This is a genomic window from Paraburkholderia sp. CNPSo 3274 (genome assembly GCF_024206475.1).
Classification (GTDB): domain Bacteria; phylum Pseudomonadota; class Gammaproteobacteria; order Burkholderiales; family Burkholderiaceae; genus Paraburkholderia.
On the sequence record NZ_JAMBPR010000016.1, the window covers coordinates 57,672 to 114,157 of the forward strand.

The window sequence follows — 56,486 nt, forward strand, 5'->3', positions numbered from 1 at the left end:
TTGCCCTGCGCCGACACCTTGTTGAGAAACGTGAGCTGACCGCTTGCGGCATCGAAGCCGAACGCGCTCACGTCGCCGCGCAGGCTGGCGGGACCGTTGTCGCCCGGCAACTCGTTCACCGCGTAGACGAAGCGGTTGTCCTTGCTCACCACGAGAAACGACGGGTTCACCGTCTTCGCCACGCTGACCTGCTGCATATCGCCAGTCTGCGTATCGAAGTGATAGACGTAGAGGCCCTCGCTCTTGCCGCCCGTATAGGTGCCGACAATCAGGTTGTAGACACCGCCCGCGGGCGCGGTCGTGGAAGCGGATTGCGCGAACGCATGCGTCGCGGCGACGGAAGCCATGATGACAACACCTTTGACGAACTGGGTGAGGAGATGCGCGGGTCCGCGCTCGGTCAGGCGCGGACGGGAAAGGCTACCTGAACGGGTCGATGAGCGGGTCGATGAGCGGGTAGATGAGCGGGAGGACGCGGGCACGGCGTTTGCGGCGGCACGGCGAAGGAACATGTCGACCTCCTTTTTCTTGTCGATGCAGGGGAGCGGGTCGGCCCTCGTCGGGATGCCGACCGTATTCGTCTCGCTTTCGTCTGATACATGGGACACCGGCCCAGTATAAGAGAGGTCGCGAGCGCCCGCCCCGCAAGCGCGCAGCGACGAGTCCAACCCAAAGTCGAAGCAGCAAAGGGATCAACGCAAAGGATCGAAACCCGCCGCAACCAGGGAGCCGTCATGAACATTCACGTCGCCATCGGGCCGCTCGTCGCGCTCATCGCAGGCATTCTGATTCTCGCCGTGCCGCGCCTGCTCAATTACATCGTCGCGCTGTATCTGATCATCATCGGAGTCATCGGGCTTTTCGGCGTGGGCGGCCATCTGTGACCCGCTCAGGTGACACTCGACGGCGTTTGTTGACGCAGGCGAGATGAGTATTTGCGTGTGCTGCCGCGCAAAACGCATTGCGCAGGCGGCCCCGCTGCCACTACTCTTGTGCGTGCATGCCGCGCCGCTGCGGCAAGCGGCTTTCGTTTTCGAGCAACGCTGTCAATTTGCTTACTATGCCCGCACCCATTGAAGACTACGCATTGATCGGCGACGGCCATACGGCCGCGCTCGTTTCCCGCGCCGGATCCATCGACTGGCTCTGCTGGCCGCGCTTCGACTCCGGCGCCTGCTTCGCCGCCCTCCTCGGCACCGAGGAAAACGGCCGCTGGCTCGTCGCGCCCGCGCAACCCGAAGATGGTGCGAAAGTCGAGATCAAGACCACACGCCGTTATCGCGGCGACACGCTGATCCTCGAAACCGACTTCGAAACGCCCGATGGCGCGGTGACGCTCATCGACTTCATGCCGCCCGGCAACGGTTGGTCCGAACTCGTGCGCATCGTGGTGGGCCGGCGCGGCACCGTGCGCATGGAGAGCCGGCTCGTGCTGCGCTTCGACTACGGCTTTTCGGTGCCGTGGGTGAGCCGCCTCACCTACGAGAGCGGCATCAAGGCCACGGTGGGCCCGGACACGGTCGTGCTGCGCACGCCTGTCGACCTCGAGGGCGAGAACATGCACACAGTGGCGCAGTTCGACGTGAAGGAAGGCGAACGCGTGCCGTTCTCGCTTTCGTATGCGGCCTCGCACTTGCGTCCGCCGCCGCCGCGCGACCCGTTCACGGCGCTTGCGCGCACGGAAAACTTCTGGACCGAATGGGCCTCGCGCAGCACCGTGGAAGGCCGCTGGGCCGAACCCATCCGCCGCTCGCTCATCACGCTCAAGGCGCTGGCCTACGAGCCCACCGGCGGCATCGTCGCGGCGCCCACCACGTCGCTGCCCGAACAGTTGGGCGGCACGCGCAACTGGGACTACCGCTACTGCTGGCTGCGCGATGCGACCATCACCCTGCTCGCGATGATGCGCGGCGGCTACTACGACGAAGCCCGGGCCTGGCGCGCATGGCTCGGCCGTGTGATGGCAGGCTCTCCCTCGCAGTTGCAGATCATGTACGGGCTCGCCGGCGAGCGCCGCCTGCCTGAATTCGAACTCGACTGGCTACCCGGCTACGAAGGCGCGAAACCGGTGCGCGTGGGCAACAACGCGGTCGGCCAGCTGCAGCTCGACGTGTACGGCGAAGTGATGAACGCGCTGCACCTCGCGCGCGTGGGCGGCTTGCAGGCCGACGACACCGCGTGGTCGATCCAGTGCGCGATGCTCGAACACCTGGAAACGATCTGGACCAAGCCTGACGAGGGCATCTGGGAAACGCGCGGCGGCCGTCAGCATTTCACGTTCTCGAAGGTGATGGCGTGGGTCGCATTCGACCGCGCGATCAAATCGGCGGAAAAATTCGAACTGCCCGGGCCGCTCGATCACTGGCGCGAACTGCGCTCGACGATCCACGCGACCATTTGCGAGCGCAGCTTCAACAAGGATCTGAATTCCTTCACGCAGATCTACGGCGGCACCGATCTCGACGCGAGCCTGCTGCTCATGCCGCTGGTCGGCTTCCTGCCTGCTGCCGATCCGCGCATCGCCGGCACGGTCGCGGCGATCGAGCGCGATCTCATGTGTGAAGGTTTTGTGATGCGCTACCGCACCACCGAATTCAACGATGGACTGCCGCCGGGTGAAGGCACCTTCCTTGCATGCAGCTTCTGGATGGTCGACAACCTGGCCCTGCAAGGCCGCATGGACGACGCACGCCGCATGTACGAGCGCCTGCTTTCGCTCGCCAACGACGTGGGATTACTCGCCGAGGAATATGACCCCATTGCGGGGCGTCTGGTCGGCAACTTCCCGCAGGCGTTCTCGCATGTGGCGCTCGTGCATACGGGCCTGAACCTCATGCGGCACGAGCAGGAGATGGCGAAGGAGACGGGACATCCCGCGGTCGACGGCGCGTCGGTCGAGCCATCTGTTGCATCCGCATCGTAAATGTTCGAAAGCGCCTGGACGTTTTCGCGAGCCAGGGTACACTAGGGATGCTGCGTTGCACAACAGCCGGGCGGATCAGTACCGTCCGCGCCGCCTGGCAACGGGGCGAAACGCGTGTACCGCCTTGCAGCGCGCTTGCAGCCAACCGCTGCGAGACGCATGCGGGTCTGCCCGCGCTAAAGCCCTCCGGGCGGCGGCCGATAAACAACCTGACTGACTGACCGACCAACCTTGCCGGCCCGCATCTGCTCCGCGCCTTACCCGCGCGCGACCCGGGTGCGAACCGCTCCTTGAAGATGCCGGAGCGCCCATGCTCTATCAAATCCGTGAATTCCAGCGCGCGTTGCTCAGCCCGCTGACCGCCTGGGCCCAGGCCGCCTCGAAATCGTTCTCGAATCCGACGAGCCCGTTTTCACTCGTGCCAGGCGCCACGCGCTTCGCCGCAGGCTACGAACTGCTGTATCGCCTTGGCAAGGACTACGAGAAGCCCGAGTTCAACCTTCGCCAGATCGTGAAGGACGGCTTCAATATTCCGATCGTCGAGCAGACCATCATCGAGAAGCCGTTTTGCCGCCTGCTGCGCTTCAAGCGCTATGCCGACGACTCCGGCGCCGTGGCCGCGCTCAAGGACGAGCCTGCCGTGCTCGTGTGCGCGCCGCTCTCGGGCCACCACGCCACGCTCCTGCGCGATACCGTGCGCACGCTGCTGCAGGACCACAAGGTGTACATCACCGACTGGGTCGACGCGCGCATGGTGCCGCTCGAAGCCGGTCCGTTCCATCTCGACGACTACGTTGCGTATATTCAGGAATTCATCCGCCATATCGGCGCGAAGAATCTGCACGTGCTGTCGGTTTGCCAGCCTACGGTGCCTGTGCTCGCGGCCATCTCGCTGATGGCGAGCCGCGGTGAGGACACCCCGCTCACGATGACGATGATGGGCGGCCCGATCGACGCGCGCCGCAGTCCCACCGCCGTCAACTCGCTCGCCACCGAACATTCGCTCGACTGGTTTGCGAACAACGTGATCCACACCGTGCCGGCGAACTATCCGGGCGAAGGGCGCGAGGTGTATCCGGGCTTCCTGCAGCACGCGGGTTTCGTCGCGATGAATCCGGGCCGTCACACCACCGCGCATTGGGACTTCTACAAAAGCCTGCTGCGCGGCGACGAAGAGGATGCCGAAGCACATCGCCAGTTCTACGACGAATACAACGCAGTGCTCGACATGGCCGCCGAGTATTACCTCGAAACCATCCGCACCGTGTTCCAGGATTTCAGTCTCGCTGAAGGCACGTGGGACGTGGCCGGCGAACGCGTGCGCCCGCAGGACATTCACGACACGGCGCTTTTCACGATCGAAGGCGAGCTCGACGACATTTCGGGCGCGGGCCAGACGCGTGCCGCGCACGATTTGTGCACGGGCATTCCCGAGGCTAACAAGCACCATCTGACTGCCGAGAAATGCGGCCACTATGGCATCTTCTCGGGCCGCCGCTGGCGCACGATCATCTACCCGCAACTGCGCGACTTCATCCGCCAGCACCAGCAGGCCGCCGGCCACACGGGCAAGGAAACGTCTGCCCGCAGCCGCTCCGCTCAGGGCGCTGTCGCCTGACGAAGGCTCGCGCTTCACTCGAGCGCACGCAGTACACGCCAGCAGCAAAATCCGCGCGCCGTCCCAGGACGGCGCGCGGCGTTTGTGGAGCGTGAAACGATCTTGCGCGTTCGCTGCGCGTGACTCGTGCGCTACTTGCGCATGAGATACGCGAGCAGCATCTCCGTGTTGAGCTGAATGATTTCCGCGCGTTCGGCGGTCGTGCTGAAGTCGCGACCGAGCGTGGCGTTGAGCGTGTATCGGTTCGATACGATGTAGTAGCCCATGCCCGAAAGCGTCACATAGAGGCGCAACGGATCGATGCTCGGACGGAACAGCCCCGCAGATTCACCGCGCGTGAGAATCGAACCGAGCGTCGCCACGATCGGCGAGATCATCTCGCGAATTCGTGTGGACTTCTGCATATATCGCGCCTCGTGCAGATTCTCGTTGTTCACGAGCCGAAGCAGTTCGGGATTGTCGCGATAGTAGTCCCACACGAAATGCGCGAGCCGCGTGATCGCCTCGACGGGTGCAAGCCCCGAGAGATCGAGCGCGCGCTCGGCTTCATTGAGCGCGCCGAATGCGTGCTCGAGGACTGCTGTGAACAGTTGCTCCTTGCTGCCGAAGTAGTAATAGAGCATGCGCTCATTGGTTTCCGCGCGTCGCGCGATCTGGTCGACGCGTGCGCCGAACAGGCCGCCATTGGCGAATTCTTCCGCCGCGGCGAGCAGAATGCGGCGGCGGGTGCCTTCAGGATCTCTTTTGATTTTTGGCTGATTCATGGTGGCAGGATCTCGTTAAGCCGCGTTGTCCGGTTTACGTTGTCGGGCAATACTGCGCCGGGCCTCTCCTCGCCCTGGTATCGACAACGTAGTGCGGGGCGCGCCAGGTTAATGGACAGACACCCTCCGACCTACGGTCTTGCGTTCCTTCTTGTTTGTTTGATGTCGTTGCGAGCCGACATCGTTCTTCCCCCTGTCTGCCTCGTGCGAAGCACGTTGCCTGCCGTGCCCGACATGTACCGCTTACGTCTATTGATTTCCCCTGGACTGCACGGTGCTTCGCATTAAGCGCTTTGATTATGGCACATGGCCCGCCGATGGCAATGCGGGAAATCGGCGATAATGGACGCTTTGGCGCTGTGCGTGTGCGCCCTGTCAGGTCAGGTGCGAAAGCCCGCGCGCCCAAGGGTCACGCCACCGCCCGCCCCGATGTAGCGAACGTGAACGATTCCAAGACACTCGCAGATCGCATCGAAGATCTGCTGCCCCAGACCCAATGCACGAAGTGCGGCTATGACGGCTGCCGGCCCTATGCCGAAGCCGTCGCCGCCGGCACCGCCAATTACAACCAATGCCCGCCCGGCGGCCTGGAAGGCGTTGAGCGCCTCGCGAAACTGCTCGGCAAACCCGTCATCCCGATCAATCCGGACAACGGCGTGGAGCGTGCGCGTCCGGTGGCGTTCATCGACGAACAACTGTGCATCGGCTGCACGCTGTGCATGCAGGCGTGTCCCGTCGACGCGATCGTGGGTGCGCCCAAGCAGATGCACACCATCGTCAAGGATCAGTGCACGGGTTGCGACCTGTGCGTCGCGCCCTGCCCGGTCGACTGCATCGCAATGATTCCCGTTACGGGCGAAGCGACCGGCTGGGACGCATGGACGCAGCAGCAGGCCGACGAAGCCCGCGTGCGGCATGACCGGCGCGCAGCACGCCAGGCCGCCGAACGCAATGCGGCCGAGGCGCGCGCCGCTGCACGCCGCGCCGCCACCAGTGCGCCGCAGGCTCAAGCGCCCCAAACACCGCAAGACGCCGCCACGCAACCCGCAAGCCCCCCCGCTGACGACGCCGAAGCGAAGAAGAAAGCGATCATCCAGGCCGCGCTCGAACGCGCGCGCCGCAAGAAAACGGAATTGGCCGAACAGGGTGTGGGACCGCGCAACGTCGAGCACGTGAGCGCCGATGTGCAGGCACAGATCGATGCCGCCGAGGCGCGCCGCAAGCGTATCGGTATCGAGTCGAACACATCGGACTTACCGCCCGACGACGACAAGCCCGCGCGATAGCGCCCCGCACCGCAAAAGGCCCCACGCACAACGAGCATGAACGCCACCAAGCGCCGCGCCATCTACGAAACGCTGCAAAGCCTCAATCCGCATCCCACGACCGAGCTGGAGTTCAGCACGCCGTTCGAACTCCTGATCGCCGTGATGCTCTCCGCGCAGGCCACCGACGTTTCCGTGAACAAGGCCATGCGCCGGATGTTTCCGGTCGCCAACACGCCGGAAACGGTACTCGCGCTGGGCGAGGAAGGTGTGGCCGATTACATCAAGACGATCGGCCTTTATCGCACCAAGGCCAAGAACGTCATTGCGACGTGCCGCATTCTCATCGAGCAATACGGCAGCGAGGTGCCGCCGACGCGCGAGGCGCTCGAAGCGTTGCCCGGCGTTGGACGCAAGACCGCGAACGTCGTGCTCAACACGGCCTTCGGCCAACCGACCATTGCCGTCGACACGCATATCTTTCGGGTTGCGAACCGAACAGGGCTCGCGCCCGGCAAGGATGTGCGCACCGTCGAAACCGCGCTCGAAAAATTCACGCCACCCGAGTTCCGCCAGGACGCGCATCACTGGCTCATCCTGCATGGCCGCTATGTGTGCAAGGCGCGCCGGCCCGAATGCTGGCATTGCGTGATCGAGCCGCTGTGCGAGTTCAAGCCGAAGACACCGCCGCCGGAGCTCTGAGCGAGCGCGAGCGCCCGGGCGTAAAATGCACGATCTAGCGCCTCACCAATACGACCGACTCAAGATGTTCAATCCCAGCCGCGACGAAGTCCGCCACTTTTTCACCGAGACCTGGCGCAAGCAGCGCGCAGGCGAAATCCTCACGCCGCTCGAGGCGATCGCCGCCGACTGGATCGTCGAGCACCCCGAATATCACGCCGAACTAACCGACGCCGATGCGGCCGCCGCCCAGGACTACTCGCCCGAGCGTGGCCAGAGCAATCCGTTCCTGCATCTGTCGATGCATCTTGCGATCAGTGAGCAGCTTTCGATCGACCAGCCGCCCGGCATCCGCGCCGCGCACGACCGGCTCGCGGCACGTCTCGGATCCACGCACGACGCGCAGCACGCGATCATGGAGTGCCTGGGCGAAACGATCTGGGAAGCGCAACGCACCAACACGCCGCCCGACACCGACGCCTATCTCATGCGCATCGAGCGCCGCGCATCTCGCGATTGACTCGCGACTGAAGCACATCTGAAAGAAATAAGGCTGCAAAAAAACACCCCGCGAACGCCTCGCCGAAAACGAGGCCCACGCGGGGTGTTTCACATGATGCGGCACGCATGGCGCGCCGCGCTCACGCTTACTTCTTGTTGACGAGGTCGCCGCTGAGCGACTCGATGTACGCGGCGAGATCCTTCATGTCGCTCTGCGAAAGGCTCTGCACCTGCGCCTGCATGATCGGATTGTTGCGGCCGAGGTGCGGATTGCTCGTGCCCATCTGGTACTGGCGCAGCGCCCAGTAGATGTAGTCGGCGTGCTGGCCGGCGAGCTTCGGATATTCGGGGCTCACGGGCTTGTTCAGACCCGGGCCGTGACACGCCGCGCAGTTGTGGCTGTCGGCGAGGACCTTGCCGTTGGAGGCGTCGGCCGCGTGCGCCGGATTGAACGCGAGCGCGGCGGCCAGTGCGAGCCCGGCGCCCGCGAGCTTGATGGTTGCACCGGCAAACGAAGGCACAGCCGTGTAGGGCTTGTTCATGGGTTCTCCACCTGCCGGTTATTTATTCGGATTGTCTTTCGACGCGGCCGTTTGCGACGCATAGTAGGCCGCGATGTCGGCGATGTCCTGTTCGGTGAGCGAGGACGCGATCGCGTGCATCGTCTCGAAATGCCGGTCGCCCTTCTTGTAGGCGAGCAACGCGTTCATGATGTACTGCGCGTTCTGGCCGCCCAGAATGGGCACGTGGTAGACCTCGGGGTACGCGGTGCGGTAGTCGGGAATACCATGACAGCCGATACACATCGCCACCTTGTCCTGACCCGCCTTCGCGTTGCCCACGATGTCCGCGTGAGCCGTGACCGCGAAGCACGCCAGCATGGTTATTGCGCCCGAGATGACGTGCTTGCCGACAATTTTTTTCATAGCATCCAACCTGGCTTGAGGGGATTCGAACGCCCGAACCGCAGGCCACGGCCTGCGCCGCATTACTGCTGTTTTACTTTTGGGGTCGCCGTGCAGGCCGAAAAAAATCGGTCCGAGTATACCGCGACGCCGCGCCGGCCGTCCACCGGCCGCGCCACGCCTGGCGGGCCCTGGAGCGCCTGGCGAGGCCTCGCGACGGGCCCGCAGCGCCCTCGCGCGCTGGCTCGCCCGCAGACAACCCGGAGGAACCCTGGCACGCGCAACGGACTCGCCGCGCGCGTCGCGAAACGTCCGGCAGCGCTTGCGACCGTGCCCCAAAGAGCGGACCCAACGATACGCGGTGGTGCGCCGACGCAACACCCCATCTGACTTATACTGGGATTTTTTTCCCAGCGAGCGGATTCACCATGCGCGCCACGCGTTTCGAAGGCTCATCGCAATACGTCGCCACCGACGATCTCAAGCTCGCGGTCAATGCCGCGATCACGCTTAAGCGTCCCCTGCTCATCAAGGGCGAGCCCGGCACGGGCAAGACCATGCTGGCCGAAGAAGTGGCCGCGGCGCTGGGTATGCCGCTCATGCAATGGCACATCAAGTCCACCACGAAGGCGCAGCAAGGGCTCTACGAGTACGACGCGGTCTCGCGCCTGCGCGACTCGCAGCTCGGCGACGAGCGCGTGAAGGACATCGCCAACTACATCGTGAAAGGCGTGCTGTGGCAGGCGTTCGAGTCGGAAGAGCAAAGCGTGCTGCTCATCGACGAAATCGACAAGGCCGACATCGAGTTCCCGAACGACCTCTTGCGCGAACTCGACCGCATGGAGTTCTACGTCTACGAGACGCGCCAGCTCATCAAGGCGAAACAGCGTCCGCTCGTCATCATCACGTCGAACAACGAGAAGGAGCTGCCCGACGCTTTCCTGCGCCGCTGCTTCTTCCACTACATCAGCTTTCCCGATCCGGCGACGATGCAGCGCATCGTCGAGGTGCACTATCCGGGCATCCGCAAGGAACTGCTCAACGCGGCCATGGAAAGTTTCTTCGAACTGCGCAACGTCGCGGGCCTGAAGAAAAAGCCGTCAACCTCGGAGCTGCTCGACTGGCTCAAGCTCCTGCTCGCCGAAGAGATTCCGCCCTCGGCGCTGCGCGCGGCCGACGGCTCGAAGTCCATGCCGCCGCTCGCCGGTGCGCTGCTCAAGAACGAGCAGGACATGACGCTGTTCGAGCGCCTCATCTACATGAACCGTCACAACCGTTGACAGAAACCTCGCGCGCGAAAGCTGGAGACACCGCATGCTGATCGACTTCTTCTACACGCTGCGCGACGCGAAGCTGCCGGTTTCCGTGAAGGAGTACCTCACGCTCGTCGAAGCGCTCAAGGCGCGCGTGATCGTGCCCTCGCTCGACGACTTCTACTACCTCGCACGCATGACGCTCGTGAAGGACGAGCAGTACTTCGACCGCTTCGATCAGGCGTTCGGCGCGTATTTTCGCGGCATCGAGAAGAAGTCGGAACTGGCCTTCGAGATTCCCGAGGACTGGCTCAAGAAGCGGCTGGAGCGCGACTTCACGCCCGAACAGCGCGCACAGATCGAAGCGATGGGCGGCCTCGACAAGCTCATGGAGCGCCTCAAGGAGCTTTTCGAGGAACAGAAGGAGCGCCACGAGGGCGGCAGCAAGTGGATCGGCACGGGCGGCACATCACCCTTCGGCCACGGCGGCTATAACCCCGAAGGTATCCGCATCGGCGGCGAAGGCGGCCAGCGCAGCGCCGTGAAAGTGTGGGACGCGCGCGCGTACCGCGACTACGACGACCAGGTCGAAATCGGCACGCGCAATATCAAGGTCGCGTTGCGCCGCCTGCGCCGCTTCGCGCGCGAAGGCGCAGCGGAAGAACTCGACCTCGGCGACACGATCCGCAGCACCGCCGCGAACGCGGGCTGGCTCGACCTCAAGATGGTGCCGGAGCGCCATAACAACGTGAAAGTGCTGATGCTGCTCGACGTGGGCGGCTCGATGGACGATCACATCAAGCGCACCGAGGAGCTGTTCTCGGCCGCCAAGGCCGAGTTCAAGCATCTGGAGTTCTATTACTTCCACAACTGCGTGTACGACTACCTGTGGAAGAACAACCGCCGCCGCCACGCCGAGCGCACGTCCACGTGGGACCTGCTGCACAAGTTCACGCCGGACTACAAACTCATTTTCGTGGGCGACGCCACGATGAGCCCGTATGAGGTGCTGCAGCCGGGCGGCTCGGTCGAGTACAACAACCCCGAAGCGGGCGCCGTGTGGCTGCGTCGCCTTGCCGACCAGTTCCCGCATTTCGCCTGGCTCAACCCCGAGCCCGAGCGACTATGGGAGTACCGCCAGTCGGTGTCGGTCATCCGCGAGATTCTCGGCCACCGCATGTACCCGCTCACCGTTGCCGGGCTCGAAACGGCCATGCGCGTGCTGAGCAAATAGGCGCCAGCACTCCCGCCCTTTTCCGCTTTCTCGAGGCGGCGCGTGCCTGAGGGTGTCTTCAGGCCGCGCCGCCCGATGTCGTCATACCTACGCAAAATCTGGAGACCAGCCGCATGACCGCCCCCTCTTCCCCCGATCTGCCAGCGACGTTCAGGCCGGGACCGCTGCGGCCCTTCGCCGACACCTCGGTCGCCACGATCGTGGCCGGCTTCGTCGCGATGATGACCGGCTACACCAGCTCGCTCGTGCTGATGTTTCAAGCCGGGCAGGCCGCGCATCTGTCCGACGCGCAGATCTCCTCGTGGATCTGGGCGCTCTCCATCGGCATGGCCTTGACCACCATCGGCCTGTCGCTGTGGTTCCGCGCGCCCATCGTGGTCGCGTGGTCCACGCCGGGCGCGGCGCTCCTGATCAGCTCGCTGCCGCACGTGCCCTATGCCGAGGCGATCGGCGCCTATATCGTCTGCGCCGTGCTGCTCACGGCCGTGGGCCTCACCGGCTGGTTCGACACGCTCATGAAGCGCGTTCCCGCGGGCATCGCGGCGGCGCTGCTCGCGGGCATCCTGTTCGAGATCGGCATCGAGATCTTCCACGCCGCGCAGGTGCAGACGCCGCTCGTGCTTACGATGTTCTTCGGCTATCTGATCGTGAAGCGCTTCGTGCCGCGCTACGCGATCGTCGCGACGCTCGCGATCGGCATCGCCGCCGCCGCTGTGCTCGGGCTGCTCGACTTCAGCCACTTCCGCGTGGCGGTGGCCAGGCCCGTGTTCACGATGCCGGCGTTCTCGCTCACAGCGGTGGTGAGCATCGGCATTCCGCTCTTCGTCGTGGCGATGGCCTCGCAGAACGTACCCGGCATCGCCGTGCTGCGCGCCGACGGCTACGACCACACGGCCGCGCCCTCCTCGCCGCTCATTGCCACCACGGGCCTCGCCTCGCTCGTGCTCGCGCCGTTCGGCTCGCACGGCGTGAACCTCGCGGCCATCACAGCGGCGATCTGCACCGGCCCGCACGCCCACGAAGACCGCGCGAAGCGCTATATGGCGGCCGTGTGGTGCGGCATCTTCTACCTGATCGCTGGCACCTTCGGCGCCACCATCGCGGCACTGTTTGCGGCGTTCCCGCAGGCGCTCGTGGTGTCGATCGCGGCGCTCGCGCTGTTCGGCTCGATCATGAGCGGCCTCACCAACGCCATGCAGAACCCCAGGGAGCGCGAAGCCGCGCTCATCACCTTCATGGTGACCGCCTCCGGGCTCACGCTGCTCTCCATCGGCGCGGCGTTCTGGGGGCTCGTGGCGGGTGTCATCACGCAGTTCGTGCTGAACGCGCGGCGCGCTTGACCCGTGTAAGCCGCCGCCGCGAGCGCCTGCCAACACCGCTGGCATGGTGTGTGTGGCCCGGTTTGCATGCGGCCTGCCCGCGTGAAACGCAACGCCACGCGTTTCCGCCATAAAATGACGATGTGAGCCGCGCCCAAACGCGCGGCAAAATGCGCCCCACCCGGCTTCCCGCCCTATCCGCGCGGACCAGGCCGCAACGGCGCGGCGCCTTTCGCGTCCTGCCCGGCGCGCCCCAGGTTCACGCCTGAAGCGCACCGGCCGTTCAACTCTCACCGATGCAGGCGCGCACGCGCCCACAGGGCCTGACATGACTACCGCACTCGACCAGCTCAAGCAGTACACCACCGTCGTCGCCGATACGGGCGACTTCCAGCAATTCGTGCAGTACAAGCCGCGGGACGCGACGACCAACCCGTCGCTGATCCTCAAGGCGGTCCAGAAAGCCGAGTACCGTCCGCTGCTCGAAAAAACCGTGCGCGATCATGCGAGCGAATCGCTCGAATCGATCATCGACCATCTGCTGATCGCGTTCGGTACCGAAATCCTCAAGATCATTCCGGGCCGCGTCTCGACCGAAGTCGATGCCCGCCTCTCGTTCGACACGAAAAAGTCGATCGACAAGGCGCACCACATCATCGACCTGTACAAGCAGGCCGGCATCGGTCGTGAACGCGTGCTGATCAAGCTCGCGTCCACCTGGGAAGGCATTCGCGCCGCCGAAGCGCTGCAAAAGGACGGCATCCACTGCAACATGACGCTGCTCTTCTCGCTCGCGCAGGCCGCCGCGTGCGCCGAAGCGGGCGCGCAGCTCATCTCGCCGTTCGTGGGCCGCATCTACGACTGGTACAAGAAGGCCAAGGGCGCCGACTGGGACGACGCGAAGGACGGCGGCGCGAACGACCCGGGCGTGCAGTCGGTGCGCAAGATCTACGCGTACTACAAGAAGTTCGGCCACAAGACCGAGGTGATGGGCGCGAGTTTCCGCAACACGAGCCAGATCGTCGAACTGGCTGGCTGCGACCTGCTCACCATCAGCCCGGACCTGCTGCAGAAGCTCCACGACAGCAACGAGAAGGTCGAGCGCAAGCTCTCGCCGGAAGCGTTCAAGGACGTGAAGATCGAGCGCGTGGCCGTAGACGAGCCGTCGTTCCGCTTCCAGCTCAACGACGACCCCATGGCGACCGAGAAGCTTGCTGAAGGCATCCGCGCGTTCGCCGCAGATGCGATCAAGCTCGAAAAGATGATCGAGGAACTGCGCGCGAAGTAATGCGCCGGCGCTCCATGCAGAGCGCATTGAAGTATCGATTGACCGGGGGCCGCACATGCCGGATGTGCGGCCCTTGGTTTTACAGGCCGTCCTGCAACGACCGTTCCCGTCTGCACTCTCGCAAACCCTGACGACACTCCGCTCGGTCACGCCCTCGCGCGCGCCTAGAATCAGGGCAGCGGCGCAACCCGCCGCTCGATCCGGCCCCGTGCACACCCTCGCACGAAACTGGCCGGCCAACGTCCCGTCCGCAAGGAAACCGACGATGCAAATCCAGCCCTACCTCTTTTACCCCGGCAACTGCGATGAAGCGATCGCGTTCTATGGCGAAGCGCTCGGCGCGAAGGAAGTGATCAAGATGCGCTTCAAGGAAGCGCCGCCGGACCCGGCACGCCCCATGCCGCCCGAATTCGCAGAAAAGATCATGCACGCGACGCTCCAGATCGGCGACGCGCAGATCATGGTGTCCGATGGCGGCTGCATGACGCAGAACGACAAGTTCCTCGGCTTCGGCGTCTCGCTGACCGGATCCGACATCGCCACGGCCGAACGCTATTTCAACGCGCTGGCCAAAGGCGGCACCGTCACGATGCCGTTTCAGAAGACCTTCTGGTCGCCCGGCTTCGGCATGCTGACCGACAAGTTCGGCGTGCCGTGGATGGTCTCGGCGCCGCACGAGCAACCCGCCTGATCGACCGCTGCCACGACTGGAGAAGCGCGCCCGGCGTCACACCATCCGGTGCGTCGCGGCGCGCTCGATGTTCCAGCGCGGCTCGGTTTCGAGGAGGAGCGCGCGTAGCCGCTCCACCTGCTCCTCCACACGCAGGCTGAGCCAGTAGGGTCCCTGCATCCGCGGCTCGGGGCAGCCCTGCGGCTCGCCCGGCATACTTTCGTGGACGGGCCCGCCCGCCACGTCGCCCTCGCCACTCCCCTCCATCCGTGCCGCAACCGTGCGCAGCGCCTGCTGCGCCGCCTCGGGGTGACGCCGGCCGCCAAAACGCAGCGCCCGTGCCGTGGCGAGCAGCGCCCGGCGCACGGTCTCGCTGCGCTCCGCGAACGCCACGCGCACGAGCGCCTGCTCGTAGCTGCCCGTGCCCGTACAGAGCATCTCCAGCGCGCTCAGGAGCGAGCGATGCAGGCGCTGCACCTGCTCGAGCCGCGCGAGCGGCACGTCGATCTCCTTGGCGACCGAGGGCATCAGCGCGCGCAGTTGCACGAGCCGTGCGTTCAGGCGCATGAAGGTCTGCACCTGCTCGTCGGCGTCGACGTGCACGCCGTTCGCCACCTGCGCATACACGCGCGCGCATTCGCGCAGATTGTCGGCCAGGCTGTAGCGCCACGAATACGTGGCGTGCAGGGGCAAGGCAAACGAAAACACGAGCGCTATGACGATGCCGAGAATCACGTTGAGCGTGCGCCAGAGGCCCGTATCGATGAGGTTGTCGCCGTGCCCCGCGACGATGCACATGGTGATGGCGGCCAGCAGCGCGACGTAGCCCGGCTTGCCGATCGCGTAGTAGCCGCACACGGCGGCAACGAGCGACATCAGCACGTAGGTAAGCGGCGCGGAACCGGTAATGGCCTGCACGACGATGAGCGTGAGCCCGATCACGGCGCCGAGCAGCGTGCCGAGCGCGCGCTCGGTGGCCTTCTTGCGGATGTTGCCCTGGTGCTGCAGCCCGCCGATCACGACGAGCAGCGTGACCGACGCCCAGATGCCGTGCGGAATATTGATGCCCGAGGTCGCGAGAATCGAGGCGAGCATGGCAAGGCCCACGCGCACGCTGTGTATCACCTTGGCGTTGCGGTAGCGATAGTACGGGGAGGTCAGGGCGCGCCACATGCGCGCCAGGCGCGAACCGCGGCGCGGCGGGCGCAGGCGCGGCGCGCCGCGGCGCCCGGATCGGGAACGGGATTCGGTTTGGGATGAGGGCATGGCGCCGGCTGGACGTGAGCCAAATCAGCAATCATCGTGCACCAGAAAAACAAATGCCCGCAACTGTGTGTCGCGGGCATCGGGTACAGAACAAGCCCGGCGGCATGCGCCGGGCATAAGCGGATCAGCCCTCGACGACGTCGAGATAATCTTCCGGACGCGTGCGATCCGCGGATTTTTGCATGCCGACCAGATGCACGAGCGCCGACACGACGATCGAGACCACGAGGTTCACGATCAGCGACCACACCGCGGCGTAGCCCGGAATCGCCATGCCGAACAGGTGGATCGTGAAGATCGAGCCTGCGAGCTTGAGCGAAATGGCCATCCACGTGCCGGTCGCGATGCCCACCGCCCAGCCCACCAGCAGGCCGCGGTAGTCGAGCATGCGCGTGTAGAGACCGAGCACGATCGCCGGCAGCGTCTGGATGATCCAGATACCGCCGAGCAGCTGCAGCTGGATCGCGTACGTGAGCGGCAGGCCCAGGATGAACGCCACCGCGCCGACCTTCACGATCAGCGAGACCAGCTTGGCGATGTTGGTCTCCTGCTCGTGATTCATGTTGCGGTTGATGAACTCCTTGTGGATATTGCGCGTGTAGAGGTTAGCCGCTGCAATCGACATGATCGCCGCCGGCACCAGCGCGCCGATACCGATGGCCGCGAACGCCACGCCCACGAACCACGACGGGAAGAAGTGCAGGAACAGCGCCGGCACCGCGAAGTTCGGACCGAAGGCCTTGAAGTACGGCGCGAACTCCGGCATGTCCTTCACACCCGAGGCGAGCGCCATGTAGCCGAGCAGCGCGAGCAGGCCGAGCACCAGCGAGTACGCGGGCAGCATCGCCATGTTGCGGCGGATGGTGTTGCCCGACGACGACGACAGAATAGCGGTGACCGAGTGCGGGTACAGGAACAGCGCGAGCGCCGAACCCACCGCGAGTGTCGCGTAGGCGCTATAGCCGTTCAAACTCGTGGCATCCGGTGACTTGAGCAGCAGCTTGGCCGGCGGCACCGCGCCGAAGATGTGGCCGAAGCCGCCCATCTGCGCGGGAATCACGATGATCGCGACGATGATCGTGACGTAGATGAGGATGTCCTTCACCACCGCGATCATGGCCGGCGCGCGCAGGCCCGACGTGTACGTGTACGCGGCGAGAATCGCGAACGCGATGATGAGCGGCAGGTCGCCGACAAAGCCCGTCGTGTCGAAGCCGAGTGCGCCAATCACCACTTCGATACCCACCAGCTGCAGCGCGATATACGGCATGGTCGCGACGATGCCCGTCACGGCGATGGCGAGCGCGAGCATGCGGCTGCCATAGCGCGCGCTCACGAAATCGGCCGAGGTGACGTATTGATGGCGCTTCGCGACAGCCCAGAGCTTCGGGAACACGACGAACGCGAACGGATAGATCAGGATCGTGTACGGCAGCGCGAAGAAACCCATTGCGCCCGCACCGAACACGAGCGCCGGCACGGCGACGAAGGTGTACGCAGTGTAAAGGTCGCCGCCGAGCAGGAACCACGTGACGATCGTGCCGAAGCGGCGGCCGCCGAGGCCCCACTCTTCGAGATGCGCGAGGTCGCCCTTGCGCCAGTTTGCGGCGAAGAAGCCGAGAACCGTGACGCCGAGGAAGAACAGAATAAAGACAACGGTTGCTGTGACGTTCATTGCGCGCCCCCTGCATCGCCCTTGCTGCGGGTCTTCGTCTTGAAGTAGACGAGCGCGGTAATGACAGCGCTGATCAGCACCCAGAGAAGCTGATACCAGTAGAAAAACGGGAAGTCCCACAGAGTGGGCTCGATCTTGTTGTAAGACGGCACCCAGATCATCGCAATCCAGGGCAGCAGCAAAAGCCATAGCCAATGCTTGCTTGATTTTCCGGCGTCGGCGTCGTGAGCCATGACGTCTCCTCGTTGCTTATGTAGTTATGCGGCCTTGCTTTGTTCGCGGTCCGCCGCCCGGCGTGAGGCGGCCGTTGGCCTCACAGACGGATAGTCCGCAAGGTCCCCGAAAGCGCTGAAAAGAGTATCGAGGCCACGCCGCACGGTCAAGCAGGGCGGACCCCAATTCCGAGGACGTTGTCAATAGCCAACGGCTTGCGCGACGTCGGGGAAATGGCCAGGAAATACGATACGCGGGCAAAAAAAACCGGCCCTGAGGCCGGTTTTCTGTGCCGCAACGGCGTTGCCGCCGTTCGCGCGGATCAGATCGAGAACGTCGCGCCGTTCTGGCCGCTCGATTCGCGCAGCGCCTTCACCCACTGGTGCGCCGGCAGGCCGAGCTTGCTTTCGAGCAGGCGCGCGCGCTTTTCGAGCGCATCAAAGGTGACTTCGAGCGCCGGGCCTGAGAACGCGAGCGCCACTCGATTGCCTTCGTGCACTTCGGGCAGTGCGATGACGCGGCCCTCGAAGGCTTCATTCAGGCGCTTCATGTTGCGCACGAAGCTCGGGTGGTCGCCGAACAGATTGATCGACGCGACGCCGGCATCGGTCAGGCACGCCCGCACGGCGCGGTAGAACGCCACGCTGTCGAGCACCGGGCCGCGCGCGGTCGCGTCGTACACGTCGATCTGCAGCGCGCCGATGGTGCCGTGATTGGTGCCGTCCTGTACGAAGTCCCACGCGTCGAGTTCGCGCACGGTGAGGCGCGCGTCGTCGTATGGCAGCTCGAACATCGTGCGCGCGGCCACCACGACCGCCGGATTCAGTTCGATCGCCTCGACCTTCGCGGGACGCAGATAGCGGTGCGCGAACTTGGTGAGCGCGGCGGCGCCAAGACCCAGTTGCACGATGCGTTCGGGCGTGGCGAGGAACAGCAGCCAGGCCATCATCTGCTGCGCGTATTCCAGTTCGATGTGCAGCGGCTTGGCAAGACGCATCGCGCCCTGCACCCACTCCGTGCCGAAGTGCAGATAGCGCACACCGTTCTCTTCCGAGAACGTGACCGGCGCGAAACGCGGCTTGCGCGGCGCTTCGATGACCGGGGCGTTGTCGAGGTCGTCGGCGGCAGTGGCTGCGCGGCGCGGGCGCTTCGTGACCCTTGCGGTCTGGCTCGCGGTCTCGCCCGACTGCGTCGCGTTGCCGGTTTGCTTGAATGCGCGGGCCTCGGCGGAGGCGCGCTTGATGAGAGTCGTCATGGAGAAAATCGCTTGCTGTGGGGGAGCAAATGCAGGTGCATTTGCTTAGGCGAGCGAGAGCATAGCATTCGCGGCGCCTCGTGCCTGATTTGGCAGGCACTTCGAGCGCCTGGCCCGCACGCTGCGCGAGTCAATGGCTGTCGGCTGAGCGCCTCTCGCCGTTGCCGGCGCCATCGATTCCGGGCTGCCCCGGCTGCAACGCCAGCGGATTGACTCGTACGGGATGGAAATGCATGTCGATACGCCCGATGTGGAGCGCCTGCGGTACGGCAGGCAACGGCGCAGCGGCGTCGATCGCGCGCTCGACGGCCTCGTCGTAGTCATCGTTGCCGCTCGAACGCAGCAGCTTCACCGAGACGATGGAGCCATCCGATGCCGCACGGATCGATACGATGGCTTCCGTATCCGCCGGTATTTTCTTTGGATTGGCGAACATGTTGCCGCCCAGCTTGCAGCTCACGTAGCGCTTCCATTGCCAGGAACTCAAGGTGGTTTCCGTGGGTGGCGCAAAACCCGGTGTCGCGACGGCCGCGAGGCAGCGGTTCATGACCACCTGTGGCGAAGGGCGCACGTGCGGACCCACCTGCGATACGTCGTCTGAAGCGCAGGCGCCCAGCACGAGCGTCATGGAAAAAACGATCAGGGGCAGGCGTTTCTTGTTCATTATGGTCTCGTGTCCCGGCGGTACGGACGCGCACCTCGGCGTGCGCGGGACCATGCTAGCGCGGCTAAGTTGCAGCGCGCTTACGTCTGTGTGCGCCAGCACTCATACGCGCATCGGGGTCGCTTGTGAACGTGCCCAATGCGCGCCATTGCGCGAGTTTCGCCGCGAAGTTCATCGACGCATACGCAGGACTGCTGGAAGGCAGGCGCAGAATCGTCATGGGCCGCGCATGCGCGCCAAGAATGCGCTCGCCGATGCGCGCCGCCGTGCCGCCGTTGAACGCGATCGCTTCGAGGGCGGGCAGGCGCTCGATAAGCGCGACGAGATCGTTGCCCTCGTGATCGCGGATATCGCCATCGAGACTGCCCTCGCGGCGCGCCTGCGCCACGACGTCCCACAGGCCCACGCGATGCGCGCGCAGCGTTTGTAGCCGCGCTTCGTACTCCATCGCAACGAGATCCTCGCCGAGCACCTCGCCCACGAGATGCCAGAACTTGTTCTGCTTATGCGCGTAGTACTGCTGATGCGCGAGCGACGCCTCGCCAGGCAAGCTGCCGAGGACGAGCACGCGCGTGCGTGCATCGACGACGGGATCGAAGCAGCGCTTGAAGGTCATGGCAACGGATGCAGCACGTTCATCGCGGCGCGTGATGCGCGCGCGAAGCGGTGTGATCGAGCGGGCCGCGTTCGCGTCCGAGATGCACGCCGGTTTCCGGGGTGAGCGGACCGCTTGCAAGGCGCGACCACAGCGCGGGCAGCATGCATTCGGTCACGAGCAGCGGCGCGCCTGCGCGCTCGAATACCGAGCGGCGCGCGACGAACGCATGCTGCGCGTGCTTCGCCGCGACCATGATCTCGCGCGCCGCGAGTGTGTAGAGCGGATGCCGCGCGCCGACGCGTCGGCTTACGAGCGCGGAGCGCGCGACGCCGCTATCGCTATAGAGGAGTTCCGCGAGCGGCCGCGTGCGCAAGCGGCGCATGGCCTGCCACACGCCTTGACTCGCGGCGAGCGGCGTCACGCTGTGCGCGGCGACGAACGGCACGCCATCGACTTCGAGCACGATCTCGCGCACCCACGCGCGCTCGCGCGGCGCCAGGCCGAGCGCGGCGCATTCGTCGGACCAGGGCATGTCGACGGCTTCGCGCGTGACCCGCACAATGACGCGGCCGAGCGCGCGCAAATGCGCCGTGAGCGAACCGCCGCGCGTGAGCCAGTCCTTCTGGTCGGCGCTCAAGGCGGGCAAAGGCGTGACGCGCCAGTGCGCGTTAGCGGCATCGAATCGAAGAGGCATGGCGCGCATTATAGGCTGCGAGGATTTCAGTTCGCCGCAAGCGGGGCGAACAAAAGAAAAACCCCTTGCGGCGGGTAGCCGCAAGGGGTTTCGGTCTTGCGTTGCCGCGCGCTTTAGCCGGCGCGGGCAATCAGCAACGCGTTCGTACGCTTCACGAAGCTGGCCGGATCTTCCAGCGCGCCGCCTTCCGCCAGCAACGCCTGATCGAACAGGAGATTGCACCAGTCGCCAAAGTCCGCGCTATCGGTGCGCAGCGCCTTCACGAGCGGATGCTCCGGGTTCACTTCGAGTATCGGCTGCATCTGCGGCGCCTGTTGTCCCGCCGCCTTCAGCATGCGCTGCAGATAACCGCTCATGTCGCCTTCATCCGCCACGAGGCACGAGGGCGAATCGGTCAGGCGGAACGTAAGACGCACGTCCTTGGCCTTGTCCTTGAGCGCTTCCTTCATATGCTCGACGAGCGGCTTGAGTTCTTCGCTCACCTTTTCCTGCTGCTGCTTTTCCTCGTCGTTGAGCGCGCCGAGGTCGAGGTCGCCGCGCGCCACGCTCGCGAGCGGCTTGCCGTCGAACTCGTTCAGGAACGACAGCATCCACTCGTCCACGCGGTCCGTGAGGAGCAGCACTTCCACGCCCTTCTTGCGGAACACTTCGAGGTGCGGACTATTCTTCGCGGCTTGCCACGTGTCGGCGGTGACGTAGTAGATCTTCGTCTGCTCGGGCTTCATGCGCGCAACGTAGTCGGCGAGCGCTACGGTCTGCTCGTTCATGTCGTTGTGGGTGGACGCGAAGCGCGCGAGCTTCGCCACGCGCTCGCGATTGGCGTGATCCTCGCCAATGCCTTCCTTGAGCACCTGGCCGAACTCGGTCCAGAACGTCGTGTACTTCGTCTTGTCCTCTTCGCTCGCTTCGGCGTCCGCTTCCGTGTCAACCCCGGCATTCGCCATCTCTTCGAGCATCGAGAGCACGCGCTTGGTCACGCCGTCGCGAATCGCCTTCACGTCGCGGCTTTCCTGGAGGATTTCGCGCGAGACGTTGAGCGGCAGGTCGCTCGAATCGACTACGCCCTTCACGAAGCGCAGATAGTTCGGCAGCAGTTGCTCGGCGTCGTCCATGATGAACACGCGCTTCACGTAAAGCTTCAGTCCGCTCTTGTGATCGCGATTCCACAGGTCGAACGGCGCACGCGACGGCACGTAAAGGAGCTGCGTATATTCGCTGCGGCCTTCCACCCGGTTATGCGTCCACGCGAGCGGATTCTGGTGGTCGTGCGCGAGGTGCTGATAGAACTGCTGATACTGCTCGTCGCTGATCTCGCTCTTCGAACGCGTCCACAGCGCGCTCGCCTGGTTGATGGTCTCGTACTCGTCCTTCGTGACCATCTCGCTCTTTTCGGCGTCCCATTCTTCCTTCTTCATCTCGATGGGCAGGCCGACGTGATCCGAATACTTCTGGATGATCGACTTGATCTTCCATGCGGAAAGCAGTTCGTCCTCGCCTTCGCGCAGATGCAGCGTGATCGTCGTGCCGCGCTGCGCGCGCTCGATCTTTTCGACGGCGAACTCGCCCTCGCCCGCGCTCGTCCAGCGCACGCCTTCGGCGGCCGACAGGCCCGCTCGGCGGCTTTCCACGGTGATCTTGTCCGCGACGATGAAGCCCGAATAGAAGCCCACGCCGAACTGGCCGATCAGCGCCGCGTCCTTCTGCTGGTCGCCCGAGAGCTTGCCGAAGAATTCCTTCGTGCCCGAGCGCGCGATCGTACCGAGGTGCGACACGGCTTCGTCATGGCTCATGCCGATGCCGTTGTCCACGATCGTGATGGTGCGCGCTTCCTTATCGACGCCCACGCGGATGCGCAGGTTCGGATCGTCCTCGTAGAGCGCGCTGTTCGCGATCGCCTCGAAGCGCAGCTTGTCCGCCGCGTCCGATGCGTTCGAGATCAGTTCGCGCAGGAAGATTTCCTTGTTGCTGTACAGCGAATGGATCATCAGGTGCAGAAGCTGTTTCACTTCTGCCTGGAAGCTCATGGTTTCTTGTGCCATGGTCGAGAGTCCTCTTTCGTTGCAGTTCTAGTCTGACAAATTTGTGGCCGCGAGTTCTCAGTCGCATCGCGGCGCGCCGCCCGGACACTTGGGGACAGACGGCGCCGTTTTCAAGAGTCGCCGCCCGCGAATTCACGCTTGCGCGCCGCCGCCGCGCCGGGCCACGCCTTCGAGATAGTCGGCGAGGAACGCGGGCAGCGCCGGGTCGCCGCAGTTGGCGATGTTAAAGCGCATCCACGTGGTGGGCGACTGGTGCGGCGAGAAGAGGCTCCCCGGCGTGAGCAGGAAGCCCGCTTCGTGCCCCGCCGCGGTGAGCGCGTCCGCGTCGACGCCGGTGTCCGCCCACAGGAACATGCCAGCGCCCGGCGCCGCGAAGAGGCGCATGCCGGCGCGCTCCAGCATGCGCGCCGCCTTGTCGCGCACGCCATCCAGCCGCCCGCGCAGGCGCTCCACATGACGCCGGTAGTGGCCCTCCGTGAGCACGCGGTAAAGCACGCGCTCGTTGAGCTCCGGACTCGTCATGCCGACGAGCATTTTCTGGTCCGCCACCGCCTGGGCCACGTCGAGCGCGCTCGCGATATAGCCCACGCGCAGGTTCGGCGCGAGCGTCTTCGAAAAGCTGCCGAGGTAGATCACGCGGCGAAGCTGGTCGAGACTCGCGAGGCGCGTGGCCGGATAGCCGGCCGGGCAGAGGTCGCCGTAGATATCGTCTTCGACGACGATGAAGTCGTACTGTTCGGCAAGCCGCAGAATGCGGAACGCCTGCGCGGCGGTCAGCGAGGTGCCCGTGGGGTTTTGCAGCACCGAATTGATCACAAGCATCCTCGGGCGCCAGGTCTCGACCAGCGCTTCGAGCGCGTCGAGGTCCGGCCCTTCGGGCGTGTACGGCATGCCTACGAGCCGCGCGCCCTGCGAGGCGAAGCGCCCGAACATCTGGAACCACGCGGGGTCGCCCACGATCACCGTGTCGCCGGGCTGCACGTAGATGCGCGCAAGCAGGTCGATCGCCTGGGTGACGCCCGAAACGAGCACGATCTGGTCGGGCGTCGCGCCGATCTCGAGTTCCGCCATGCGCGTCTGGAGTTGCTGGCGCAGCGGCAGGAAGCCTTGCGGCGAGCCGAAGCCGAGCAGTTGCGTGCCGCTCTGGCGGGCAAGCGAGCGCATCGCTCCGGTCAGCAGTTCGCCGTCCAGCCAGCGCGCGGGCAGATATCCCAGACCCGGCCCTTTTTCTGGCCGCGTGGACGTGTGAAGCATATTGCGCAGCAGCCAGACCACGTCGATGGTGGACGGCGCGGGCGCGGCGGCCGCGTCGGCGCGCGTCGCAGCGCCCGCCGTCACCGGCTGGCGTTCGCCGCCCGCCACGAGCGCCAGCCGCTCGCGCACGTAGAAACCGGAACCGCGCCGCGAGTCGAGGTAGCCCTGCGCGACCAGACGCTCGTACGCCTCGACGACGGTAAAGCGCGACACGCCCTTGTCGAGCGCGAGCTTGCGGATGGACGGCATGCGCATGCCGGCGCGGAACACGCGCTCCTCGATGCGGCGACGGCCCCACTGCACGAGCTGGTCGACGAGCGTGAGCGTGGTCGCGTCGTGCGGGGCGGGAATCTGGTCTAGCGGTACGGAGGACATGAGGACTCCCTGAACTCGAACTGTACAGAGCACTATCGGGCCGATTGTACCGTTACTGTCTGCAGCCATACCGGTACATTTGATCGCATGCGTACCGGTAAGGATTCGGTAGAGGCGTCAGCACACTGTTCAGGCGCGCGCTCCTGCCCTCTTCCTTCCGGCCCCTGGAAATCTCTGGCTCCGATCGCCCGCACATGAACGCCTCGCCGCTTCGCCTCGATCACCTCGTCGTTGCCGCGCGCACGCTGGAAGAAGGCGTACAGTACGTGAGCGACGCGCTCGGCGTCGCGCCCACGGGCGGCGGCGCGCACCCGCTCATGCGCACGCACAACCGTCTGCTCGGGCTGTGGGGCGGCGCGTATCTGGAAGTCATCGCGGTCGATCCGGCGGCGAAGAGCGGAACAAGCCATGGCGCGAACGCCCGCGCGCGCCTCTTCGCGCTCGACGACCCTGCCGTTCAGGCGCGCATCGAACAGGGGCCGTACCTCGCGCATTGGGTTGCACGCGTCGATCCGCCGAAAAACCTCGCGCGCTGGCGCGAGCAGTATCCCCAGCGCATTCCCGAACTCGTGCCGATGACGCGCGGCGACTTCTCGTGGCAACTCACGGTGCCGGAGAACGGCACGTTCCCGGCCTGGCAAGGCGCGGGCGACGGCATTCTGCCCTCGCTAATCCAGTGGGACACGGCGCATCACCCGTCGCAGGTGCTGGCCGATACCGGCATCGCGCTCACCTCGCTCACTGGCTTTCACCCAGAGGCGCAGGCGGCGCGCGAGCAGTTACAGTGGCTCGGCGCAGCGCACCTGATCGCCGTGGAGGAAGCCCTCTCGACCGCGCTCGTCGCGCAGTTCGAAACTCCGTCCGGTCCGCGCACGCTCGGCGCGCCGGCACGCTGATCCGTCGAGCGCAAAGTCCCGCATGAAAGCACGCGAAACCCAGGGCATGCTGCTCGGCCTCATCGGCGTCATGATCTTCAGCCTGACGCTGCCGATGACGCGCATCGTCGTCGCCGAATTCCACCCGCTTTTGAATGGCCTCGGCCGCGCGCTCGCCGCCGCCGTGCCGGCGGCGCTGCTGCTCGCCATCCGCCGCGAAAAATGGCCCACCTGGCCGCAGGTCAAGAGCCTCGGCGTGGTGTCGCTAGGCGTGATCGTCGCGTTTCCGGTGTTTTCCGCCTTTGCGATGAAGACCGTGCCGGCCTCGCACGGCGCCATCGTCAACGGGCTGCAGCCGCTCGCCGTGGCGATTTACGCTGCGTGGCTCTCGCACGAGCGGCCGTCGAAGGCGTTCTGGGCCAGCGCGCTCCTCGGCAGCGCGCTCGTGGTCGCGTTCGCGCTCCAGGCGGGCGGCGGCTCGCTGCACGCGGGCGACGCGTGGATGCTCATCGCGGTGGGCATCGGCGCGCTCGGCTACGCCGAAGGCGCGCGCCTCGCCCGCCAGCTCGGCGGCTGGCAGGTGATCTGCTGGGCGCTCGTGCTCTCGGCGCCGTTCCTCGCGCTGCCGGTGGGCTGGCTCGCGTGGGCGCATCATGTGGCGCATCCGGGGCCCGTCGCGCTCAAGACCTGGCTCGCCTTCGGTTACGTCACGCTGTTTTCGCAGTTCATCGGCTTTTTCGCGTGGTACGCGGGGCTCGCCATGGGCGGCACGGCGCGCGTGGGCCAGGTGCAACTGCTGCAGATTTTCTTCACGATGGCGTTCTCGGCGCTCTTTTTCGGCGAGCAGGTCGCGCCCTCGGCGTGGCTCTACGCGGCCGCGGTGATCGCCACGGTCGTACTGGGTCGCCGCGCGGCGATCCGCACGGCCCCGGCGCCAGCGCGCGCATGAGCCGGTTTCGCGTCATAATTAAAGGTTTTCGGCGGCTTCCGGCGGCGCGTGATCGCGCCCCATGCCGCCACTGAACCAGTCACTCGCCCCACCTCAACAAGGAGACCCCATGGACCAGAGCGATCTCAAGGCCGCGCCCGCGTGGCAACTGTCCGAGCGTGCAATCAAGCTGACGAGCTCGGCGATTCGCGAAATCCTGAAGGTCACCGAGCGTCCCGAAGTCATTTCGTTCGCGGGCGGCCTGCCCGCGCCGGCCAGCTTCCCTGCCGAGGAAATGCGCGCCGCCGCCGACCGCATCCTGCGCGACGATCCCTCGGGCGCCCTCCAGTACAGCGCGACCGAAGGCTATATGCCGCTGCGCGAATGGGTCGCCGCGCGTCACTCGGTGGGTGGCGTGAAAGTGCGCCCCTCGCAGGTGCTCATCACCACGGGTTCGCAGCAGGCGCTCGACCTGATCGGCAAGGTGCTGGTCTCGCCCGATAGCCCCGTGCTCGTGGAAACGCCCACCTACCTCGGCGCGCTGCAGTCGTTCTCGCTTTACGAGCCGAAGTACGTCCAGGTCCCGACCGACGAGAAGGGCCTCGTGCCCGAAGGCCTGACGTCGGACCTCACGGCCGGCGCGCGCCTGCTCTACGCGATCCCGAACTTCCAGAACCCCACGGGCCGCCGACTGCCGCTCGAGCGCCGCCAGGCGCTCGCGGAATTCGCGAAACACTCGCCCTTCCCCGTGATCGAAGACGACCCCTACGGTGCGCTGCTCTACGCGGGCGAGCCGTTGCCGACGGTGCACTCACTCGCGCCCGAGCACGTCGTGCATCTGGGCTCGTTCTCGAAGATCCTGGCCCCGGGCCTGCGCGTGGGCTACATCATTGCGCCCGAAGACCTGCACTTCAAGCTCGTGCAGGCCAAGCAGGCCACCGACCTGCACACGCCGAGCTTCACGCAGCGTATCGTCTACGAGGTGGTGAAGGACGGCTTCCTCGACACGCACATCCCGAAGGTGCGCGCGCTCTATCGCGACCAGTGCGAGGCGATGCTCGACTCGCTCAAGCGCAACATGCCCGAAGGCGTGAGCTGGAACCGCCCCGAAGGCGGCATGTTCATCTGGGTGACGCTGCCCTCGAACATCGACAGCATGAAACTGCTGGCCGAAGCCGTCGCGCAGAACGTGGCCTTCGTGCCCGGCGCGCCGTTCTTTGCCGACGAGCCGCAACGCAACAAGCTGCGCCTGTCGTTCGTCACGGTACCGCCCGCGAAGATCGAAGAAGGCGTCGCGAAGCTCGCGGCCCTGATCCGCGCGCACGCCTGATGCATGCCTGGCGTAGCGCCAGGCTTTTTCCGACTCAACACCCGAACGAGGAATCCTGATCATGGCTGACATCAACATCTACGACCGTCTCGAACAGCTCGGCATCACCCTGCCCCAGGCAGGCGCGCCCGCCGCGGCCTACGTGATGAGCGCCCAGAGCGGCAACACGGTGTACCTGTCGGGTCACATCGCGAAGAAGGACGGCAAGGTGTGGGCCGGCAAGCTGGGCGAGTCGCTCACGACCGAGGAAGGCAAGGCCGCCGCACGCTCGATCGCGATCGATCTGCTCGCCACGCTGCACACCCACACGGGCGACCTCAACAAGGTCAAGCGCGTAGTCAAGCTCATGAGCCTCGTGAACTCGACGCTCACCTTCACCGAGCAGCACGTCGTCACGAACGGCGCTTCGGAGCTGATCGCCGATGTGTTCGGCGAGAAGGGCAAGCACGCACGCTCGGCCTTCGGCGTCGCGCAGATTCCGCTTGGCGCATGCGTCGAGATCGAGCTGATCGCCGAAGTCGAGTAAGCAACATCAGCGACCTTGGGTAACGTGCGCGGACCTGCATCAAGGTCCGCGCGCTTTCCCACAGTTTCCTGTTGCGCGTTCGCGCAACCTGGCGCAGCCTCTCGCGCCGCTCCCCCTTCCACGATCGTCCCGCCATGACCCAGCACAGCGTCCGCTTCAAACAGGTCGACGTCTTCACGTCGGTACCCTTCAAGGGCAACCCGCTCGCCGTGGTGTTCGACGCCGACGGCTTGAGCGGCGATGAGATGCAGGCCATCGCGCGCTGGACGAATCTCTCGGAAACCAGCTTCCTGCTCGCCCCCACCCACGCGCGCGCCGACTACCGCGTGCGCATCTTCACGACCAAGGGCGAGCTGCCCTTCGCGGGCCATCCGACGCTCGGCACGGCGCACGCATTTCTCGAAAGCGGCTGCACGCCGAAGACGCCCGGCCGCCTCGTGCAGGAATGCGGCGCAGGTCTCATCGACCTGGCCGCCGCAGAGAACGACGCATGGGCCTTCGCCGCGCCGGCCGCGCGCGTGACGCCACTCGTCACAGCGCAGTTCGACGGATTGCGCGCGGCGCTGCGCTCGGACGCCATCGACTTCACGGCAACGCCCTGCGGCGTCGACAACGGCGCACCCTGGCTCGTCGTGCGCCTCGCGTCGGCGCAAGCGGTGCTCGCGCTCGACGTCGACTACGAGGCGATCGAAGCGGTTGCCGCGAGCGTGGGCGCACACGGCGTGGCCGCCTACGGCCCGCATGAGGCCGATGGTCCCGCGACCTTCGAAGTGCGCTGCCTCATGACCGGGCTCGGCAAGGGCGAAGACCCCGTCACCGGCAGCGCGAACGCCGCCATCGCCATGCTGCTCGAACAGCAGACCCGGCGTCCGGGCGCGCACTATACGGTGCGTCAAGGCACGGCGCTCGGGCGCGACGGGCGCGTGCGCGTCGAATATGACGATGCGGCGAAAAAGATCTGGATTGGCGGCCATTCGGTGACGGTCGTCGACGGGACCTGCCGGATCGGCTAAGCGGCTGAGCGCCTGCCTGCTCAAGTCGCCCCGCACGCCAGCCTCGCCCAAACTCATGCACGCGGCATCGTCCGCGATGCACCGCCTCGCATCTATGCACCGCACATGGGCATCGCGCTCGTGTCGAGGCGACCCTCGCGTATACCCGAGGGAGCACAGCTTCCTTAATCATTCCCCAACCAGTAATATCGAAACATTGGACGCATGCCGCGTCCGGCGTTCATTGCTCGCGCGCAATGCGCGTATTCCCCTGCCATCCGTTATTCATGCCGCCGATTCAACCGAGCGCATCATTGCCGTTCTGGCCGCCGCATCCGCGGTGTGAGCTCACGCGCCTACGGCGGCCGCGATGAGCACCAACCGGGGTCCGTTCTCGCGCGATTCGAACCTGCGCAACGCGCCCGGCCCGGCATACACGCGTCCGCGCGCGCTGCTCGCCATTCCGCTGCTCGGCGTGCTGGTGCTCGTGCTGCTGTGGGCGGTCATCTTCACGCGTCTGTCGGTCGAGAAGGAAGCGACCCTGCGCGAGGCCACGGCCTCGGCGGCGATCCTCTCGGCGGCGCTCGAACAGCACACCGTCAAGGCGATCCATCAGGTCGACCAGATCACGCGCTTCGTGAAGTACGAGTTCGAAAAATCGCCGGGCCGCTTCGATCTCGGGAGCACGGTCGAAAAGGGAGTCGTGCAGAGCGACTCGCTCGTGCAGGTGTCGATCATCGACGAGCACGGCACGCTCGTCGCCAACACGGCCGACCCGAATCCCAAGCCCATCGACCTCTCGGACCGCGAGCACTTCAAGGTGCACGAGCACGAGAACGACGACCAGCTCTATATCAGCAAGCCGGTGCTCGGCCGCGTGTCCAGCCACTGGACCCTGCAGATGACGCGCCGCCTCAATCACCCGGACGGCTCGTTCGCGGGCGTGGTGGTGGTCTCGGAAGACCCGAGCTACTTCACGAGCGACTTCTACAACAACGCCGCGATCGGCCGTGACGGTGTGATCGCCGTGATCTCGGACAGCGGCGCCGTGCTCGCGCGCCGCACGGGGAGCGCCGAGCGCGCGAACGGCACGTTCTCCGCGAGCGGCGTGTATCCCATTTCCGAGCATGTGTCGGGCACCTACGTCGACCCAATCGATCACGTCACGCGCATCGTCTCGTACCGCCATATCGACGGCTATCCGCTCGCCGTGCTGGTCGGACTCTCGCAGGCCGAGGAATTCGCCGACTACAACCACACGCGCGACGTCTACCTGATGATGGCGACGTTCATCTCGCTCGCCATGCTCTCGTTCTTCGCTGTGGCCACGGGACTGATCGGCAAGCTGCTCGGGCGCGAGCGCGAGATGTCGCAGCTCGTGCAGTACGACCTGCTCACGGGCCTGCCCAACCGCTACGCCACGCTGCAGCGTCTGCGCCATGAAGTCTCGCAGCCGGGCAACCTCGGGCGGCTCGCCATCCTCTTCATCGACCTCGACAACTTCAAGACGGTCAACGACACGCTCGGCCACAACGCCGGCGACATCGTGCTGCAGATGAGCGCCGCGCGCCTCGCCGACGCCGTGGGCGGCGCGGGCACGCTCGCGCGCATCGGCGGCGACGAGTTCGTGGTGATCGTGAAGGGCGACGACATCGAAAAACGCGCCATCGCGCTCGCCGAGGCCACCAATGCCGCGTTCACGCATCCGTTCGACGTGCGCGGCAGCGCCTTCGTGCTGCACGCGAGCACGGGCATCGCGCTCTTCGCGGTCGCGCACGAAAGCGAAATCGATCTGCTCAAGAAGGCCGACCTCGCGATGTACGCCGCGAAGGAAGCCGGACGCAACTGCTTTCGCTTCTACTCGCCGCAGCTCGCCCACCGCGCCGACCACCTGATGAAGTGGGAGCAGCAGTTGCGCGTCGCGCTCGCCGAGGACCAGCTCTTTCTCGCCTACCAGCCGAAGATCGATCTGCGCCGGCGCTGCATCACGGGCTTCGAAGCGCTCGTGCGCTGGAACCATCCGCAATACGGGCTCATTCCTGCGGGCGAATTCATTCCCGTGGCCGAATCCACGGGCCTCATCGTGCCCGTCGGCGACTTCGTGATCCGCACCGCGTGCGCGCAGCTCGCGCAGTGGCAGCAGCAGGGCTACGAGTCGCTCACGCTCGCCATCAACATCTCGGCGGTGCAGTTCTGGCGCGGCGACCTTTACGAGACCGTGGCGCGCGCAATCGAAGAAACCGGCATTGCCGCGCACCGGCTCGAACTCGAGATCACCGAAACCGCGATGATGGAGTACCCGGAGCTGGTATCGGAGAAGATCTTCGCGTTGAAGCGCCTTGGCGTGCGCGTCGCGCTCGACGACTTCGGCACCGGCTATTCGTCGCTCTCCTACCTCAACCGCTTCGCCGTCGACACGCTCAAGGTCGACCGCTCGTTCGTGCAGGCCATTCCCGCCGACCGGAGCGTGTGCGTGATGGTCACGGCGATCGTCAATCTCGCGCGCTCGCTCGGGCTCACGGTGGTCGTCGAAGGCACCGAAACCGAAGAGCAGATCGCGTGGCTCTCCGCACTCGGCCCGATCGAGGCGCAGGGCTTCCTGTTCTCGCGCCCCGTACCCGTGGAAGGCGTGGCCGCGCTGATCGAGCGCTTCGGCGTGTGCAGCGCGACGCAGCCGGCGGGCACGCAAGCCGCACACGAAGATCGCCGCAACGAGCGCCTGAGCGACGCGCCGCAATCGCGCTGACGCCAGGCCAGCGCAGGTTGCGCGTTTTTCACGCGTTTTCGAGTGAGTTGCGCGAAGCGCGTGCCTTCGCGCACAGACCCGCACTGACCTTCGCACGCATGATGCAGCCATGCAAACCCGCACCGACGAAGCGATCGCGGCGCTAATCCGCGACCATCACGAACCGCTCCTGACGCTCTTTCGCGTCGTGCTGACCGTGTCCGCGGTCTCATGGGGGGGCCTCGCGCTCATGGCGCAACTGGAGCAGCACTACGTGGAGCGCGAAGCGCGGCTCACGCAAACCGCGTTCTCGGATCTGGTAGCCCTCGCCTGGATGGTGCCGGGGCCGGTGGGCTGCAACGTCGCGGTGCAACTCGGCCACGCGCTGCGCGGACGCGCGGGCGCCTGGGTCGCGGGCGTGGCGAGCGTGCTGCCCTTCTTCGCGCTGATGACGGTGTTCGCCATTTTCTACCGCACGCCGCTCGTGCATGCGGTCGCCTCGCGCACGCTGCTCGACCATTTCAGCGTGGTGCTCGCCATGCTGATCGGCGTGACCTGGTATCGGCAAACGCGTGCGCTCGTGCGCGGCCCGCTCGAATGGGGCGTGGCGCTCGTGGCCTGCGCGGCCCTCGCGCTCGCGGCGAGCGGCGCGGCCTACGTGGCGATTCTGCTCGCCGCATTTGCCGCGGGCTGGCTCGCGAGCCCTGTGCGTTCGCAGCGGCTCGAATTGCGCGTGACGCGACGCGACGTGCAGTTGCTCGCCGCGCTCGCCGCGCTGATCGTCGTGTTCGCGCTGCCGCTGCCGCATCGGCTCGACTCGGCGCTGCTCTGGCCGCGTCTCGCGGGCGCAGGCATGACGCTGTTCGGTGGCGGCTTTTCGGCGCTGCCCGTGTTGAAAACGCTGTTCGTCACGCCCGCGGTAGGCATCACCAACGACGACTTCACGCTGGCGTTCACGCTCTCCCCGCTTTCGCCGGGGCCGCTCCTGAACGTCGTGCCCTTCTTCGGTTATCTCGTGGATGGCTGGGTCGGCGCATTCGTCGCCACGCTCGCGCTCTTCGTGCCGTCGGGCTGCCTCGTCGTGCTCGCGCGGCGGCACCTGCACCGCATGAAGGCGAACCCGCGCTTCGAGCACGCCATGCGCGTGCTGCGCGCCGCGACCACCGCGTTCCTCGCGATCGCCGTCTGGCACATCGCGCGGCACGTGCCGCTGCATCCGTCGTATCTGCTGACGGCCGTCTTCTCGGCGATGTGCTTCGGCAAGCTCAAGCTCCCCGCTTACGCGGTCTACGCGACGGTAGGACTCGCGTGCGGGGCGTGGCTGCTGTTAGCCTGAAGCGCGCGTTCACGCGCTGATCAGCGCGCTCCCGTAAAGCCAACGAAGAACGCGCGCGCGTTGTCTTCGAGGCTTTCGAGGTGATAGCCGCCTTCCTGCACGATCACCGAAGGCAGGCCGAGCGCGCCGATCGCCGTGCCGAGCCGGCCAAAGCCCTCAGTGGTCACGGCGACTTTCGACTGCGGATCGTCCTTGTAGATGTCGAAGCCGAGCGCCAGCACGAGCGCGTCCGGCTCGAAGCGCTTGAGCACGCGCAGCGCCGCTTCCACGCGCTCGAAGAAGTCGGCTTCGGATGCGCCATGCGGCATCGGCAGATTGACGTTGTAACCCTCGCCTGCACCATTGCCGCGCTCTTCCTCGTAGCCCGCGACCACGGGATAGAAGTTGGTCGGATCGCCGTGGATCGAGATGTAGAGCACGTCGCTGCGGCCGTAGAAAATCTCCTGGACGCCCTGGCCGTGGTGCATGTCGGTGTCGAGGATCGCCACGCGCTTGAAGCGGCTGCGCAGCGACTGCGCCGCGATGGCCGCGTTGTTCAGATAGCAGAAGCCGCCCGCCGCGTCCGCGCGCGCGTGGTGGCCGGGCGGACGCGAGAGTGCGTACGACTCGCGCGCGCCCTCGTTCACGCACGCCGCCGCCGCCAGCGCGCTTTGTGCCGACCAGTAGGCCGCACGCCAGGTGTTCGCGCCAATGGGGCAACTCCCGTCCGCGAGATAGCGCGCCGCCTGCGCGAGCACGCCGCGCAGCGGATTCGGCTCGCGCACGTAGATGTTCGACATCACCTCTTCGCCCCAATCTTCGGGCACGCGCTTCCATTCGGTGTGCGCTTCCTCGAGAAAGCGCAGATAGTTCATGTCGTGCACGGCGGCGATGGGCGCAGTGCCGAAGTCGGCGGGCGCCTGCACGTCGAAGCCGAGCGAGCGCGCCGCGGCAACGAGATGCTCGGCGCGCTGCGGCACTTCCTGCGGCTCACGCAACTGGCCGCGCGAGAAATACGCGCGCGGATGGTGCAGCAGCTGATCGGGGTGAAACCAGGTCTTCACGTTCAGTTCTCCTTCTATTTCTTTTACGCGTCGGCCGAGCTTGCCACTTCGGCGGCCTGGCGCACACCCGCGCGCACCGCGATAGCGTTCAGCAGTACGTTCGCGCCAGCCGTGATGTCTTCCGGCAAGGCGTCCTCGGCTTCGTTGTGCGACAGACCGTCCACGCAGGGAATGAACACCATCGCGGTCGGGCAGTAGCGCGCGAGGTGAATCGCGTCGTGACCCGCGCCGCTCACGATACGCTCGTGCGGATAACCCAGGCGCGCCGTTGCCTGCGCGACCTGTTCGACACACTCCGCGTCGAACGGCGTGGCAGGGCTCGTCCAGCAATGCGCGATCTGCATGCCGAGGCCGCGCGCCGCGGCCACGTCCGCGCATAGCGCGCGCAAGTCGCGCTCCATCGCGTCGAGTTGCGCATCGTCGGGATGGCGCAGATCGACAGTGAACGTCAGGCTCGCCGCAATCGTGTTGCGCGACGAGTTCGCGATCTGCGCCTGGCCGATCGTCACCAGACCGAGGGGTGCGTAGCGCGCCATCGTGCGTTCGATGTCGAGCGACATCTGCGCCGCGCCGAACCACGCATCCTTGCGATAGCGCATCGGCGTCGTGCCCGCGTGCGCGGCCACGCCCGTTACGTTCACGTCGAACCAGCGGATCGCCTGGCCGCCCGTCACGACGCCGATGGTCGTGCCGTTCGCCTCCAGAATCGGGCCCTGCTCGATATGGGCTTCGAAGTAGGCGTCGACAGCCACGCCTTGCACGGCACGCGTGCCGCGTGCGCCGCATGCGTCGAGCGCGGCGCCGAGCGTCACGCCGTCGGCGTCCGTGCGTGCCAGTGCGTCCGCCAGCGTCATCGCGCCCGCGAACACCGCCGAACCCAGCATCGCCGGCGTGAAGCGCGCGCCCTCCTCGTTGGTCCACGAGCAGATCTCGATCGGCTTCACGGTGCGTGCGCCCGCGTCGTTGAGCGCGCGCACGACTTCGAGCGCGGCGAGCACCCCATACACGCCGTCGAAGCGGCCGCCTTCGGGCTGCGTGTCGAGATGGCTGCCCATCAGCACGGGCGCGGCCTGCGCGTCGTCGCCTTCGCGGCGCGCGAACAGGTTCCCCACTTCGTCGGTCCACACCGACATGCCCGCCTCGCGGCACCAGCGCGAGAACAGCTCACGGCCGCGCTGGTCTTCCTCGGTGAGCGCGAGGCGGCGCACGCCGCCACCCGCCGTCGCGCCAATGCGCGCCATCTCCATGAGGCTCGCCCACAGGCGCGGGCCGTCGATCTGCAAAAGGTCTTTCATCGCTACTTCCACTCCGGTCGAACAATGGGTTACGTGAGGCTCAACGCATCAGCGCGCACTCAGCGCCTCGGCGGCCGCGTCGTCATGCGCATGCTGGTGGCGGCGCGCGTCGAGCGCGACGATGCACAGCAGCGAGACGCCCGCGAGGCACGTATAGAACACGGCGAGCGGCCACCACTGCCCCACGTAGCGATGCGCGAGCCACGTGCCGACGAGCGGCGTGAGGCCGCCCGCGATGGCGCCGCACACCTGGTAAGAGAGCGATATCGCGGAGTAGCGCACACGCGTAGGGAACACGCCGGAAACGAAGCCCGCGATCACCGAATAGAAGCTCGCCATGCAGACCACGGCGATCGCGATGCCGATCACCATCGGCACGACCTTGCCGCTTTGCACGAGCACGAACATCGGATACGGCGAGAGCATCGCAGCGAGCGCCGCGCACTTGAGGAAGCGCGCGCCGCCCGTGCGTTCGGCGAGCCACGCGGCGAGCGGCTGCACGAGGAACTGGATGATCGCGACCGCGAACAGACAGTCGAGAATCAACGAGCGCGTGATGCCGACGTACTGCGTGGTATAGGCGATCATGAACGTGTTGGTGAAGTACACGCCCGCGATGCCGATGGTATTCGCGCCGATGCACAGCAGCACGAGGCCCCACGCCGAGCGGAACACTTCGGCGACGGGCAGCTTGAGCGTGCGGCGCTGGTCCTTGAGCTTCTCGAACTCGGGCGACTCGTTCACGCCGAGCCGGATCATGATGCCGACCACGAGCAGCACCGTCGAAACGAGAAACGGCAGACGCCAGCCCCAGGAAAGAAAGTCGGCCTTGTCGAGCGATGTGACCGAGCGGAACGCGAGCAGCGAAAGAATCAGGCCCGCAGGCGAACCCAACTGCGCAAACGAGGCGAAGAACGTGCGGCGGCCTTCGGGCGCGTGCTCGCCCGCCATCAGCACCGCGCCGCCCCACTCGCCGCCCACGGCGATGCCCTGCACCACGCGCAACAGCACGAGCAGCACCGGCGCGAGCATCCCCACGCTCGCATATGAAGGCAGCAGGCCGACGCAGACGGTGGCGACGCCCATCATCATCAGCGTGATCATGAGCGCTTTCTTGCGGCCGATGCGGTCGCCGAAGTGGCCGAAGATCAGGCCGCCGAGCGGGCGCGCGAAGAACCCGACGGCGAAGGTCGCGAACGACGCCATCGTGCTCACGAAGCGGTCTTCAGAAGGGAAATACAACTCGCCGAACACCAGCGCAGCGGCCGTGGCGTAGATGTAGAAGTCGTACCACTCGATCATCGTGCCGATGAACGCCGCGGCGGCGGCGCGCACCGGTTGCCGGGTGTTGGGTTGCGGGTTAGCCATGCGTCGGTCTCCTTCAGGCTTCAGGCGCGTCTGGGATGAGTTTGTGTTGCATGCACGCTTTATCGCTAGCCACAAATCATTAGTCAAATTTCGCGTTATTATTCAGCGCATAAATTCAACTAATACCCTTGGCGCAGCAACGCGCCGGGAGACCGCCCATGCGCGCCGACACCACCCGCTTTCTGAACGACCGTCTCGACTGGAACCTGCTGCGCACCTATCTCGCGATCATGCAGGAGCGCAGCCTGAGCCGCGCCGCCGCGCGCCTCTACGTCACGCAGCCGGCCGTGAGCCAGGCGCTCAAGCGCCTCGAAGACGCGCTCGGCCGCAAGCTCATCGAGCGCCGCGGCGCGCAGTTCGTGCCGACCGAGGCAGGCGATGAGGTCTATCGCATTGCGAGCGACATTTACGGCGCGATTTCCCAGCTCGAAACCGGACTCGACGAACGCACCGCCGACATCACCGGCTCGATCCGCCTGCTCACGGTGAGCCGTATCGAGTCGCGCGTGTACGATGAATTTCTCGCGGAATTCCACACGGCCTACCCGCGCATCGATCTGCAGATCGAAGTGATGCGCTCGTCGGACATTATCTCGTCGCTGCTGCAAAAGACCGCGACCGCGGGCTTGAGCCTGTGCCGCACGCCCATCGACAAGCTGGACATGCGCTGCTTTCTGCGCCAGCGCTACGCGATGTTCTGCGGCCGGCATCACCGGCTGTTCGGGCTCTCTCAGTTGACGATGGACGACCTGCTCGCGGAGAACTTCGTCTCCTTCACGAGCGACCAGATTGGCGACAGCCTGTCGCCGCTCACGGTGTTTCGCGACCAGCGCGGCTTCACGGGGCGGATCGTGGCGTCGTCACCGAGTCTGGACGAGGTGCGGCGGCTGATCTTTGCGGGCTTCGGCATTGGCTGCCTGCCCGAGCATACGGTGCGGGACGATCTGGCGCGGCAGCGCCTGTGGCGGCTGCCGCCGGAGGAAGGGCTTGTGGACGTCGATATCCACTTGCTGTGGCATCGCGAACGCAAGCGCAATGCGGCCGAAGAAGCGTTCTTCGACGCAATGGAGCGCTGCATGCAGCGCCACGCGCTCGCGGAGCGCCTGTAAAACCTCTGGCGCGGGCCGCGAACGTTGCAGGAGAAACGATTAGAACCCGCGCGCGAGCACGGCAACGCCGATCGTCACGATACCCAGCACGAGATTGATGACGACGAGCCGGCGCACGGTGCCCACGGCGCGCGCGCCGTCGGGCCACTTCTGCGCTTGCACGGCGCGGCGAATGCGCGGAAACACGGCGAAGCGGATGTGCCCGAAGATCAGCATCATCAGCACGCCCAGGCCCGCCATGGCATGCAGTTGCCAGGTGGCATGCTCGCCGCCGAACTGCATGAGCAGGAAGCCGCCGGTCAGCAGGATCACGATGACCGAGACGCCCACCCAGTTAAAGAAGCGGCCGAACACCGATTCGATGAGCGGCAGGCGCAACTGCGGCGAGAGGTCTTCGAGCGCCGGGCGCAAACAGAAGTGCGCGAAGATCATGCCGCCGACCCAGACGGCGACACCCAGCAGATGCAGAAAGAGCGCGACTGCGATCGCGTGGCCCATGCTTGAATTCCCTCGTAACGTGTCGTTATGCGGCGCGAGCCGTTGTGCGCGGCATTATTCCATGCCGCACCGCGATTCGCGCCGGATATGCTCTTTTACTGCGGCAATACCGGACGCATCTCCGTCACGACCTTCAGCTTCGAGTCCGGCGCGCGGCCCTTGCGTGCGCGCTTGCCGATCTGCGGGGCCAGCACCGCGCCCGACATCAAGTCCTCGGCCGCCTTGCCGCCGCGGCCCGTGCCCACGAGCACGACGCCCGCCGCGCTGATCGCGAGCGCCTGCACGAGCTTCTCATTGTCGTCGAGCTGCATGAGCGTGACGCCACGGCCGCCGCCCGAGAGCGTCTTCATCTCGTCGAGGCTGAACACCAGCAGACGACCGCTCGTCGAAAGACACGCCACCTGCAGCGCGTCGGGCAGCATCGGCATCGGCGCGAGCGGCACGCAGCCCTCGTCGATCGTCATGAACGCCTTGCCTGCCTTCACGCGGCTCACCATGTCGCCGATCTTCGCGATGAAGCCGAAGCCGTTGCTCGACGCCAGCAGCAATTGCTGTTCCGCATTCGCCGAGAAGTAGTGCAGCAGATGCGTGCCCGCTTCGAGTTCGATGAGCGAAGTGACCGGCACACCGTCACCGCGGCCGCCAGGCAGATTCGCACTCGAGACCGAATAGACGCGGCCGTTGCTGCCCCAGGCGATGAGCGTGTCGGGCGTGCGGCACTGGAACGCCGCATAGAGACCGTCGCCGGCCTTGAATGTGAAGCCTTGCGTATCGAGCCCGTGGCCCTTGAGCGCTCGCACCCAGCCCTTCTGCGACACGACGACCGTGACCGGCTCGTCCACCACGCGCGCTTCGAAGCTCGCGCGCTTTTCCTGCTGGATCAGCGTGCGGCGATCGTCGCCATACTGTTTCACGTCGGCTTCGATTTCCTTCACGATGAGCCGCTTCATCGACGCATCGTTCGCGAGCAGCTCTTCGAGCTTCGCCTTCTCTTCGCGCAGTTCCGCGAGTTCCTTCTCGATCTTGATCTTCTCGAGCCGCGCCAACTGACGCAGACGGATTTCAAGAATGTCCTCGGCCTGGCGCTCGGAAAGCCCGAACGCACTCATCAGCGCGCTTTTGGGCTCGTCCGACTCGCGGATGATGCGGATCACCTCGTCGATATTGAGGAAGACGATCATCCGCCCTTCGAGGATATGGATGCGGTCGTCGACCTTGGTGAGGCGATGCTGCGTGCGGCGCGTGACCGTGGCGTAGCGAAAGCCGATCCACTCGCCCAGAATCTCGCTGATGCCCTTCTGGCGCGGACGCCCATCGGCGCCGATCATCACGAGATTCAGCGAAGCGTTCGATTCGAGGCTCGTGTTCGCGAGCAGCGAGTTGACGAACTCGGCCTGGTCGATGCGGCTCGTCTTGGGCTCGAAAACGAGGCGCACGGGTGCGTCCTTGCCCGACTCGTCGCGCACGGCATCGAGAAGCCCCAGCATGGTCTGCTTGCTCTGCAACTGCTCGGGCGTGAGCGTCTTCTTGCCGAGCTTGAGCTTCGGGTTCGTCAGTTCCTCGATCTCTTCGAGCACCTTCTGACCCGAGGTATTCGGCGGCAACTCGGTCACCACCAGTTGCCACTGACCGCGCGCGAGATCCTCGATCTTCCAGCGCGCGCGCACCTTGAGGCTGCCGCGGCCCGACTCATAAGCCGCCGCAATTTCCGCGTCGCTCGAAATGATCTGGCCGCCGCCCGGGAAATCGGGCCCCGGCAGCTTCTCCATGATCTCCGCATGCGAAAGCTTCGGGTTCCGAATCATCGCCACCGCTGCCGACGCGACTTCGCGCAGGTTATGCGAAGGAATTTCGGTTGCGAGACCCACCGCGATACCCGACGCGCCGTTGAGCAGCAGCATGGGCAGGCGCGCGGGCAGCGTCTTCGGCTCCTGGAACGAGCCGTCGTAGTTCGGCATGAAATCGACGGTGCCCATGTCGATTTCGTCGAGCAAGAGCTTCGCGATGGGCGTCAGACGCGCTTCGGTGTAGCGCATGGCCGCCGCGCCGTCGCCGTCGCGCGAGCCGAAATTGCCCTGGCCGTCGATGAGCGGGTAGCGCATCGAGAAGTCCTGGGCGAGACGCACGAGCGCGTCGTAGGCCGACTGGTCGCCGTGCGGGTGGTACTTACCGAGTACGTCGCCCACCACGCGCGCCGACTTCACGGGCTTGGCGTTGTCGCCGAGACCCATTTCGTTCATCGCGAAGAGAATGCGCCGCTGCACCGGCTTCTGGCCGTCGCAGACGTCGGGCAGCGCGCGGCCCTTCACCACGCTCACCGCGTAGTCGAGGTAGGCGCGTTCCGCGTAGTGGCCGAGCGTGAGCGTGTCGCCGTTCGGGGCGTCCGTCACTTCAGCAAAGAGATCGTCCATGTTTCAATCGTTCCGTAATCTTGTATGGGCGCGGGCGCGCAGTTGCGCTGCTCAGTTGCGCCGACTTTGCGCTTAGATATCCGCTTCGACTTCGTTGCCCTTCTCTTCGAGCCACGAACGGCGCGATGCCGCTTCGCCCTTGCCCATGAGCATCGTCATGCGCGCGACCGTGGCCTCGTAGTCGAGGTCGCCGAGCACGATGGGCGAGAGGCGCCGCGTGTCGGGGTTCATCGTCGTGTCCCAAAGCTGCTCGGCGCTCATTTCGCCAAGACCCTTGAAGCGGCTGATGGACCATTGCGTTTCGCGCACGCCGTCCTTGCGCAGCTTGTCGAGGATCGCTTCGAGTTCGCCTTCGTCGAGCGCATAGAGCTTCTGCGCGGGCTTCTTGCCGCGCGCGGGTCCATCCACACGGAACAGCGGCGGGCGCGCCACGCACACGTGACCGCGCTCGATGAGTTGCGGGAAATGCTTGAAGAAGAGCGTGAGCAGCAGCACCTGGATGTGCGAGCCATCGACGTCAGCATCGGAAAGAATGCAGATTTTGCCGTAGCGCAGATTCGAAAGATCGACTGTCTCGTCGGGGCTGTGCGGATCGACGCCGATCGCCACCGAAATATCGTGCACTTCGTTGTTCGCAAAGAGCCGGTCGCGCTCGGTCTCCCACGTGTTGAGCACCTTGCCGCGCAGCGGCAGGATGGCCTGGTACTCCTTGTCGCGCCCCATCTTCGCGGAGCCGCCGGCCGAGTCGCCCTCCACGAGGAAGAGTTCGTTGCGCGCGATGTCGGTCGATTCGCAGTCGGTGAGCTTGCCGGGCAGCACGGCCACGCCCGAGCTCTTGCGCTTCTCGACTTTCTGGCCCGCGCGCGTGCGCGCCTGCGCCTGCTTGATGACGAGGTCGGCAAGCTTCTTGCCGTGCTCGACGTGCTGGTTGAGCCACAGCTCCAGAGCCGGACGCGAGAACGACGAAACGAGCTTCACGGCGTCGCGGCTGTTCAGGCGCTCCTTGATCTGCCCCTGGAACTGCGGGTCGAGCACCTTCGCCGAGAGCACGAACGAGACGCGCGCAAAGACGTCTTCGGGCAGGAGCTTCACGCCTTTCGGCTGAAGATTGTGCAATTCGACGAAGCTCTTCACGGCCTGGAAGAGACCGTCGCGCAGGCCGCTTTCGTGCGTGCCGCCCGCAGGCGTCGGGATCAGGTTCACGTACGACTCGCGCGTGAGCGAGCCTTCCTCGCACCACGCCACGACCCACGCGGCGCCCTCGCCTTCGGCGAAGGTGTCGTCGGTGGTGCGCGCGTCGGCGTAGCGCTCGCCTTCGAAGAGCGGGATCAGCAGGTCGGCGCCGCCCATGCCTTCGAGCAGATAGCCGCGCAGGCCGTCTTCATACTTCCAGCTCTGGCGCTCGCCGGTCTTCTCGATCACGAGCGTGACCTCGACGCCCGGCAGCAGCACGGCCTTCGAGCGCAACAGACGTTGCAGCTCGCCGAGCGGCAGGTTGGGCGAGTCGAAATACTTCGGATCGGCCCACGCGGTCACGCGCGTGCCGGTTTTCTTTTCGTCGCGCGCGGCGTTGCGCGTGGTGATCGGCCTCGTGACGTTGCCGTCCGAGAAGCCGATTTCGGCGACCTTGCCGTCGCGCCACACAGTGACGTCGAGGCGTGTCGAGAGCGCGTTCGTGACCGAAACGCCCACGCCGTGCAGGCCACCCGAGAAGGTGTAGGCGCCGCCGGCGGCCTTGTCGAACTTGCCGCCCGCGTGCAGGCGCGTGAAGACGATCTCGACGACGGGCACCTTCTCGTCGGGGTGCAAGCCGAACGGAATGCCGCGGCCGTCGTCCTCGACGGAGACGGAATGGTCGGCGTGCAGCGTCACGGTGATGCGCTTGCCGTAGCCGCCGAGCGCTTCGTCCGAGGCGTTGTCGATGACTTCCTGGATGATGTGCAGCGGATTCTCGGTGCGCGTATACATGCCCGGCCGCTGCCGGACGGGCTCGAGGCCCTTGAGCACCTTGATCGACGCTTCGCTATAGCCAGTGTTTCCAGCGTTGGACTTCTTCGTTGACATGGTGGTCCACAGGGGGTTGTCCGCGCGCTTGTCCACAGGTCCTGTGGACATCTGCGGGGAAAACGCGTTGAGCGTTCAAAAAAACCGATACGAAACAACGGGGTGAACCGGCTGCGCGCCGCGGTGGCAGATCCGCTCGCGGCGGCGCGGTCGTTCGCGCTGTTGTTCGAATTCGCGAGGTATTGTACTGATTTGGGCTCGCACGGCAATTTGCACGGGGGATGGCTGGCCGAACGGACGAGTACGGTCCGCCCATCCGCCTTAAAAAAAAGCGGCCTTCATCAGGCCGCTTTCTCTCGCATCACTTGCGCTTGCTCTCCAACTCCTCCCACCGCTCCAGCGCAACGAGCAATTCCTCGTCGATCGCCGCATAGCGTTCAGTCAGGCGTGTGCCCTCCTGCGCGTCCTTCGCAAAGATCGACCCGTCCTCGATCTTCGCGCCGATCGTCTTCTGCTCCGTCTCCAGCGCCTCGATGCGCCTGGGCAGTTCCTCGAGCTCGCGCTGCTCCTTGAACGAAAGCTTCACGCTACGCTGGGCATTGCGTCCGGCCGCGCTCTCCTTGGGCGCGGCCACCGCAGCAGCGGCTTCCTTCGGCGCGCGCGCCTCGGCAATCTCCTGCGCGCGGGCGCTCTGCGTCTGCCAGTCCGTGAAGCCGCCCACGTACTCGCGCCAGCGCCCTTCGCCCTCGGACGCGATCACCGAAGTCACCACGTTGTCGAGAAACGCGCGGTCGTGGGAGACGAGCAGCACGGTGCCGTCGTAGTCGGTGAGCAACTCTTCGAGCAGTTCGAGCGTCGGGATGTCGAGGTCGTTGGTCGGTTCGTCGAGCACGAGCACGTTCGCGGGCCGCGCGAACAAACGCGCGAGCAGCAGGCGATTGCGCTCGCCGCCCGAAAGCGACTTCACGGGCGAGCGAGCCCGCTCGGGCGCGAACAGGAAGTCGCCGAGATAGCTCATCACGTGCTTCTTCGCGCCGTTGATCTCGACCCAGTCGCTGCCGGGGCTGATGGTATCGGAGAGGCTCTTTTCCATGTCGAGCTGCGCGCGCATCTGGTCGAAGTACGCGACCTGCAGGTTCGTGCCCACGCGCACCGTGCCTTCGTCGGGCTTCAACTCGCCGAGAATCAGCTTCAGCAGCGTGGTCTTGCCCGCACCGTTTGGACCGACGAAGCCGATCTTGTCGCCGCGCATGACCGTCGACGAGAAGGTATCGACGATCGTGCGGCCGCCATAGCGCTTGGTCACGTCGGTAAGTTCGGCGACGATCTTGCCGGACTTCTCGCCTTGCGCCACGTCGAGCTTCACGTTGCCCTGCACGTTGCGGCGCTCGGCGTGCTCGTTGCGCATCTGCACGAGGCGCGCGATGCGCCCGACGCTGCGCGTGCGGCGCGCCTCCACGCCCTTGCGGATCCACACTTCTTCCTGCGCGAGCAGCTTGTCGAACTTCTCGCTCTCCACGCGCTCGACTTCGAGCTGCTGCGCCTTGCGCTCCTGGTACTGCGAGAAGTTGCCCGGATACGAAAGCAGCTTGCCGCGATCGAGTTCGACGATGCGCGTGGCCACGCGGTCGAGAAACGCGCGGTCGTGGGTGATGAAAAGCAGGCTCGAACGCTGCGTCACGAGCAGTTCCTCGAGCCAGCGGATGCCGTCGAAGTCGAGGTGGTTGGTCGGTTCGTCGAGCAGCAGGATATCGGGCTGCACGACGAGCGCGCGCGCGAGCGCCACGCGCTTTTGCATACCGCCCGAGAGCGAGCCCACGCGGGCGTCGCCGTCGAGGCCGATCTGCGCGAGCGTCGTGGCCACGCGCGTGCGCCAGCTCCAGGCGTCGGCGTGATCGAGCGACGACTGCAGCGTGTTCATGCGTGCGAGCAGCGCGTCGTGTTCCGCGCCTTCGGGCGTGTCCGCGAGCTTGTGCGCGACCGTGTCGTATTCGTCGAGCAGTGCGCGCACGTCGGCGAGGCCCGAGGCGACGGTATCGAACACCGTGGCCTCGGCGTCGAAGTCGGGCTCCTGCGGCACGTAGACGGTCGAAAGCGTCTGCTGGCGTGTGACGAGGCCGTCGTCGGGCTTCGCGAGATCGGCGACGATCGTGAGCAGCGACGACTTGCCCGCGCCGTTGCGGCCAATCAGCCCAACGCGCTCGCCGGCTTCAAGCGAAAAGTCCGCGTGGTCGAGCAGCGCGACGTGGCCGAACGCCAGTTGCGCGTCTGTGATGGTGTAAAGCGACATGGATGGAATGCGATGCGTGCGGTGGACCTGAAGGGGCCATTGTACCGGGCCGCGTAGGTCGGGCCGCGTAGGTCGGGCCGCGTAGGTCGGGCCGCGTAGGCCGGGCCGCGTAGGTCGGGCCGCGTAGGTCGGACCGCGTAGGTCGGGCCTCTGCGTTTAGCGCCCCTTTAGCGCAGCGGCGCGCGAGCCGTTTTCCGGTAACATCGCGGGTCGCCCGCGCAGGCCCGCCTCGTACATAAAGGGCCGCATGACGGGCCGCGCATCGAATCGACTAGACGAAGGACACGCTGTGAGTGAAGTAATCGAGTACAAGAGCTGGGTCTGCCTGATCTGCGGCTGGATCTACAACGAGGAAGAAGGTTTGCCCGACGAAGGCATTGCCGCCGGCACGCGCTTTGCCGAGATTCCCGACGACTGGCGCTGCCCGCTGTGCGACGTGGGCAAGGCGGAATTCGCCGTCGTCGAGTTCTGATTGCGACGACTCGCGGGCAAGCGATAAAACGTCGTGCTATCGACGCAACGCCGGAGCTGAAGGGGCGTCATTTTCGCGCCCGAACACGTTTGCTATACTCTTGGCCCTGTGCCGCGAAATAGCTCGGACCCGCAAGGGCGAACCGCTTCGCGCGCCGCTCCGCGCCATGACGGGTCACTTGGGAAACATGGCGATCGAACGGAGCCATGCTCGACCTCGCGCTCCCTGTAGTTCAATGGATAGAACAAGTGCCTCCTAAGCGCTAGATGCAGGTTCGATTCCTGCCAGGGGGACCAGCGCTCGGCCACGCCGAGCCGCGGAGGTCGGGCCGCGAAGGCCGGGCCGCGAAAGCCGCAACCGGTTCGCAGGTCCCGTCCCGTCTCTTTCTCGCACTCGCGCCCCCCTCTTTCCCGAGCAGATTTTCTATGGACATCAACAAGCAAGTCGCCGCCCTTACCGCCTCCGAACTGCAGACGGCAGGAGCCAGCCAGGCCACCGCCATCGCCGTCAGCGTGCTGCTGCGCCACCTCAATTCGCCCGAACTCGCCCGCCAACTGGGTGCGGCGTTCGAGAACCACCAGGCCGTGATGCTGCAAACGCCCTGGCCCGAGCAGATGCTGAACTCGTTCGAAGCGACGCGGCGTTTCTTCGAAGGCGCGGCCCAGGTGCAAGGCGCGACGCCGCCGGTTGCCGAATAAATCGCATCGGACGGGCTAGTTAGGGGTAAGTACTGAGTCAACTCCCCCTAAAGAAGGGAAAAATAGTGCCGTAATGGCCTTCATGGACACCACGCGTCCCCTCCCCGCCGGCCATATGATGTCGACCCTCATCGACCAGGACATCGCGCACATTCGTCGCGTGATGCCCCTGTCGCTCGCCGGCGACTTCGGCGGTCCGATTCTCCCCGCGAACTACTGGCGCCAGCGGCTGCACCGCCTGCTCGACACCGGTCACGTGAACAAGGGCCAGTTGTGTGAAATCGACAGCCTGCTGCTCATCCTCGATCTGCACGAACTGAACGTCGCCTCGGCCTCCGCGGCCCTCGCGAAGCAGGCGAACGCCGGCCCGCAACACTCCTGACTTCTCCTTGAATTCGACGCTCGCACGTGCAGGCATTCGCCGGCGGCGCTCGTCTACGCACGCCCATCGGGAATTCCTGGTGCCGCGGGTCGACCATCGGTCATAATGTCCGCAAAAATACCCTAACGAGGACTCCGTGCTCACGGCCGAACCGAGAGACCTGCTCCAGCAGGCACGCAAGCGTTTCACGCAACAGCAGATCGCCACACACGTCGGCCGCGACGTGAAGACCGTGCGACGTTGGGAAAAGGGCGAAACGCCCTGCCCCGCGATGCTCGAAGCCGCACTGCGCGAGCTGCTGCAAGGCGGCACTCACGCCAATGGCGCAGCGGCGCGCTTTCGCTTCATCGACCTGTTCGCCGGCATTGGCGGCATCCGCAAGGGTTTCGAGGCACACGGCGGCGAGTGCGTCTTCACGAGCGAATGGAATCCGTTCTCGCGCAAGACCTATCTGGAAAACTACGGCGAGGATCATCCGTTCATCGGCGACATTACGGCCGTGGACGCCGCCGACGTACCCGATCACGACGTCCTGCTCGCGGGCTTTCCGTGCCAGCCGTTCTCGATCGCGGGCGTGAGCAAGAAAAACGCGCTCGGCCGTCCGCACGGCTTTGCCTGCACCACGCAGGGCACGCTGTTCTTCGACGTCGCGCGCATCATCGCCGAGAAGCGGCCCGCTGCGTTTTTGCTCGAGAACGTGAAGAACCTGGTCTCGCACGACCGTGGCCGCACCTTCGACGTGATCCTCCAGGTGCTGCGCGACGAGCTTGGCTATGACGTGCACTATCGCGTGATCGACGGACGCCATTTCACGCCGCAGCATCGCGAACGCATCATCATCGTCGGTTTTCGCGAGCCGGCGGCGTTCTCATGGGACGCGCTCGCGCTGCCGCAAGAAGGCCCGCGGCTCGCCTCGATACTGCACCGCACCGACGGCTGCGAGCCGCTGCTGCCCTGGGACGGCGAGCGCTTCTTCGATCACGGCGAGCGCCGCGTGCAGCCGAAGTACACGCTCACGCCGGGGCTCTGGGCCTATCTGCAGCAATACGCCGAGAAGCACCGCGCGGCCGGCAACGGCTTCGGCTACGGCCTCGCGTTTCCCGACAGCGTCACGCGCACGCTTTCTGCGCGCTATCACAAGGACGGCTCGGAGATCCTCGTCTATCAAGGCGAAGGATTGCGCCCGCGCCGCCTCACGCCGCGCGAGTGCGCGCGGCTGATGGGCCTGCCCGACACCTTCCGCATTCCGGTGAGCGACACCCAGGCGTACCGTCAGTTCGGCAATAGCGTGGTGATGCCGGTGATGCGCGAAGTCGCGCGCACGATGATGCCGCATCTCGATGCGCTGCTGGCCACGCAGCACGAAGCACTCCCTGCGGATGCGACGACGGTTCCCGCCGTTGCGCACACAACGCGCACCGCGCGCACGGTCCGCACATCGCGCACCACGCGCAACGCGGCCCCGGCCACGGCGGGAGGCCGCTGACCCGCGCGCGCCGCGGCCAACCGAAGCGAGGCGACAGACGATGGTGGACGTCGTCGATACCGCGACGCGCAGCCGGATGATGTCCGGCATACGCGCTCGCAACACGAAGCCCGAAAAGCTGATCCGCAGTCTGCTGCATCGGCGCGGCTTTCGCTTTCGCCTGAACGTGCGCGAGCTGCCCGGCCGGCCCGACATCGTGCTGCCGCGCCGGCGCGCCGTGGTGTTCGTCCACGGCTGCTTCTGGCACGGCCATAACTGCGCGCTCTTCAAGTGGCCGCAAACGCGCCCCGAGTTCTGGCGCGAGAAGATCGCGCGCAACCGTCTGAACGACGCCAAAGCACTCGCCGCGCTCGCAGCCCAGGGCTGGCGCGTGGCGGTGGTCTGGGAATGCGCGTTGCGTGGCGCGCAGCACGATCCGCAGGCGGTCGTCGAGCGCCTTGCCGCGTGGCTCGAAGACGAGTCGTCGGCCTGGTTCGAGGCGCGCTCGTAACCTGCCCTCGCCAAACGCCGCAAGAAGCGCGGCGTCCAGCGATGTGCCGCGCATCTCATGCTGCGAAGCTGGCCCTGCTTGAGCAGCCCGCAGTGATAAACTCAATCGAGCGGCTGCGCACCCACCTTCACGCGTCACACGTGCTGGCGCAACCGCCCCACGATCCCAAGCGAAGGAGACACCCGATGGCTGATTTCCGACTTTGGTCCGATGACTTTCCCAGCAACGGTTTCATGCCGAAGGCGCAGGAGTTCGACGACCGGGCCTTCGGTGTCGACGGCGACAACGTCTCGCCCGCGCTGCAGTGGGACGAGCCGCCCGCCGACACGCAAAGCTTCGCGCTCACCGTCTACGATCCGGACGCGCCCACGGGCAGCGGCTTCTGGCACTGGGTCGTGGTGAACATTCCGCCCGACGTGCGCTCGCTCGCCCGCAACGCTGGCAAGGCCGACGGCAGCCTGCTCCCGCAAGGCGCCGTGCAGGTGCGCAACGACTATGGCACGGTCGGCTTCGGCGGCGCGGCGCCCCCGCGCGGCGACAAACCCCATCGCTACATCTACCGCGTGCATGCGCTCAAGGCGGCGCAACTGCCCGTCACGCCGGAAACGACGAACGCGGTGGCGCGCTTCATGACGCATCTGAACGAGGTGGATTCGACCACTTACGTCGGGCTCTATGAACTGAAATAAGCCGCCAGAGAACGCCAGATAACACCAGAAAACAAGGTCCAGCCGGCGGCGCGCGCCCATCGCGCGCCGCCTCTCCCGTCGATGCCCACGCTTTCCGAACGCTCCGCCAATCCCACCGCCGACATCGAATCCGGCCTGCCCTTCCCACAGCGTTACTACGCGATCCTCGTGGTCGCGCTCGGCATCACGCTCGCCGTGCTCGACGGCGCGATCGCCAATGTCGCGTTGCCGACCATCGCGCGGCATCTTCATGCGAGCGCGGCCAGCTCGATCTGGATCGTCAACGCGTATCAGCTTTCGGTGACCATCTCGCTCTTGCCGCTCGCCTCGCTTGGCGACCGCATCGGCTACAAGCGCGTGTATCTGGCCGGCATGGTGCTCTTCACCGTCGCGTCGCTCGGCTGCGCGCTGGCGACCACGCTGCCCGAACTCGCGTTCGCACGCATGGTGCAGGGCTTCGGCGGCGCGGGGATCATGAGCGTGAACACCGCGCTCGTACGCATGATCTATCCGCGCGCGCAGCTCGGTCGCGGCGTCTCCATCAACGCGATGGTCGTCGCGATCGCCTCGGCGGTCGGGCCGACGCTGGCCTCGGGCGTGCTCGCCATCGCGCCGTGGCCCTGGCTCTTTGCGATCAACGTACCGATCGGCATCGCCGCGCTCGCGCTGGGTCAGCGCGCGCTGCCCGTGAACGAGCGGCATCCCGCACCCTACGACTATTTGAGCGCCGTACTCAACGCCATCGTGTTCGGCCTCCTGATCTTTGCCGTCGATGGCCTCGGCCACGGCGAGAGCAATCGCCTCGTCGCGCTCGAATTCGTGCTCGCGATCGTGATCGGCTGGTTCTTCGTGCGCCGCCAGCTCACGCAGGCCGCGCCGCTCTTGCCCGTCGATCTGCTCGCCAACCCCGTCTTCGCGCTGTCGATCAGCACCTCGGTCTGCTCGTTCTGCGCGCAAATGCTCGCGTTCGTGGCGCTGCCCTTCATGCTGCAGGAGACCTTCGGTTTCTCGCAGGTCGACACGGGCCTCCTCATGACCCCCTGGCCGCTCGTCATCATCGGCGCCGCGCCGCTCTCGGGTGCACTTTCCGACCGCTATCCAGCGGGCATGCTCGGCGGCATCGGACTCGCGCTCTTCGCACTCGGCCTGCTCTCGCTCGCCACGCTCGGCGCGCATCCCACGGTGTTCGATATCTGCTGGCGCATGGCGTTGTGCGGCGTGGGCTTCGGCGTGTTCCAGTCGCCCAACAACCGGCAGATCCTCTCTTCCGCGCCGCGCGAGCGCAGCGGCGGCGCGAGCGGCATGCTCGGCACCGCGCGCCTCACCGGGCAGACGCTCGGCGCGGCGCTCGTGGCGCTCATCTTCGGCGTTGCACCGCAACACGGGCCGACCATGGCGCTCTACGTGGCGACGGCCTTCGCCGCCGTCGCGGCAGTAGTGAGCCTGCTGCGGCTGATGCCGGGCACCGCGGCGCAGACGCCAGGCTAAAAGCGGCCTAACCCTGCGCGTGCGCAGGCACTAACATGGATTCAGGGCGAGCCGCATTCGCGGCCGCGCCCGGCGAGTCAACCTGCCGGATCCGGCAAAGGGGGCTTCCCATGTCACTGATCGTCGCCGGTCGATTCACGACCTTTCCCGCCGCCGAAGCCGCCGCCGAAAAGCTGTATGCGGGCGGCTTCCTCGAAGAAGACGTCAATCTGTTCTTCGTCAATCCGCGCGGCCAGCATGCGCGCCACGGCGTCCACGGGACGGCCATGGGCGCACCGCCCACGGTCATCGCAGCGCCCCCGCATCACACCCGCAATATCACTGCCGGAGCCGTGGCGGGCGCCGTGGTGGGCGTGGTGATTTTCAGCGCGTTCTCGGCTGCGCTGCCGTCGGTTGTGATCGCGGCCGGCGTGGGCGCCTGGATCGGGGCGCGCATCGGCGCGAGCGTGGGGGCGAAAGCCGCTGCGCAGCAGATGTCGGTGCACCACGAGAGGGTGCATCGCGAGACGCGCAGCGACGGCGTTTTGCTGTCGGTGCACGTCTGCTACGAGAACCAGGATCTCGCCGCGCAGTTGCTGCGAGACGGTGGCGCCGCCGATATCGAGTGCGCCTCGGGCCAATGGCACGACGGACACTGGGCCGATTTCGATCCGACCCGCCCGCCGATGCCGTTCGCCGCGCCGAGCGGCCAGCGAGTCTGAGCGCGCGCCGCGTATGCATCACGCGGACGCAAAAAAACGCGGCGGCCCAAGAGCCGCCGCGTGGATCCATTTGCGTCGAGAGAACGTTAGACGGCCAGGGGCGGCACGCACGCCGCCTCGCCTCTCACCGATGCCTCGCTACGCGCGCGCGGCACCCTGCGCCTGTTCGGGCGCGCTCGTTTGCACGGAAGCTTTTCCCGCCGGCACGGCGTTGCGCGCCCTGGCCGTGACCGAAGCCGCCGTCGCGACGCTGCGAAGGTCGGCGAGGAACGTATCGCGCCATACCGAGAGATTGCTCTCGCGCAGCGACGCCATCATGTCGTTGTAGCGCGAGACGCGCTCGGCGTGCGGCATCGAGAGCGCACGCTCCAAGGCCTCGGCCGTCTGGTTCAGGTCGTACGGATTCACGACCAGCGCGCCGGGCATTTGCTCCGCCGCGCCCGCGAACTGCGAAAGCACCAGCACGCCGGGATCGTCGGGATTCTGCGAAGCGACGTATTCCTTCGCCACGAGGTTCATGCCGTCGCGCAGCGGCGCCACGTAGCCCACCTGCGCCTCGCGGAATAGCGCCATCAGCAGGTTGCGCTCGTACTTGCGGTTCAGGTACTGGATCGGCGTCCAGTCGAGCTGGGCGAAACGGCCGTTGATACGGCCCGCCTCGCCTTCGAGGTTGCGGCGGATCGTCTGGTAGGTCTGCACGTCGGAGCGCGTTGGCGGCGCGATCTGCAAGAGCGAGACGCGGCCATGCCAGCCCGGCCCGTTCTGCAGCAGGCGCTCGAACGCCTGGAAGCGCTCGGCGAGCCCCTTCGAATAATCGAGCCGGTCCACGCTCATGATCAGCTTGCGTCCGCGCATGGCTTCGCGCAGGCTGCGCACGGCCTTGCGGTCGGAGTACTGCGACGAGGCTTTGGCAATGGCGTCCGGATAGATGCCGATGGGGTACGCCCCGACCTTCAGGAAGCGGTCCCACGCGTGGACCATGCCGTCGTCGCTTGCCGTGCCATGGCCACCGCGCTCGACGTAGTCGAGAAAGGCCTGGCGGTCGGCGTCGGTCTGGAAGCCGACCACGTCGTAGTGGCACATGAACTTCATGAGTTCTTCGTGCGGCGGCACCGAGCGCATGACTTCGGGCACCGGCAGCGGAATGTGCAGGAAGAAGCCGATCGGGTTCTTCACCCCGAGATCGCGCAGGCAGCGCGCGAACGGAATCAAGTGATAGTCGTGCACCCAGATGATGTCGTCGGGCTCGATGAGCGGCTGCAACTGGCGCGCGAGCGACACGTTCACGCGCAGGTAGCCGCCGTACTCCTGGCGCTCGTAGCGCGCGAGGTCGTTGCGGTAGTGGAACGTCGGCCAGAGGGTCGTATTCGAGAAGCCCTTGTAGTACTGGTCATAGTCACGCCGGGTAAGACCCACCGTCGCATAGGTGACGCTGCCCTGCTGCTCGATGACCGGTGCGGACGGCTCCGCGACGGTCTCGCCGCTCCACCCGAACCACACACCGCCGGTTTCCTTGAGCGCGTCCAATACGCCGACTGCGAGCCCGCCCGCTGCGGGACGGCCCTCCTGGGTCGGCGCTACGCGATTCGATACCACGATCAGTCTGCCCATTGCGGCTCTACCTCCTGTTTCGTTGGGTCCGAAGACAATGCTTCAGGTACGTACGCAAGACGCGTGCCGGTTCGGCAGGGTCTGGAGCAAAAATCATTTCTCACAAACGACAGCGCGAGCAAATTCCGCGCGGCAAGCACGCAAGAGCGGAATAGCCCGGTGATCTGTCAGGCCGGGGAACCGGCCTGCAAACAGCGCGCGGCGAACTGCGGTTCGAAGCGGATCAGGCGTCCTGTTCCGAGCCGAGATCGCGCTGGTACTCGATGCCCTCAGCCCGCGCCCCGCCTTGGTTGTGCTCGCCGTCGGGCGGCACGCCAGGCACTGCGCGATTCTGGCCCGCGGGGTCCGGCGCGTCCGAGGGGGGAGGACTGCTCTTCTCTTGCGAATCGCGCGGGCCACGCTTGCCCGTGTAACGTGCGGAACGGCGCAAGGCAGGATGTCTCATGTCGATGCCTCCAGCGGAAGGCGGCCACGCGGCGGTGGTGTTTTTTTATAGTCTAGGGTTCGCCGCGTGAATTCGCCGGTAAAAATGGTGGAGCTTTTGTAACTAGTACATAAAAGCCGTCAGGATCAGCTGATGACTTTGGCAGGCCGTGCGAGCAGCGGCTCACGTGGCGGGCAATGCGCCACGCGAACGATGAAATCGAGAGGAGACCGAAGGGTCGAATGGAGACGCCGTGTGCGGCACTTCACCCGGTTGCGGCGGCGGATCGCCGATGGGCGGCACGTCGGGCTCGCCGGGCTGATCCGGTGGCGGTTCGTCGGGCTGCGGGGTATGCGCGAGCCAGGGCTTCACGCGGACGGCATCACTGGATTTGCAGCTCGGCATCTTTCGCTCCTCATCATGGACGCGAAACTCACACTGCAAGCGTCGTACCGCCCGTGCGTGCGCGCCACGCGCCGCACTCGCGAATGCTGCTCAGGCGCCAGCTACGCGCGCGGGCGCATCGCCCTTGCCGGCGCTTTCGTTGCCGTACTCCACAAGACGGTTATAGAGCGTCTTCAGGCTGATGCCGAGGATTTCCGCCGCACGCGTCTTCACGCCGCCGCACTGTTCGAGCGTCGCGAGAATGAGCTGGCGATCGGCGTCGGCGAGCGAGGTGCCGAACGGGATCGTCACCGCAGTGCCCGCAATCGGCTTCGAGAGCGAGATCTGCAGCGGCACCGTGGCCGTGAAATCGCCGTCGTTGCCCGCCATGATGTGCGCACGCTGCACGTAGTTCTTCAGCTCGCGCACATTGCCGGGCCACGGGTAAGCCGCCAGCATGTCGCGCACCGCAGCGGGAAACTGCTTTTTCGTGCCGTGACGCTCGTTCAACTCGTCCAGAAACGCCTGGGCGAGCAGTTCGACGTCCTTGCCGCGCTCGCGCAGCGGCGGCAGGCTGATCGGAAACACGTTCAGGCGGTGATAAAGGTCCAGACGAAGCTTGCCTTCGGCTACGGCCTGCTCAGGATCGCGGTTGGTCGCCGCGATCAGGCGCACATCGGTCTCGATTTCCTTGGTCGTGCCCACGCGCATGAACATGCCGGTTTCGAGCACACGCAGCAGCTTCACCTGCAGCTCGATCGGCATTTCGGTGATTTCGTCGAGGAACAGCGTGCCGCCGTTCGCGCGCTCGAAATAGCCCTTGTGCTGCCGGTCGGCGCCCGTGAACGAGCCACGCTCGTGACCGAACATCTCGGACTCGATCAGATTCGGCGAGATCGCGCCGCAGTTCACCGCGAGGAATTCGTGCTTGCGGCGCAGGCTCAACTGGTGGATGGTCTGCGCGGCCACTTCCTTGCCAGTGCCCGATTCGCCCACCAGCATGACCGAGGCGGGCGTAGGCGCGACCCGGCTGATCTGGTCATAGACCTCCTGCATGGTCGGCGCATTGCCGAGCATCAGACCGAAGCGCCCCATGCGGCGCAACTCGCCGCGCAGCGTGCCGATTTCGGCCTTGAGGTCGCCCGCGCGCGGCAGGCGGTTCAGGATGGCCTTCACGCGCTGGAGGTTGATAGGCTTGACCAGGTAATCGATCGCACCGGATTTGAGCGCATCGACGGCCGTCTCGACCGTCGCGTGCCCGGTAATGACCACGAGTTCCACGCCCGAGCGCGGGTCGAGATCCTCGAAAAGGTCGGTGCCACTGCCGTCGGGCAGCTTCAGGTCGGTGAAGACCACGTCCGGCGTCTGCCGCACGAGCTGAATGCGCGCCTCGCGCAGGTCGCCTGCCTGCGCGGTGGTGAGCCCGTCTTCGCTCACCACGGCCGCTAGCGCCTCGCGGGTTTCCGCATCGTCATCGACAATCAATACATGTGGCATCGCGTCTCGTCAGCCTTGATAGGTGAATGGCTCCAAAGCGCGAGCGCCGCGCCCTTCGCAAGCGCGCCGGACAACGTTGCCCGGCACCGCGGAAGTCGCGACGCACGTTATTGCGCTGCAGTGGAGTACGAAACGGTCGGACGCACGCCCAAGACGGCAAAAGCCTGAATATGCGCGGTTTTGCTACATCTGAGCAACAATACCGTCAGTCGCGGGCCGCCCGAACCTCGATTGTTGTTAATATGACTATTATAGACTTATTCGAGACAAGCGGGCACGGCTCTCGCGTGGCTCCGGCCGCGCCCACCTAGCTGCGCGGAAACGGCCACGGCATGCCAGCCGCGCCATCTGCTCCGTTCACGCCATTCGTCATCCGGCCCTTCACGCCATGTACCGGTGAGTCCGATGCGCCCCCGGCGATGGCCATTTCCGGGCCGTTGTTGCCCGTGGTATCGGCAAGCGAACCGCCTTCGCCTTCCCAGCGGCTCAGATCGCGATAAAAAGTTTGCCGTTGCATGCGATGACGCTGCGAGAAACGCCAGGCCAGCATGCCCGCCATGGCGCCAAGCGCGCCGACGGTCACCAAGGTCCCTACCAAACCGCTGCGGTTCTTCGACATATCGCTCTCTCCCAGATACGCCTCGTCAAAGACGGAAGACGCGAGTTGACTCAAATTGATCCGAATGGCATCGCCAGGCGTGGCCTATGCGCCGCCCCTACCAACGCAGACGGCGCCGGGCGCCCCAAGTTCCGCAGCAGGATGCGTGCCACGCTCGCTCGCGTTTGCCTGGGCAGGTCCATTGCCCTGTCATGCGCGGCAGTGGTTAAATGCTTACGCGTTAACGAGCAAACCTCGAAGATGCACACCTCGCGGCCGTCGGAGCGGCAAGTTCCGCACCTGTCTTGGACGGCCAGCCCCGGATCGCAGGGCCTGTTCGACGATACGCGCAGAAGCACGCCGATGCGCGCAGAAGCGAACG

Annotated in this window: 52 protein-coding genes and 1 tRNA gene (1 of these 53 only partly in view); 28 read left to right on the forward strand and 25 right to left on the reverse strand. The window is 65.7% G+C overall.

The features are described 5' to 3' along the window. Window positions 1-347, reverse strand: the beginning of a protein-coding gene (locus tag M3I54_RS13345) for a lactonase family protein (protein WP_375542139.1). It extends 811 nt beyond the left edge of the window; the window shows 347 of its 1,158 coding nt (coding positions 1-347); the start codon lies at window positions 345-347; its stop codon lies beyond the left edge, outside the window. A gap of 387 nt (window positions 348-734) precedes the next feature. Here M3I54_RS13345 and M3I54_RS13350 point away from each other — a divergent pair, with 387 nt between their 5' ends. From M3I54_RS13350 to M3I54_RS13360, 3 genes are all read left to right on the forward strand, one after another. Further along, a complete protein-coding gene (locus M3I54_RS13350) occupies window positions 735-884 on the forward strand; it encodes a DUF3096 domain-containing protein (protein ID WP_081771773.1) in 150 nt (49 codons plus the stop codon). A gap of 176 nt (window positions 885-1,060) precedes the next feature. Continuing rightward, entirely contained in the window at window positions 1,061-2,923 is a 1,863-nt protein-coding gene (locus M3I54_RS13355) for a glycoside hydrolase family 15 protein (protein ID WP_254336548.1), read from the forward strand. Between the two features lie 310 nt (window positions 2,924-3,233). Then, a complete protein-coding gene (locus tag M3I54_RS13360; protein WP_254336550.1) occupies window positions 3,234-4,541 on the forward strand; it encodes a polyhydroxyalkanoate depolymerase in 1,308 nt (435 codons plus the stop codon). A 131-nt stretch (window positions 4,542-4,672) separates the two neighbouring features. On the opposite strand, the gene M3I54_RS13365 is transcribed toward M3I54_RS13360, so the two are convergent. Continuing rightward, a complete protein-coding gene (locus M3I54_RS13365) occupies window positions 4,673-5,305 on the reverse strand; it encodes a TetR family transcriptional regulator (protein ID WP_201693601.1) in 633 nt (210 codons plus the stop codon). Between the two features lie 440 nt (window positions 5,306-5,745). On the opposite strand from M3I54_RS13365, the gene rsxB reads away from it, so the two are divergent. From rsxB to M3I54_RS13380, 3 genes are all read left to right on the forward strand, one after another. Next, window positions 5,746-6,591 (forward strand): electron transport complex subunit RsxB, encoded by an 846-nt coding sequence (rsxB, locus tag M3I54_RS13370; RefSeq protein ID WP_254336552.1) that lies wholly within the window; start codon window positions 5,746-5,748, stop codon window positions 6,589-6,591. A gap of 36 nt (window positions 6,592-6,627) precedes the next feature. Beyond that, window positions 6,628-7,272 (forward strand): endonuclease III, encoded by a 645-nt coding sequence (gene nth / locus M3I54_RS13375; RefSeq protein ID WP_254336554.1) that lies wholly within the window; start codon window positions 6,628-6,630, stop codon window positions 7,270-7,272. A 64-nt stretch (window positions 7,273-7,336) separates the two neighbouring features. Beyond that, window positions 7,337-7,771: a DUF1841 family protein gene (locus M3I54_RS13380; RefSeq protein WP_254336556.1), complete on the forward strand. Its 435-nt coding sequence runs from the start codon at window positions 7,337-7,339 to the stop codon at window positions 7,769-7,771. 127 nt (window positions 7,772-7,898) lie between these two features. On the opposite strand, the gene M3I54_RS13385 is transcribed toward M3I54_RS13380, so the two are convergent. Next, window positions 7,899-8,294, reverse strand: coding sequence for a cytochrome c (locus M3I54_RS13385; RefSeq protein ID WP_254336558.1), 396 nt, complete (start codon window positions 8,292-8,294; stop codon window positions 7,899-7,901). An 18-nt stretch (window positions 8,295-8,312) separates the two neighbouring features. Beyond that, window positions 8,313-8,678, reverse strand: coding sequence for a c-type cytochrome (locus M3I54_RS13390; protein WP_254336560.1), 366 nt, complete (start codon window positions 8,676-8,678; stop codon window positions 8,313-8,315). 407 nt (window positions 8,679-9,085) lie between these two features. On the opposite strand from M3I54_RS13390, the gene M3I54_RS13395 reads away from it, so the two are divergent. The 5 genes from M3I54_RS13395 to M3I54_RS13415 all read left to right on the forward strand — a co-directional run bounded on the left by M3I54_RS13395 (window position 9,086) and on the right by M3I54_RS13415 (window position 14,442). Beyond that, window positions 9,086-9,937, forward strand: coding sequence for a MoxR family ATPase (locus tag M3I54_RS13395; RefSeq protein ID WP_158757322.1), 852 nt, complete (start codon window positions 9,086-9,088; stop codon window positions 9,935-9,937). A gap of 34 nt (window positions 9,938-9,971) precedes the next feature. After that, window positions 9,972-11,144, forward strand: a complete 1,173-nt coding sequence (locus tag M3I54_RS13400) for a VWA domain-containing protein (protein ID WP_254336562.1) — start codon at window positions 9,972-9,974, stop codon at window positions 11,142-11,144. Between the two features lie 113 nt (window positions 11,145-11,257). Beyond that, window positions 11,258-12,484: a benzoate/H(+) symporter BenE family transporter gene (locus M3I54_RS13405; RefSeq protein ID WP_254336564.1), complete on the forward strand. Its 1,227-nt coding sequence runs from the start codon at window positions 11,258-11,260 to the stop codon at window positions 12,482-12,484. 307 nt (window positions 12,485-12,791) lie between these two features. Then, on the forward strand, window positions 12,792-13,751 hold the full coding sequence (gene tal, locus M3I54_RS13410) for a transaldolase (protein WP_254336566.1): 960 nt from the start codon (window positions 12,792-12,794) through the stop codon (window positions 13,749-13,751). A gap of 265 nt (window positions 13,752-14,016) precedes the next feature. Further along, a complete protein-coding gene (locus tag M3I54_RS13415; RefSeq protein WP_254336568.1) occupies window positions 14,017-14,442 on the forward strand; it encodes a VOC family protein in 426 nt (141 codons plus the stop codon). A 36-nt stretch (window positions 14,443-14,478) separates the two neighbouring features. Here M3I54_RS13415 and M3I54_RS13420 read toward each other — a convergent pair whose 3' ends face one another. From M3I54_RS13420 to M3I54_RS13460, 9 genes are all read right to left on the reverse strand, one after another. Beyond that, window positions 14,479-15,594 carry an FUSC family protein gene (locus M3I54_RS13420; RefSeq protein ID WP_254336570.1) on the reverse strand — a complete coding sequence of 372 codons (1,116 nt, stop codon included), beginning with the start codon at window positions 15,592-15,594 and terminating at the stop codon, window positions 14,479-14,481. Window positions 15,595-15,811: 217 nt separating this feature from the next. Continuing rightward, a complete protein-coding gene (gene mctP, locus M3I54_RS13425) occupies window positions 15,812-17,362 on the reverse strand; it encodes a monocarboxylate uptake permease MctP (protein ID WP_254336572.1) in 1,551 nt (516 codons plus the stop codon). Continuing rightward, window positions 17,359-17,595 (reverse strand): DUF3311 domain-containing protein, encoded by a 237-nt coding sequence (locus M3I54_RS13430; RefSeq protein ID WP_254336575.1) that lies wholly within the window; start codon window positions 17,593-17,595, stop codon window positions 17,359-17,361. Before M3I54_RS13430 ends, mctP begins: the two co-directional genes overlap by 4 nt. A gap of 302 nt (window positions 17,596-17,897) precedes the next feature. Then, on the reverse strand, window positions 17,898-18,830 hold the full coding sequence (locus M3I54_RS13435) for a spermidine synthase (RefSeq protein ID WP_254336577.1): 933 nt from the start codon (window positions 18,828-18,830) through the stop codon (window positions 17,898-17,900). A 130-nt stretch (window positions 18,831-18,960) separates the two neighbouring features. Next, complete coding sequence (locus tag M3I54_RS13440; protein ID WP_254336579.1) at window positions 18,961-19,494, reverse strand: energy transducer TonB; 534 nt, start codon at window positions 19,492-19,494, stop codon at window positions 18,961-18,963. A 64-nt stretch (window positions 19,495-19,558) separates the two neighbouring features. Beyond that, window positions 19,559-20,110, reverse strand: coding sequence for a DNA-deoxyinosine glycosylase (locus tag M3I54_RS13445; protein ID WP_254336581.1), 552 nt, complete (start codon window positions 20,108-20,110; stop codon window positions 19,559-19,561). A 19-nt stretch (window positions 20,111-20,129) separates the two neighbouring features. Then, window positions 20,130-20,786, reverse strand: a complete 657-nt coding sequence (locus M3I54_RS13450; RefSeq protein WP_254336664.1) for a chorismate lyase — start codon at window positions 20,784-20,786, stop codon at window positions 20,130-20,132. Window positions 20,787-20,899: 113 nt separating this feature from the next. Then, window positions 20,900-22,825: a molecular chaperone HtpG gene (htpG, locus tag M3I54_RS13455; protein ID WP_254336583.1), complete on the reverse strand. Its 1,926-nt coding sequence runs from the start codon at window positions 22,823-22,825 to the stop codon at window positions 20,900-20,902. A gap of 132 nt (window positions 22,826-22,957) precedes the next feature. Continuing rightward, window positions 22,958-24,454 (reverse strand): PLP-dependent aminotransferase family protein, encoded by a 1,497-nt coding sequence (locus M3I54_RS13460; protein WP_254336586.1) that lies wholly within the window; start codon window positions 24,452-24,454, stop codon window positions 22,958-22,960. Between the two features lie 194 nt (window positions 24,455-24,648). On the opposite strand from M3I54_RS13460, the gene M3I54_RS13465 reads away from it, so the two are divergent. The 7 genes from M3I54_RS13465 (at window position 24,649) to M3I54_RS13495 (ending at window position 33,166) form a co-directional block, all read left to right on the forward strand. Beyond that, a complete protein-coding gene (locus M3I54_RS13465; protein WP_254336588.1) occupies window positions 24,649-25,350 on the forward strand; it encodes a VOC family protein in 702 nt (233 codons plus the stop codon). A 22-nt stretch (window positions 25,351-25,372) separates the two neighbouring features. After that, window positions 25,373-26,278: a DMT family transporter gene (locus tag M3I54_RS13470; RefSeq protein WP_254336589.1), complete on the forward strand. Its 906-nt coding sequence runs from the start codon at window positions 25,373-25,375 to the stop codon at window positions 26,276-26,278. Window positions 26,279-26,387: 109 nt separating this feature from the next. Next, a complete protein-coding gene (locus M3I54_RS13475; protein ID WP_254336591.1) occupies window positions 26,388-27,587 on the forward strand; it encodes a PLP-dependent aminotransferase family protein in 1,200 nt (399 codons plus the stop codon). Between the two features lie 61 nt (window positions 27,588-27,648). Continuing rightward, on the forward strand, window positions 27,649-28,113 hold the full coding sequence (locus M3I54_RS13480; RefSeq protein WP_254336593.1) for a RidA family protein: 465 nt from the start codon (window positions 27,649-27,651) through the stop codon (window positions 28,111-28,113). Between the two features lie 134 nt (window positions 28,114-28,247). Next, complete coding sequence (locus M3I54_RS13485; protein ID WP_254336595.1) at window positions 28,248-29,126, forward strand: PhzF family phenazine biosynthesis protein; 879 nt, start codon at window positions 28,248-28,250, stop codon at window positions 29,124-29,126. Between the two features lie 349 nt (window positions 29,127-29,475). Next, entirely contained in the window at window positions 29,476-31,851 is a 2,376-nt protein-coding gene (locus tag M3I54_RS13490) for an EAL domain-containing protein (protein WP_254336597.1), read from the forward strand. A 109-nt stretch (window positions 31,852-31,960) separates the two neighbouring features. Further along, window positions 31,961-33,166, forward strand: coding sequence for a chromate transporter (locus M3I54_RS13495; RefSeq protein WP_254336598.1), 1,206 nt, complete (start codon window positions 31,961-31,963; stop codon window positions 33,164-33,166). 20 nt (window positions 33,167-33,186) lie between these two features. Here M3I54_RS13495 and M3I54_RS13500 read toward each other — a convergent pair whose 3' ends face one another. The 3 genes from M3I54_RS13500 to M3I54_RS13510 are packed head-to-tail and all read right to left on the reverse strand — an operon-like array spanning window position 33,187 to window position 36,872. Next, window positions 33,187-34,209 carry a histone deacetylase family protein gene (locus M3I54_RS13500; protein ID WP_254336600.1) on the reverse strand — a complete coding sequence of 341 codons (1,023 nt, stop codon included), beginning with the start codon at window positions 34,207-34,209 and terminating at the stop codon, window positions 33,187-33,189. A gap of 23 nt (window positions 34,210-34,232) precedes the next feature. Next, a complete protein-coding gene (locus tag M3I54_RS13505) occupies window positions 34,233-35,504 on the reverse strand; it encodes a Zn-dependent hydrolase (RefSeq protein ID WP_254336602.1) in 1,272 nt (423 codons plus the stop codon). A 48-nt stretch (window positions 35,505-35,552) separates the two neighbouring features. Then, on the reverse strand, window positions 35,553-36,872 hold the full coding sequence (locus M3I54_RS13510) for an MFS transporter (RefSeq protein WP_254336604.1): 1,320 nt from the start codon (window positions 36,870-36,872) through the stop codon (window positions 35,553-35,555). A 158-nt stretch (window positions 36,873-37,030) separates the two neighbouring features. On the opposite strand from M3I54_RS13510, the gene M3I54_RS13515 reads away from it, so the two are divergent. Continuing rightward, a complete protein-coding gene (locus M3I54_RS13515) occupies window positions 37,031-37,981 on the forward strand; it encodes a LysR family transcriptional regulator (protein ID WP_254336606.1) in 951 nt (316 codons plus the stop codon). A gap of 39 nt (window positions 37,982-38,020) precedes the next feature. On the opposite strand, the gene M3I54_RS13520 is transcribed toward M3I54_RS13515, so the two are convergent. From M3I54_RS13520 to M3I54_RS13535, 4 genes are all read right to left on the reverse strand, one after another. Continuing rightward, a complete protein-coding gene (locus tag M3I54_RS13520; RefSeq protein ID WP_028205772.1) occupies window positions 38,021-38,479 on the reverse strand; it encodes a CopD family protein in 459 nt (152 codons plus the stop codon). Between the two features lie 95 nt (window positions 38,480-38,574). Continuing rightward, on the reverse strand, window positions 38,575-40,890 hold the full coding sequence (parC, locus tag M3I54_RS13525) for a DNA topoisomerase IV subunit A (RefSeq protein WP_254336608.1): 2,316 nt from the start codon (window positions 40,888-40,890) through the stop codon (window positions 38,575-38,577). 72 nt (window positions 40,891-40,962) lie between these two features. Continuing rightward, window positions 40,963-42,954, reverse strand: coding sequence for a DNA topoisomerase IV subunit B (locus M3I54_RS13530; protein WP_254336666.1), 1,992 nt, complete (start codon window positions 42,952-42,954; stop codon window positions 40,963-40,965). 301 nt (window positions 42,955-43,255) lie between these two features. Further along, window positions 43,256-45,184, reverse strand: coding sequence for an ATP-binding cassette domain-containing protein (locus tag M3I54_RS13535; RefSeq protein WP_254336610.1), 1,929 nt, complete (start codon window positions 45,182-45,184; stop codon window positions 43,256-43,258). A gap of 247 nt (window positions 45,185-45,431) precedes the next feature. Between M3I54_RS13535 and M3I54_RS13540 the strand changes: the two genes are divergently transcribed. The 9 genes from M3I54_RS13540 (at window position 45,432) to M3I54_RS13580 (ending at window position 51,590) form a co-directional block, all read left to right on the forward strand. Next, on the forward strand, window positions 45,432-45,656 hold the full coding sequence (locus tag M3I54_RS13540; RefSeq protein ID WP_083245300.1) for a rubredoxin: 225 nt from the start codon (window positions 45,432-45,434) through the stop codon (window positions 45,654-45,656). 221 nt (window positions 45,657-45,877) lie between these two features. After that, window positions 45,878-45,952: transfer RNA gene (locus M3I54_RS13545), tRNA-Arg, on the forward strand. Window positions 45,953-46,081: 129 nt separating this feature from the next. Next, entirely contained in the window at window positions 46,082-46,354 is a 273-nt protein-coding gene (locus tag M3I54_RS13550) for a hypothetical protein (RefSeq protein WP_254336612.1), read from the forward strand. A gap of 73 nt (window positions 46,355-46,427) precedes the next feature. Then, a complete protein-coding gene (locus M3I54_RS13555) occupies window positions 46,428-46,736 on the forward strand; it encodes a hypothetical protein (protein ID WP_375542140.1) in 309 nt (102 codons plus the stop codon). Window positions 46,737-46,872: 136 nt separating this feature from the next. Next, window positions 46,873-48,222 (forward strand): DNA (cytosine-5-)-methyltransferase, encoded by a 1,350-nt coding sequence (gene dcm, locus M3I54_RS13560; protein ID WP_309249607.1) that lies wholly within the window; start codon window positions 46,873-46,875, stop codon window positions 48,220-48,222. A gap of 40 nt (window positions 48,223-48,262) precedes the next feature. After that, window positions 48,263-48,712, forward strand: coding sequence for a very short patch repair endonuclease (locus M3I54_RS13565; RefSeq protein WP_254336614.1), 450 nt, complete (start codon window positions 48,263-48,265; stop codon window positions 48,710-48,712). A gap of 185 nt (window positions 48,713-48,897) precedes the next feature. After that, window positions 48,898-49,401 carry a YbhB/YbcL family Raf kinase inhibitor-like protein gene (locus tag M3I54_RS13570; protein ID WP_254336616.1) on the forward strand — a complete coding sequence of 168 codons (504 nt, stop codon included), beginning with the start codon at window positions 48,898-48,900 and terminating at the stop codon, window positions 49,399-49,401. 81 nt (window positions 49,402-49,482) lie between these two features. Next, the gene (locus tag M3I54_RS13575; RefSeq protein ID WP_254336618.1) at window positions 49,483-50,889 is read left to right on the forward strand and encodes an MFS transporter; all 1,407 of its coding nucleotides are present in this window, start codon (window positions 49,483-49,485) and stop codon (window positions 50,887-50,889) included. Window positions 50,890-50,999: 110 nt separating this feature from the next. Continuing rightward, window positions 51,000-51,590 (forward strand): hypothetical protein, encoded by a 591-nt coding sequence (locus M3I54_RS13580; RefSeq protein ID WP_254336620.1) that lies wholly within the window; start codon window positions 51,000-51,002, stop codon window positions 51,588-51,590. Between the two features lie 138 nt (window positions 51,591-51,728). Here the strand turns inward: M3I54_RS13580 and otsA are convergent, their stop codons facing one another. From otsA to M3I54_RS13605, 5 genes are all read right to left on the reverse strand, one after another. After that, window positions 51,729-53,201, reverse strand: coding sequence for an alpha,alpha-trehalose-phosphate synthase (UDP-forming) (gene otsA, locus M3I54_RS13585; RefSeq protein WP_254336622.1), 1,473 nt, complete (start codon window positions 53,199-53,201; stop codon window positions 51,729-51,731). Between the two features lie 223 nt (window positions 53,202-53,424). Next, on the reverse strand, window positions 53,425-53,646 hold the full coding sequence (locus tag M3I54_RS13590; protein ID WP_254336624.1) for a hypothetical protein: 222 nt from the start codon (window positions 53,644-53,646) through the stop codon (window positions 53,425-53,427). 162 nt (window positions 53,647-53,808) lie between these two features. Further along, window positions 53,809-54,030, reverse strand: a complete 222-nt coding sequence (locus tag M3I54_RS13595) for a hypothetical protein (RefSeq protein WP_254336626.1) — start codon at window positions 54,028-54,030, stop codon at window positions 53,809-53,811. 90 nt (window positions 54,031-54,120) lie between these two features. Then, complete coding sequence (locus M3I54_RS13600; protein ID WP_254336628.1) at window positions 54,121-55,506, reverse strand: sigma-54 dependent transcriptional regulator; 1,386 nt, start codon at window positions 55,504-55,506, stop codon at window positions 54,121-54,123. A 307-nt stretch (window positions 55,507-55,813) separates the two neighbouring features. Beyond that, window positions 55,814-56,125 carry a hypothetical protein gene (locus tag M3I54_RS13605; protein WP_254336630.1) on the reverse strand — a complete coding sequence of 104 codons (312 nt, stop codon included), beginning with the start codon at window positions 56,123-56,125 and terminating at the stop codon, window positions 55,814-55,816. Window positions 56,126-56,486: the final 361 nt, after the last annotated feature.

Coding starts and splice junctions, on each gene's coding strand:
- M3I54_RS13460 (WP_254336586.1), bottom strand. CDS start 24,454: ATGTCCTCCGTACCGCTAGACCAGATTCCCGCCCCGCACGACGCGACC.
- M3I54_RS13555 (WP_375542140.1), top strand. CDS start 46,428: ATGGCCTTCATGGACACCACGCGTCCCCTCCCCGCCGGCCATATGATG.
- M3I54_RS13415 (WP_254336568.1), top strand. CDS start 14,017: ATGCAAATCCAGCCCTACCTCTTTTACCCCGGCAACTGCGATGAAGCG.
- M3I54_RS13590 (WP_254336624.1), bottom strand. CDS start 53,646: ATGAGACATCCTGCCTTGCGCCGTTCCGCACGTTACACGGGCAAGCGT.
- M3I54_RS13505 (WP_254336602.1), bottom strand. CDS start 35,504: ATGAAAGACCTTTTGCAGATCGACGGCCCGCGCCTGTGGGCGAGCCTC.
- M3I54_RS13510 (WP_254336604.1), bottom strand. CDS start 36,872: ATGGCTAACCCGCAACCCAACACCCGGCAACCGGTGCGCGCCGCCGCC.
- M3I54_RS13565 (WP_254336614.1), top strand. CDS start 48,263: ATGGTGGACGTCGTCGATACCGCGACGCGCAGCCGGATGATGTCCGGC.
- M3I54_RS13360 (WP_254336550.1), top strand. CDS start 3,234: ATGCTCTATCAAATCCGTGAATTCCAGCGCGCGTTGCTCAGCCCGCTG.
- M3I54_RS13480 (WP_254336593.1), top strand. CDS start 27,649: ATGGCTGACATCAACATCTACGACCGTCTCGAACAGCTCGGCATCACC.
- M3I54_RS13445 (WP_254336581.1), bottom strand. CDS start 20,110: ATGACCTTCAAGCGCTGCTTCGATCCCGTCGTCGATGCACGCACGCGC.
- M3I54_RS13405 (WP_254336564.1), top strand. CDS start 11,258: ATGACCGCCCCCTCTTCCCCCGATCTGCCAGCGACGTTCAGGCCGGGA.
- mctP (WP_254336572.1), bottom strand. CDS start 17,362: ATGAACGTCACAGCAACCGTTGTCTTTATTCTGTTCTTCCTCGGCGTC.
- M3I54_RS13400 (WP_254336562.1), top strand. CDS start 9,972: ATGCTGATCGACTTCTTCTACACGCTGCGCGACGCGAAGCTGCCGGTT.
- M3I54_RS13430 (WP_254336575.1), bottom strand. CDS start 17,595: ATGGCTCACGACGCCGACGCCGGAAAATCAAGCAAGCATTGGCTATGG.
- otsA (WP_254336622.1), bottom strand. CDS start 53,201: ATGGGCAGACTGATCGTGGTATCGAATCGCGTAGCGCCGACCCAGGAG.
- M3I54_RS13465 (WP_254336588.1), top strand. CDS start 24,649: ATGAACGCCTCGCCGCTTCGCCTCGATCACCTCGTCGTTGCCGCGCGC.
- M3I54_RS13475 (WP_254336591.1), top strand. CDS start 26,388: ATGGACCAGAGCGATCTCAAGGCCGCGCCCGCGTGGCAACTGTCCGAG.
- htpG (WP_254336583.1), bottom strand. CDS start 22,825: ATGGCACAAGAAACCATGAGCTTCCAGGCAGAAGTGAAACAGCTTCTG.
- M3I54_RS13350 (WP_081771773.1), top strand. CDS start 735: ATGAACATTCACGTCGCCATCGGGCCGCTCGTCGCGCTCATCGCAGGC.
- M3I54_RS13490 (WP_254336597.1), top strand. CDS start 29,476: ATGAGCACCAACCGGGGTCCGTTCTCGCGCGATTCGAACCTGCGCAAC.
- M3I54_RS13470 (WP_254336589.1), top strand. CDS start 25,373: ATGAAAGCACGCGAAACCCAGGGCATGCTGCTCGGCCTCATCGGCGTC.
- M3I54_RS13570 (WP_254336616.1), top strand. CDS start 48,898: ATGGCTGATTTCCGACTTTGGTCCGATGACTTTCCCAGCAACGGTTTC.
- M3I54_RS13450 (WP_254336664.1), bottom strand. CDS start 20,786: ATGCCTCTTCGATTCGATGCCGCTAACGCGCACTGGCGCGTCACGCCT.
- M3I54_RS13535 (WP_254336610.1), bottom strand. CDS start 45,184: ATGTCGCTTTACACCATCACAGACGCGCAACTGGCGTTCGGCCACGTC.
- M3I54_RS13540 (WP_083245300.1), top strand. CDS start 45,432: ATGACGGGCCGCGCATCGAATCGACTAGACGAAGGACACGCTGTGAGT.
- M3I54_RS13595 (WP_254336626.1), bottom strand. CDS start 54,030: ATGCCGAGCTGCAAATCCAGTGATGCCGTCCGCGTGAAGCCCTGGCTC.
- M3I54_RS13395 (WP_158757322.1), top strand. CDS start 9,086: ATGCGCGCCACGCGTTTCGAAGGCTCATCGCAATACGTCGCCACCGAC.
- M3I54_RS13580 (WP_254336620.1), top strand. CDS start 51,000: ATGTCACTGATCGTCGCCGGTCGATTCACGACCTTTCCCGCCGCCGAA.
- M3I54_RS13495 (WP_254336598.1), top strand. CDS start 31,961: ATGCAAACCCGCACCGACGAAGCGATCGCGGCGCTAATCCGCGACCAT.
- M3I54_RS13575 (WP_254336618.1), top strand. CDS start 49,483: ATGCCCACGCTTTCCGAACGCTCCGCCAATCCCACCGCCGACATCGAA.
- nth (WP_254336554.1), top strand. CDS start 6,628: ATGAACGCCACCAAGCGCCGCGCCATCTACGAAACGCTGCAAAGCCTC.
- M3I54_RS13485 (WP_254336595.1), top strand. CDS start 28,248: ATGACCCAGCACAGCGTCCGCTTCAAACAGGTCGACGTCTTCACGTCG.
- M3I54_RS13355 (WP_254336548.1), top strand. CDS start 1,061: ATGCCCGCACCCATTGAAGACTACGCATTGATCGGCGACGGCCATACG.
- tal (WP_254336566.1), top strand. CDS start 12,792: ATGACTACCGCACTCGACCAGCTCAAGCAGTACACCACCGTCGTCGCC.
- M3I54_RS13435 (WP_254336577.1), bottom strand. CDS start 18,830: ATGACGACTCTCATCAAGCGCGCCTCCGCCGAGGCCCGCGCATTCAAG.
- parC (WP_254336608.1), bottom strand. CDS start 40,890: ATGGACGATCTCTTTGCTGAAGTGACGGACGCCCCGAACGGCGACACG.
- M3I54_RS13420 (WP_254336570.1), bottom strand. CDS start 15,594: ATGTGGCGCGCCCTGACCTCCCCGTACTATCGCTACCGCAACGCCAAG.
- M3I54_RS13550 (WP_254336612.1), top strand. CDS start 46,082: ATGGACATCAACAAGCAAGTCGCCGCCCTTACCGCCTCCGAACTGCAG.
- M3I54_RS13520 (WP_028205772.1), bottom strand. CDS start 38,479: ATGGGCCACGCGATCGCAGTCGCGCTCTTTCTGCATCTGCTGGGTGTC.
- M3I54_RS13365 (WP_201693601.1), bottom strand. CDS start 5,305: ATGAATCAGCCAAAAATCAAAAGAGATCCTGAAGGCACCCGCCGCCGC.
- M3I54_RS13380 (WP_254336556.1), top strand. CDS start 7,337: ATGTTCAATCCCAGCCGCGACGAAGTCCGCCACTTTTTCACCGAGACC.
- M3I54_RS13530 (WP_254336666.1), bottom strand. CDS start 42,954: ATGTCAACGAAGAAGTCCAACGCTGGAAACACTGGCTATAGCGAAGCG.
- M3I54_RS13600 (WP_254336628.1), bottom strand. CDS start 55,506: ATGCCACATGTATTGATTGTCGATGACGATGCGGAAACCCGCGAGGCG.
- M3I54_RS13390 (WP_254336560.1), bottom strand. CDS start 8,678: ATGAAAAAAATTGTCGGCAAGCACGTCATCTCGGGCGCAATAACCATG.
- M3I54_RS13515 (WP_254336606.1), top strand. CDS start 37,031: ATGCGCGCCGACACCACCCGCTTTCTGAACGACCGTCTCGACTGGAAC.
- M3I54_RS13605 (WP_254336630.1), bottom strand. CDS start 56,125: ATGTCGAAGAACCGCAGCGGTTTGGTAGGGACCTTGGTGACCGTCGGC.
- M3I54_RS13440 (WP_254336579.1), bottom strand. CDS start 19,494: ATGAACAAGAAACGCCTGCCCCTGATCGTTTTTTCCATGACGCTCGTG.
- M3I54_RS13385 (WP_254336558.1), bottom strand. CDS start 8,294: ATGAACAAGCCCTACACGGCTGTGCCTTCGTTTGCCGGTGCAACCATC.